The sequence below is a fragment of the Psychrobacter sp. CX21 genome, assembly GCF_057396255.1.
This window is the reverse complement of the sequence record NZ_JBXYJG010000018.1, coordinates 1-55,071: the sequence shown is the minus strand read 5'-3', so window position 1 is coordinate 55,071 and position 55,071 is coordinate 1. Positions and strand designations below refer to the sequence as shown.

Here is a 55,071-nt window from a genome sequence, read left to right as displayed (position 1 = left end):
GAGCCCATCCTGAATTCTGTGTAACTGCAATTTAGATTAAATGCTTACTAACACGCTCATCGAACATAATCATAAATCGATTAAGAGCAGACGTCCAGTTACGGATGGGCATCGACCACTTTTTAGACGCCTGCTGAGTCGCTAGATAAACAACCTTTAACGCCGCTTGATCAGATGGGAATATCTTACGCTTATTCACAGCGGTACGAATCACGCTATTTAATGACTCGATAGCATTGGTCGTATAAATGGCTTTTCTAATGTCTTTCGGGTAATCAAAGAACACGGTTAAGCCCTCCCAATTATTGCGCCAAGAGGTAACCACATGCGGGTATTTATCGCCCCAGATCTCATTAAACTGCTCAAGGCTAGCCTCTGCCAGCTCAAGCGTATCAGCACCATAAACCGCCTTTAAACCAGCCGCTACTTTTTTTCTATCTTTCCATGGTACAAACTTCATAGAGTAACGTACCATATGCACAATACATAGCTGAACCTGTGTGTTTGGATATACCGTATTAATTGCCTCGCTAAAGCCTTTTAAACCATCCACACAGGCAATAAGAATATCTTGAACCCCACGGTTTTGTAGTTCAGTGAGAATACCTAGCCAGAACTTAGCGCCTTCATTCTCCGATAGCCACATACCCAGTAGCTCCTTTTTGCCCTCAAGATTGACGCCTAAGGCCAGATAGATGGCTTTATTAATGATTTGCTTGTCTTGACGTACTTTAACGACAATGCAGTCTAAATATACGATAGGATATAAGCTACTTAGTGGACGATTCTGCCATGCTGTGATGTCATCTATGATGTTGTCAGTAACCCTTGATACGAGACTGGTTGAGATATCAACGTCATAGATATCTTTGATACTCTCAACAATCTCAGTGGTTGTCTGGCCTTTGGCGTAAAACATGATGATTTTATCATCGAGCCCAGTGATACGAGTTTGATGCTTTGCAACCAATACAGGATCAAAGCTTCCTTCACGGTCTCTGGGTGTAGATACTTCAATCTCACCTGTGTCACTGCGCACTGTCTTTTTGGTGTGACCGTTGCGCTTGTTTGGGGTATCCGCCTTTTCATGCTTAGGATAGCCTAGATGCTCTTCCATCTCGGCTTCTAATGCAGTGTCAATAAATGACTGCATGAGCTCTTTTTGAAATGCTTTGATGTCTTCAAAGCTGCCAACGTGTTTGGCCATTTGTTCGGCTAGTTTTTTTAGTTCTGTTTGTTTTGTCATTGCTTATTCTCCTTTACTATGGATTATAAGCAGTTACACAAAGTTTGGGAAAGTCTCGATATCATAATGGAAATAGAAAGTTTATAGTCGGCGAACTTATAAAGAGTCACGGTGTTAACCTCGTTAAGCCTACCCTAGTAGTACTTGCACTCGGTTGCCTTGTGACTACTTTAAAGTTCTTTGACTATAGAGCGGTAGCGCCTATAAATCCAATCTTCTAAGTATCTTCTATCTTTAAGCGTCTCTGATTTTAAACAAGAATCATAACTAAGCTTGAAACATTAAAATAGGATACGGCATATCAAAGCCTATTCATGTAAGACTTTGTATATCGTATTGGCCATGACCTTACCGATACCATTAACCCCTTCAAGCTCTTGTTGCGATGCGCCTAGCAGCTGCTGTAGCCCTCCGAAGTGGTTTAATAAATCACGTCTACGCTTCTCTCCCAATCCTGGTATGGCTTCGAGTACCGACGAAGAACGGCGTTTATCACGCTTTTTGCGATGGGCCGTAATGGCAAACCTATGTGCTTCATCACGTATATTCATAATAAGATGCAGCGCTTTAGAATCCATCGGCAAATCTAGTGGCTCATGATCCACAAAATGTAGTACTTCTAATCCCGCCTTACGCCCCTCGCCTTTTGCGACACCTATGAGCAGCGTGTCATCAATAATACCAAGCTCAGTCAAAACCCCAATCGCCATATTAAGCTGCCCCTTACCCCCATCAACAATCAATATGTCGGGCAAAGGATGTTTTTTATAGCGCCTAGTCAACGCTTGAGCCATAGCCGCGTAATCATCGCCATCTGTTACGCCATGAATAGCGTATTGCCGATAGTCACGCTTACGAGCCCCGCCTTGATCGAACACCACGCAGCTGGCAATAGTGGCCTCTCCCATCGTATGAGAGATATCAAAACACTCTATGCGATCAATATTCTTATCAGTGACAGGTTTTAACGTGTCACGTAGGGCATTAAATCTTGCATGTAGCTCAAGATAATCACCAAGCTTGGTTTTTAATGCATTGTTCGCGTTGAGTTTAGCAAGATCTAACCATTCAGCTCGATGCTCACGCACATTGGTCTTTATTGTGGTTTTAATATTAAAATGCATTGTTAGTGCTTCTTGCACGGCAGCTTGGTCAGGTAGTTTATGACTAACAATAATTTCAGCAGGCAAATCGTCCGTCACCTGAAAGTAAAACGAGGTAATAAAAGCAGATAGATTCTCATCAATGGGAGAAGAGCTATCCACATCAGGAAAGTAGTTTTTACCCCCCAATACACGTCCGCCTCTTACAGTTAATACATTGACGCACGTCATCCCAGCTTGGCTTGCTACAGAAATTACATCCGCTTCGCCCTGTACAGTATAGACAGCTTGACGTGATTGCACTTCACGAAGCATGGACAACTGATCTCTATAAAATGCTGCTTTTTCAAAATTAAGAGACTCTGCAGCGTTTTCCATCTTATCGATTAGGGCATCATGAATGTCACCAGATTCACCCTTCAAGAAGCGAATGGTATTTTGTACATCAATGGCATAATCTTCAGGTGAGACCAGCCCTACACAAGGCGCTCGGCAGCGCTTAATCTGATATTCAAGACAAGGGCGCTTGCGTTGACGAAAAAATGTATTGGTACACTGGCGCATTTGAAACATTTTTTGCATAAGCACCAAGGTTTCCTTGGCAGCATGAGCTGATGGGAAAGGACCAAAAAACTTCCCTTTTTGATGCTTCGCTTTTCCGCGTCCATACGCCAACCTCGGGTAAGGCTTATCCGCTGATATAAACACATACAAGTACGACTTATCATCACGTAATAATACGTTATAAGGTGGTCGATGCTCTTTAATTAGGTTTTGTTCAAGCAGCAGTGCTTCGGTTTCACTGCGGGTAATAATAGTTTCTATATTATGAATACGTGATACTAAAGCACGGGTCTTGGGATGATCGATTGTTTTTGCAAAATAGCTATTCACACGGCTTTTCAAAGACTTTGCTTTGCCGACATATAAAATATCTCCATTTTTACCCAGCATTTTATAAACGCCTGGCAAATTTGGCATACGCTTAATTAGATGCTTGAGACGGACTTTTTTGTCCACATCTGATGTAGGCGTAGAGGTTACTGCGATTGATGAAGCTGCTGAAGCTATTGTCGTCGAATCATTATCCATAGATTACCGTTTATTTGAAAAATTACTATAGTTCTATTAATGGGGTAATTTTGCTCGTATTGCAAGTTGCCGTGATAAGTTGTTGATATAAGTTGCTGGCATATAGAAGCGTTATAATATTATTTCTCACTTAATTTATTAAAAGTATAATTATAGACTACTAAGTACAGAGATGTTTTATAGCTTGTTATTAAGACTAAGACTCTAAAATTAAACACTAAAAAAGCCCTTAACTCAGTGAGCTAAGGGCCTTTTGATATCTATCTAACTTTAAGACATATATAATCGATATAGACTATTAAATATCAAAAAGCTGATTAGCGTCTGCTATTTAGATACCTGGAGCAGTTTCTACTGCATCTGGAACGCCAGCATCCGTTTTGCTCTGAACACCTTCACGGCGCACAGATAATTTTTCACGGATACGAGCTGATTTACCAGAGCGCTCACGTAAGTAGTACAATTTAGCACGGCGAACAGCACCACGACGCTTCACTTCAATACTATCAATGATAGGAGAATGAAGCTGGAAAGCACGCTCAACACCGATACCACTTGAAATTTTACGAACGGTAAACGCTGAGTTTAAACCACGGTTACGTTTTGCGATTACCACACCTTCAAATGCCTGTAGACGCTCACGCTCACCTTCACGTACTTTTACTTGTACCACAACTGTATCACCAGCAGCGAAGTCAGGACGCTCAATATATTGCGAATTTTCAACTGCTTGTACTAATGGATGTGCATTACTCATGAGATTGCTCCTCACATGGGATGGCATAGGCTAAATCGCTTACCACCCGTTTATAATAATTACCCCATCATCTTCAATAAGATTAGATGGAGAAACAGAATTAGATTAAAATAACTGGTATGACGTATTACTGACAAGGTATCAATAATCACTTTATCTATATAAATAAAAAGTATTTAAAAAAATTACTGTTTAATCCAAATACGCTTTGTTGCTATTATTAGGATTAAGTTTTTTTAACACTTTTGCTTGTTCCTTAGTCGGCTCAAATTTTTGCCATAAGTCAGGACGCCGAGCTTTAGTACGTTCTACCTGCTGTAAAAAGCGCCACTTCGCTATATTAGCGTGATGCCCAGAAAGTAAAACATCAGGTACACGTGCTCCCTCAAATTCATGAGGTTTAGTATAATGTGGGCAATCAAGCAACCCTTCGACAAAAGAATCTTGTTCAGCTGATTGAGAATCACCCATCACATCGGGTGACCGTCGTATTACGCTGTCCATAAGTACCATCGCTGGTAACTCACCGCCAGTCAATACAAAATCGCCTATAGAAACTTCATAATCAACATACTGCTGTATTAATCGCTCATCAATGCCTTCGTAACGACCACATAACAATATCATGCCGTCATACTTACGCAGTGACACTACCATCGATTCATCTAAGGTTTCGCCCTGAGGCGATAGGTAGACAACGGGGCAATGTTGAGCATCAACCAGACAACCATGCTGACTTGCATTACTCTTAGCAAATTCAATAGCTTTTGCTAAAGGCTCAGCTTTCATCACCATACCTGGACCACCCCCAAAAGGACGCTCATCAATACGGCGATAATTATCCAGTGTAAAATCCCTAGGATTAATACAATCGATAACTGCTTGCTTGTTTTGAACCGCTCTACCTGTAATGCCATACTCAGTAATTGCAGCAAACATCTCAGGCATAATGGTGATGACTGCAAAATACATAACGTCACCCTCATTTGTTAATTGAGCATTTAAACTTATTTCAGTCGCTATATATATAACTGAGTCGTTAAACTGCCTAATTATATAGCTGAATTATTATCGGTTAAAAGATTAAATCAAATTAAAAATCTTTTTCCCAATCAACAACCATATATCCAGACGTTAAATCAACCTCGTCAACCGTTTGCTTATGCCAAGGTATCATACGCGGTTCATCATCGATACTATCAGGACTAGGTGTCACCTTTAGAATAGGATGCGCACCCGTTTCAAACAGCTCTCTAACAATACCAAGACACTCTTCTTGCATATTTATAACACGCAAACCGACTAAATCAGACCAATAGTACTCGTCTTCATCAGTATCGGGCAGACTGTCTTTATCAATCCAAATGCTAACCCCATTCATGGTTTCTGCAATATTACGATCAGGGACTTGCTCAAATTGAGCCACAATACCTGAACCTTGTTTGCGCCACTGGGAAACAGTCAAAGGTTTGAAACCTAAGGCTGTTTTCATCCACCATGGTGAGTATTCAAAAATCTCCTCACGCTTCTCGGTGTCACTAAAAACCCATAACCAGCCTTTTATGCCGTATGGTTTTTTAAGCTGTCCTACTTTAATAAGACTATCAGCATTGGGGGTTGTCATAAAGCATACTCACAGACAGCAATCTATCATAGCTAGCTATTTAACAGCCTAACTAATAAAGATTTACTTAAAATTTTGCGTTGATAAGATATACTCTCATATCAGTAACGCAGTAAATTAAGCAGTTTCATCAACAACAGCTGGCTTATAACCTTTTGCTAATGATTTTACACGATCAGAAGGCTGTGCGCCTTTTTCGATCCAAGCATTGTATGCTTCCATATCTAAACGAAGCTCAACTTCTTGACCTTTAGCTAAAGGGTTGTAAAAACCAATGTTTTCGATGTAACGGCCATCGCGTGAACGACGTTGATCTGCTACAACAACTTGATAGAATGGGCGTTTTTTGGCACCGCCCCGTGCTAAACGAATTACAACCATAATGTCTCTCTCTTACGTAGGTATACCAAAAAGGGCATAATTATATCAGAATACTCTTTATTTGAAAACCTTTTAACGGGTTTAATTGTAAACACTTTAAATATGATAAGCGATTAAATAATGAACTCCCCTTTTAAACACTCTTTTTTCTCGAAGCTACGTTTAAAACCCTACTCTAATACGTGGCAAACCACCCTAGCTGTTATGTTCATGGTGACCCTGAGTGTGGTGGTCTCCATTTGGTTTTTTTGGCGTAGTTTATATCTTCCAGAGCTTAAGAACCATGCGCGCTATCTATCAACAGAAATTAAGCTCATTAGTGCTACCCGTGAACGTTGGGCTGACAACCAAGAGGTTACGAATTGGATTTTAGCCAATAACCATATCACAGTGGTAGAAGATTCTAGCCAGTTTCCAGATGTGTCTAATAAAGCGGTGGCCGGATTTTTTACAGATATTATTCAACAAGAAATAAGTGAGCAGATTGGCAATGAGAGTGTGGTTTATTTCAAATTCAAACCCACGCCGCAGCTTTGGGTAAAAGATACTGAGCATCCAGAATTTTGGATAAGAGAACCTGTCATTTTTTATGCACAATATAGCCCAAGCTCCCTAATATTTTTTATCTTAGGTATCCCCTTATTTACCTTACTCACTATCTTATTATTAGTAAGACAACTAAATCGCCCCCTACGAAAACTCCAACAGGCAGCCACTAATTACATCCGTTTAGGTAGCGCCACAACGTTACCAACAAATACAGGAACGACTGAAATACGCCGAGTAAATATGGCTTTTAATCGATTATTTAGTACCCTTAATCAGGCTCAAAAGGAGCGTACGATTATGTTGGCAGGTATCTCTCATGATTTGAGAACCCCCCTGACGCGTATGCGCTTAACCGCAGAAATGTTGCCTGATGAATTTTTACGTGAAGGGTTGATTTATGATATTGAAGATATGGATGCGATATTGGAGCAATTTATCTCTTTTATGAAAGATGGGTCTGATGAGCCCGTCCGCGTCACTGATCTAGATGCTATTTTTAAAGAAGTTATGGTTCAGTTTTCCCCCATGGAATTTATCTATCAAACTGATGGTTTGCGCAAGGTCGCTATAAGACCTTTATCAATCAAACGTCTCATTATCAATCTAGTGGTTAACGCGCAGCGGTATGGCAAACCGCCTATCTACATGACAGCAACCGTAACGCCCACCTTTAACTCATCAGAGATTGATTATGATGATGAAGAATCTATAGCAACCCCGGGTATGGTGCGAAAAGCAACAGAGCAATTAATAATTTGTGTACGCGATTGTGGTTCTGGCGTGGCGCATGAACACTTAGAGCGTATTATGCAGCCTTTTGAGCGCGGTGAAACAGCACGTACAACTCAGGGTAGTGGACTGGGATTAGCGATAGTGAAGCGAATCACAGCGCTTCATCATGGCACGGTAGAAGCGATTAACCACCCCGAAGGAGGGTTACAAGTTTGTGTTCGATTACCCCTTGTTTCAAAGGCCCTTTCGTCAGACAAAACAGCTGACACATAGTACGTTTTCCATATCACTTTGAACACAGCCTACTTTGAACATAGCCTTCTTTTTTGACATAGCTTTGTTTTGAAATAGCTTAGCTGTATTGCGGCATCAACAACACTTTAATTAAAATTAGCTAGCTGATTAGAATGTAAGCATTAAAGATTGCAATAAAGATATAACTAGAATAAGTTAAGTAATTAATCTTCATCTTCAATTAGTTTCTTCTCGCCTTTTTCTTGAGTAAGCAGGTCAGCTGAAATGGTCTGAGTCAATGGACGTACCGGCCACCGCATGGTAAATCTCGCTCCGCCTAGTTTCGGACTTTCATCGACTGACATTGTGCCGTTAAACCAGAACGCAATACGCGATACAATAGATAGTCCTAAGCCATAACCCCCTGACGCTCTGGTACGGCTGTCGTCCAAACGTGCAAAGGGGACAAATACCTTATCTCGATCTTCTTCAGGAATGCCCTGCCCATCATCTTCCACTCTGACATACGCTTCACCCTTACGAACACCACAACTGATAATAATCTTAGAATCAGCATATCTTAAAGCATTACCGGCAAGGTTTTGGACTACGCGGTGTAAGTAACGGCGGTCTGCTACGGCAGTAAATTTTGAGGTCGATGATAGGCCTACTACTTCTATAGGTTTGCCTAAAGCGTTGGTTTCCCGAACGATCTGATCCACTAATTCTTTTAGATCAATAGATTCAAGGTCAAGTTTAGGGGAGCCTTCCTCAAGCTTGGCATAGGTTAGAATTTCATCAATTAAGCCATTTAGCGACTCTATATCCTCATCAATATAATCGCGCTGCATATGACGAGACTCTTCATCTTCGGTATCTGCTAGCATATCAACAGCGAAGCGAATACGAGCAACTGGGGTTCTTAATTCATGTGATACCGCACGGGTTAACTCACGTTGCGATTCAATAAGCCGCTTTATGTGCTCAGTCATCGTATTAAAAGTTGCCGCAAGCTTAGCTATTTCATCCTGTCCAACTACTTGAACGCGCGTATCAAGGTTACCATCACCCACTTCATTCACCCCTGACTGTATCAGCTGTAATTTACGCTCAAGGGGGAAAATAAGCGCATAAACACCCAAACTAATCAGAAACATGCTGATCAGTACCACACTAATAATTAAATTAAAAGGAAACCATTTGAAAAGACCAACTGGGCCGATGACAACGACCATATCTTTAATTTCTGAGGGGGATATTATCTTAATCGAAGAGTCATCTGAAAGCGTACTGTCCTTGAATAAGATGATAACTTCATCACTGTGCAAACGGCGCAGTTGATCCTCATCTAGGTCCATATTATTAACGTGCTTTATACTTAACGGAAAAGCAAAGCGTTCTGACATTTCACGTAAGCGTTGGCGTTTGCCATCTATACTTTCAAAGTAAGACAGATCATTTAATAACAAAACCGCCATGGCTCGTACTTGCTGCTGAGTGACCTTGGTAACACGGACCGTGATAACATTATCTTCACCTTCAATAGGGTGAAAAACATCGGCATACGCTGGCTGCATATTATATCGTAGTACAGTTTTTTCATCTTCCAAGCGTTTTAATTCACTGGCTTTAAAGTCAATACTTGTTTCAGACTGGATATTGAAATCGTCTCCGAAAAGTTGGCTAATGTCTTTTAACCATACCTCACGTTGATCATCGTTAGGTTGCTGTTTGAGGCCTGAGCTTACCAAATACATAGCACCAGTGGCCATGTTCTCTCGGTAAGCTTGGATGCGTTCTTTATTAATGGTGTCTACTAAAAGCTGAGCAAATAAAGCAACAAAAAGACAAACCAGTAATAACCCAGCATATATACGTAGAAAAATACTGTGTTTTAATGACGAGAATATTGGCATAGATGGTCTAATGGAACGTCATGGTCTAATGGATCGTGATGGTCTAATGGATCTTAAGATTGTTCAGTTTATACCAAATTGCAAGTTAAGCCGTATAAACTATTGTAGATTGTTATTGAGTTTATGTAGCAAATTAACTAATTTATTGATTGAACTTTAGATTATTCCCCAAGTGAATCATCTGAAATTCTAGATAGTCTTTACATTGAACACTATTATATACTGCTACCGAGACTTCAAAGACAGTTGAAATGATAAAACCAGCCTAAGGCTGGTTTTACAGTAATATATATTGAAAGTAACTTAATTAAAAGCCTTTATATTAACTTTTAATTCGCATCCTTAAGTTATTAGATAAGGTAGGCGTCTAGTTACCTTCTTTGACAAATAAATAGCCTTTACTACGTACCGTTTTGATGCGTTTTGGATTTTCAGGATCATCACCAATTTTTGGACGAATACGAGAAATACGAACATCGATTGAACGATCTTGTCCGTCATATTCAATACCGCGTAAACGCTCAAAAATATCTTCACGTGATAAGATACGTCCCGCATTAGAAGCTAATAACCAAAGCAGATCATATTCCGCACTAGTGAAGTCGACCAATTCTTCATTAAGGGTTACGGAGCGTCCACCATTATCAATGACCAACTCACCAAACTCTAATCGCTGAGGAACTTCTTCAGAAGGGGCATTGTCCGAACGTCTTAATAGTGCACGTATACGAGCAAGTAGGACACGTGGCTGAGCAGGTTTTGCGACATAATCATCGGCTCCCATCTCTAATCCTAATACCTGATCCATATCTTCAGTACGTGCAGTAAGCATCAAAATAGGACTATGATAGTGTGGACGGACTTCACGGCAAACTGTCAAACCGTCACTACCTGGTAGCATCACATCTAAAACAACTAAATCAGGTTGCTCATTAATGATTCGTCGAATAGCACGATTACCATCGGTTTCAATAGCGACATCCATACCATTTTTTACTAAATAGTCCTGCGTTAGCATTGCTAAACGCTCATCATCTTCTACAATTAAAATTCTTGGGGTTTGTTCTTCATCAATATTAGACATTATTATTCCTCAAAACATATTTTAGTAGGTACTTTGATTGCCTCTATCACAACAATACTGTTTATTATCAACTACACTATTTAATAATTATTATATAGATTATATGACAGTATAACCAATAAATATCCTTAAGCTCTATAATAATCATGCTTGAAACAAAAGTATATAACTAAATAGCATGGATATAAGTCTGATATAACTAAAACAAAATTAAACTGCTTTAAATGGATGTTGTTTTTGAATCTAGCCGTCTTTAAAACTTCGTATAGTAATATTAAAGCTACGACGTTATCTGATATTCTATAATGTATATTTAAATTGCAGTGAAATACGCAAATTAAAGAAGGAATATGCAAATTAAAGAAATCATGAACAGATTGCAGTACATTTAAAATTAGCTCATAAAAAAAGCAACCTTTAAAGGCTGCTTTTATATTTATATAAATAAACTCTCATAGATATTAGCTACAATTCTAGACGACTAGCAAAATCGTTAAGCACGGTTGCGATATTTTCTAATAGTTTGTAACTGAGCAACCGATTCCGCAAGTGAAGCCATTGCAGCATTAGTCTGTAGCGTTTCAGATTGATTCTCAAGCATTTGTTCTGCTTTCTTACGCGCCTCAATAATTTTAGCTTCATCTAAATCATGCGCTCGTAATGCCGTATCGGCCAAAACAGTGACTAATTTAGGCTGTGCTTCAAGAACACCACCAGAAACGTAAATTACTTCTTCTGTACCATCTGCTAATTGCACTCTTAATGAGCCTGGCTTAAGTAGCGTTATAAGCGGCGTATGACCTGCTAAGATACCAACTTCACCCTCACTACCTGTCGCAATCAACATATTGATTTCACCAGCAAATATCTCTTCGCGAGCACTTACTACTCGGCATTGTAAAGTTGCCATGCGACTCTCCGTCATTAACTCGTTAACTTGCAAATTCAGTATAGTTTTGAGAATTGTATAGTTTTAAAGTAAATAAAACCAGTCATTCTTATCTATTTAAAAAAAATTATTGGAAGGTATGACGCAATAAATTTATTGTGTCATACCTTATTAAATTTATAAATGAGCTATAGGTATAGGATATTAAGCAGCAGATTTAGCTTTCATCTCTTCAGCTTTGGCAACCACTTCATCAATTCCACCAGCCATATAGAACGCTTGCTCTGGTAAGTCGTCGTACTTACCATCTAAGATATCACGGAAGCTTGCGATGGTATCACGTAATGATACGTATTTGCCTGGCGCTCCAGTGAATACTTCTGCAACATGGAACGGCTGAGACAAGAAGCGCTGAATCTTACGTGCACGATAAACGACCAGCTTATCTTCTTCTGATAACTCATCCATACCTAGAATAGCGATAATATCTTTAAGCTCTTTATAGCGCTGTAGTACTTCTTGAACACCACGAGCAACATTATAATGCTCTTCACCGATCACTTGCGGATCAAGCTGACGAGAAGTTGAATCAAGAGGATCAATCGCTGGATAAATACCTTGTGAGGCAATATCACGGCTTAGTACAACAGTTGCATCCAAGTGAGCGAAGGTAGTCGCTGGTGATGGATCAGTTAAGTCATCGGCTGGTACATATACGGCTTGGATAGAAGTAATAGAACCCGTTTGAGTTGATGTAATACGTTCTTGTAGAACACCCATCTCTTCTGCTAGTGTTGGCTGATAACCAACAGCAGATGGCATACGACCTAAAAGTGCAGATACTTCTGTACCAGCTAGCGTATAACGATAGATGTTATCAACAAATAATAATACATCTTTACCTTTGCCGGTCTCATCAGTCTGATCACGGAAATACTCAGCCATTGTCAAACCCGTTAGAGCAACGCGTAAACGGTTACCTGGTGGCTCATTCATCTGACCATAAACCATCGCAACTTTTGAATTAGTAAAATTCTCTACATCAACAACGCCTGCTTCTTGCATCTCATGATAGAAGTCGTTACCTTCACGAGTACGCTCACCGACACCAGCAAATACTGATAAACCAGAATGCTTAAGTGCGATGTTGTTAATCAATTCCATCATGTTAACGGTTTTACCAACACCGGCACCACCGAATAAACCAACTTTACCACCTTTAGCAAACGGACAAAGTAAGTCAATTACTTTGATACCTGTTTCTAGAAGATCGGTGCTATTTGCTTGCGCATCGTACGATGGCGCTTGACGGTGAATTGACCAATGGTCTTCAGCATTAACTGGACCTTGTTCATCAATCGGACGACCTAATACGTCCATAATACGACCTAGTGTTGCATCACCAACAGGAACCGTAATAGGTGCGCCGGTATTGGTTACGGGGAGGCCTCTTTTAAGACCTTCAGTAGAACCCATTGCAATAGTACGAACAACACCATCACCCAACTGCTGCTGAACTTCTAACGTAGTTTCGGTACCATCTACAACTAACGCATCATATACCTGAGGTACATCAGTGCGGTTAAATTCGACGTCAATTACTGCGCCAATAATCTGTACTATATGACCGCTACTCATAGCGTTCTCCTTGAACTTCTAAAATATGGGCTTTATAAAATATGCTTTATAAAAAAAGTTAACTAATTACGAAACAGCAGCAGCTCCGCCGACAATCTCCGAAATCTCTCGGGTAATCGCTGCTTGACGCAGCTTGTTATATACTAACTGTAAATCATTAATAAGATCGCCAGCGTTATCTGTAGCTGCTTTCATGGCAACCATACGTGCAGATTGCTCTGATGCTATATTTTCCATAACCGCCTGATAGACAATAGATTCAATATAACGGTCAAGTAAACCATCAATCAACGATTTAGCATCTGGCTCGTAAATATAATCCCAATTGGTCTCAGCACGAATACCTGAATCTTTATCAATTGCATCATCAGGTAATGGAACGAGCTGATTTACAATAGGCTGCTGCGTCATGGCATTAATAAATTTATTATAGACCACAAAAATACGATCTAAGCGACCTTGGCTGTAATCCTCAAGCATCGCTTGCACAGGAGCGTTTAATTGCTCAAATGTGGGATTATCACCATAATCTGTGACAGCGGACGTTACATTGCCACCAAAGCTCTTAAAGAAACTTACACCCTTAGAGCCTATGACTGCAAATTCTGACTCGACAGACTGATCTTGGTACTCTTTTACATGTGTCGTCAATTGTTTAAACAAGTTGATGTTTAAACCTCCTGCGAGGCCGCGATCAGAGGTTACTACAATATAACCGATACGACTAACCTGTCGATTCGTCATGTAAGAATGTTTATAGTCTGATGAGGCATTCACTAAATGTGAGATTACACGGCGCATATTATCCGCATAAGGACGACCGACTTCCATACGCTCTTGCGCACGGCGCATCTTACTAGCTGCAACCATTTGCATCGCACGCGTAATCTTCTGCGTACTTTTGATACTCGTCACTTTAGCACGAATTTCTTTTAAACTTGCCATAGCATTTCCAAATCGGCGGGGTTTAAATGAGAGTTACACTTACATTCTAAAAGTTGCGATAAGCCATCTTATCGCAACCAAACCTAATTAATAAGTATGATCTTTTAAGAAGGTTTCAACTGAAGCTTTCAAACGGCCAGCGATATCATCGTTGTAGTTTGCCGTTTCATTGATCTCTTTCATAAGATCAGCATGTTCGTCATGCATATAGCGAAGATAAGCTTCTTCCCAATCCCCAATTTTTTCAACAGGAATGTCTGATAAGTAGCCTTCGTTAGACGCATAAATTACAGCGGCTTGTTCAGCAATAGACATAGGCGAATACTGTTTTTGCTTCATTAATTCAGTAACACGTTCACCATGATCTAACTGCTGCTTAGTCGCATCATCAAGATCAGAGGCAAACTGAGCAAATGCCGCAAGTTCACGATATTGAGCCAGCGCAGTACGAATACCGCCTGACAGCTTCTTGATAATCTTGGTCTGAGCAGAACCACCAACACGAGAAACTGATATACCAGCGTTAACCGCAGGACGGATACCTGAGTTAAATAAGCTAGATTCTAAGAATATCTGACCATCAGTAATAGAAATGACGTTAGTAGGTACGAAGGCAGATACGTCACCTGCTTGTGTTTCAATAATCGGTAGTGCAGTTAAAGAACCTGTTTGACCTTTTACTTCACCATTGGTGAACTCTTCAACATAATCAGCGTTTACACGTGATGCACGTTCTAGTAGACGTGAATGAAGATAGAATACATCACCAGGATAAGCTTCACGTCCTGGTGGACGACGTAGTAGTAGTGAAATCTGACGATAAGCTACTGCTTGTTTTGATAAGTCATCATATACAATTAGTGCATCTTCACCGCGATCACGGAAGTATTCACCCATCGTACAACCAGAATATGGTGCGATATATTGTAACGCAGCAGGTTCAGAAGCTGATGCCACAACAACTGTGGTGTATTCTAAGGCGCCAGTTTCTTCAAGTTTACGTACCACATTGGCAATGGTAGAACGTTTCTGACCGATAGCGACGTATACACACTTAATGCCTGAGGTTTTTTGAGCGATGATCGCGTCAATAGCTAAAGCAGTTTTACCAGTTTGACGGTCACCAATAATGAGCTCACGTTGACCACGTCCAATAGGAATCATGGTATCAACAGCTTTATAACCTGTCATAACTGGCTCATCAACAGATTGACGAGCGATAACGCCTGGTGCAATCTTTTCAACTTTATCTGTTAGCTGAGCGTTGATAGGACCTTTACCATCGATTGGGTTGCCTAGTGCATCAACAACACGTCCTAATAGCTCTGGGCCTACTGGCACTTCTAAAATACGACCTGTACAGTAAGCTTTTTGGCCTTCTTGTAGACCTAAGAAATCACCTAATACAACTGCGCCTACGGAGTCTTGTTCAAGGTTTAATGCCATACCATAGACATCACCCTCAAACTCAATCATCTCACCGTACATTGCATCTTCAAGACCATGAATCTGTACAATACCATCAGATACTTTGACAATAGTGCCTTCATTCTTAGCGGTTGCGCTTGTATCAAGGTCTTGAATTCGCTGCTTAATCAGTTGACTGATTTCTGCTGGATTCAATTGTTGCATTGCCTTGTTCCTTTAATTTGTGATTGCCTGCTTACTCGCCGAATTTTTTAGCTTAACAACTTTTTATAAAAATATAAGAAATGTATGTAAGCTTTAATTGAGAATTCACTTATTCGTACTAAATGAGAATTGAAATAAATTCATCTTGTATTACTAAGTTTACGTTAAGCAGTTAACTGTGTTTTTAGCTGTTTTAATTTTCCACGCACCGAATCATCAACAAGCTTATCGCCGATTTTAATGGTAGCTCCCGCTAACAATCTGGGATCTACATCTTCATGGAGATTAATAGAGGCAAAAAGAGATTGTTCTAATTGGCGCTGAATCATAGTGCGCTGAGCATCCTCTAAAGGATAGGCAGATGTAATGTGTACATCGACTTGTTTAAGCTCCTTGGCACGATACAAACGAAATTGCTGTAATACCTGAGGTAATAAGCGCAAACGCTCTTGATCCGCAAGCTGACGCACAAAGTTTTTAATTTCTGCTGTGGCTGTAGTCAACTTATTAGCCGATTGATCTAAATTTGATGAAACATGATCATCATAGATGCCTACTAATGCATCTGCTTTTTGATCAGAAGAAATGGCAGGATTATCAAGCATTTTTACAAAAGTAGAATCACCAACCACGCTACTTGCGAACTGAAGGAAATCTTCCCATTCACCAATGACAGTATTGTCACGTGCATAATCAAATGCAGCTTTGGCGTAGGGTCGCGCTAGTGTAGATAATTCAGCCATTATGTCCTCTTAGCCATATAGTTTATAAAAACTGTATTAAAACGAACTTGTATAAAGTCAGTAGTAGACAAAGTTATAACCTAATTCCCAATCAATTAATTTAGCTGTTAATCTGTTTTAGACAGTTTATAGAACTTATCTATTCATTAATCCCTTTAGCATACAACTTAAGGAATCGTTTGAACTAATAAACAGATAGTTATTAATTGATACCATTTAACTTCAATTAATACGTCTAACTTTAATTAATACGTCTAAAAAATTATAACGCTTCAATGTCTAAATTGATGAAATGCTATAGCTTAGCTGCTAAATCTTCTAGCATTCTAGCGTGCTGCTGTGCATCAACTTTTTCTTTTAGAATCTGTTCAGCGCCCAGTACTGCAAGCTCTGAAACTTGACTGCGTAAACCTTCACGAGCTTGATTAATTTCAAGATCGATAGATTCACGAGCCTGTTGACGGATACGTTCACCTTCAACTTCTGCTTGTGCTTTTGCTTCTTCGATAAGCTGGTTAGCGCTTTTATTTGCTTGCTCGATTAATGCAGCTGCTTTAACTTTAGCAGTAGCTAGCTCTTGCTCAACTGATTGCTCAGCATTCGCTAAATCAGCTTTTGCTTTTTCAGCTGCATTAAGACCTTCAGAAATCTTCTGTTGGCGTTCTTCGATTGCACCCATAAGTGCAGGCCAAATGAACTTCATGCAAAATAATACAAATATTGCAAACGCTATAGACTGACCGATAAGGGTAAGATTAATATTCACACGATCACCTCTTTATTAATAAAAATCAGTATTATTGACCATTCGCTATCTGATAAATCATCCCAAATACTTGCGAATGATCAACAGGGGCCACTGATGTTTAAATTAAGCTAGAGGGTTAGCGAATAATAGTAACATCGCAATACCAACACCGATCATTGGTACCGCATCTAGTAGGCCAGCGACAATGAACATACGAGTTTGTAACTGTGAGCCAAGCTCAGGCTGACGTGCTACGCCTTCTAAAAACTTACCACCTAAGATAGCAAAACCAATACCAGTGCCTAAAGCACCAAAACCGATTAGTAATGCAACTGCGATAACTGTGTAACCACCTAATACTGGATCCATTGATGTATCCTCATTTACTTTAGAAAAAAAACTTTAATTAATGTTCGGTTTGTGAAGCAAGTGATAGGTAAACTATCGTTAGCATCATAAATACGAACGCCTGAAGAGTAATAATTAATATGTGGAAAATAGCCCAAGGTACTGATAATGCCCATTGAATCCAGAATGGCATTAAGGCAATCAATACAAAAATCAACTCACCTGCATACATGTTACCGAATAAACGTAGGCCAAGTGAAATTGGTTTAGCAATTAAGGTTACAAATTCTAAGATGAAGTTGATTGGGATTAAAATAATTTTTGCAATTGGGTTCTTAGCACTGAAGGGATGAAGCGTTAGCTCCCCTACAAAGCCGCCAATGCCTTTTTCTTTAATGCTGTAATATATAATTAACGCAAATACTGAAAATGACATACCTAATGTAATGTTAGGATCAGTAGTTGGCACAATCTTAAAGTATACATGATGTGGATCATATCCCATAGCAGCGCCAATTTTTTGCGCCAATACTGGTATATAATCGATGGGTATTAAATCCATCAGGTTCATCAAGAAAATCCATACAAATATAGTTAGCGCTAATGGTGCGATTAATTTTGATGTGCCACTGTAAGAATCACGAACATTTGTATCTACAAATTCAACAATCATTTCAATCGATGATTGTAATTTACCTGGTACGCCTGAGGTTGCTTTTTTTGCAACAAACCAAAATAGCGCACAGAACAGAATACCCAAACCGATTGACCAAAGCATTGAGTCTAGATGGATGGCCATAAAGCCCATCTCACCAGCTTCTTGAGCGGTATGAGCAACTTTCCAACCTTCGCCAGGTAAATAGCCAAATGTCCAATTGGTCAAATGGTGAGCGATATAATCAGTCGAGGTTATTTCAGATGCCATAATCTTAGCTTCTTATCAGAGTGTGTTAACCAATAATTTAATTAGCAAAAAATATTTATAAAAACTTTTGGCTAATTAAATTTTATATTTAAATGAACATTTATTTGTTTAGATATTAAGTGCTTTGTACAATAATCTAATAGTATATATATAGATTTAAGATGTGAACTGTCTTAATTAACGCTTGTTTTAAAAATGCTGAATAGCTTTAAAAGCGCTTATAAAATATGTTCTCATCATACACTAATTCTGCACCAAATTAACAACTATTATAGTGTTCATTACTGTGAAATTTGATATAAGCAAAACGTATAAACTACTAAAAACTATAATTATTATAATATAAAGCGGTTACTATAAACCTTATCAGGCGTTCGTTAAGCAAATTTCCATAAGGCTACAAAGTGTGCAAACTGCATTACTAGGAAACCAGCTATTACCATCGCAGGCATTAACGACTTAACAGTCATAAATACCACACCAAATCCTATCAGTATTATGACCCACTTTATGATCTGCCCAAGGTATAACTGCCCGACTATATTGTGTTTTGATTTAGCACCCGTGTATCTGAATACAAACCAAATAAACACGGTTAGGGCTACCCAATTAATTAATGCGCCTAAAGCAACACTTTTGGTAACTATAAACCCAGTATTTATAGTGTTTGCCGCGTCACTCCGATAGAATAAGATATCGATTAAACTGGCTACTATTATAATTAAGATAAGAACACTGGTTCTTATCTTAGATTGTCGTCGTAACTTAAGTCGTTGTTGTTGTATTCTTTCAGACGCACGTAATGGCGTTTTTGAATGAGATGGCATGGCATTTCTACAATATAAATCGCCGACTATTATAGTGATGGCTTTATAGTAAAGCAAGAAAAAAAACAACCTTTACTGAATAATTTTTATGAGTATCTATGTAAATGATAGAAAATGAGACAGTATTTTATCCGGCACTACTTCTAGGGCTGCTTTGAAGGCCTGTCAAAGACTTATTTAAGGTTTGTTCTAAGGCTCGACTGCAACTCAATTGCAGCATAGCCACTTTGAATTAGCCACTTTGAATTAGCCACTTTGATTTATACACGCATTGATATCTTTACCTAAGTTAAGCCAACCTGATACAAAATCAGTGGCGTCGCTCATATCTTCTTGCTGTACGGTACTTACCACAGGTCCTAGTTTTGCGAGCGCGCCATCATTATTAGAAGACTGTAAAATCATGCACATTTTCTCATGAGGTTTATTTTGCTTGAGCCAATGGTATTGTCCTGCTTTGGGCGACAAATGATGGTCAGCTGTTAAAGCGCCTATCATCTTGAGGTTCAAAGTGGGCTCTATGTAGCCATAGGCATCGTGATAAGCCCAGTAAGGCTTTTGCTTTATGCCATTGGATTTTACTTTAGCCACTGCGGCATTCATATCACTTGAAAACTTTTGTACATTTTGTAAATAGGTTTCTTTATATTGCGGATTAGCGCGACTATAGATAGCCCCTAATGCGCGTGCAATCGCTTTTGCATTCTCAGGATCTAACCAGATATGGGGATCCATCGTGCCCTCTATTTTTTGACCTTGTACATCACGCAGTGGCAACCGATTAAAAGCGTTTAGCTTAAATAAACTGATGGTATTATTGCTTTTGGACAGTGGTTTAACTAAATTTGATTCAAGCGCTTCACCGAACCACACTACATAGCGACTGTCTTTTACCGTTTTAAATCCAGTAGGACTTAAGCTGCCATGATGCCCTACACTTCCAGCGTTTAACAACAGTTTACCTGAGGGTGCGCCTTGAGTCACCGCTTCACTAATTAGAAATAACGGGTAGTTACTTATCGCAATTTGGGTTTTATTACGTATGTGCTCAGGTACGTCAGCTACTTTGCTAAGGTCCAGTTTTGAGACATGACCATACCCTTTGACCTTTTGACTGTTAAGTTTACTTTGCCCATGATGCTGTTCATATAGATGGTCTGTATGATTATGCTCTTCTGTATGCTCATGGTTTTCTGTATGCTCATGATGAAGCGAGTGTTCATGATGATCTGAGTCTTCAGCTGACTGCGTTGCCGCAATTGCTGGAGCAGTTAGAACGAGCGATAGGCATGACACAGCTAAAGTCGTCCAGAGTATAGATATTTTGTGCGTAATACGTGGCGGATAGGGTGTGTGTTGAGTCGTCGGTATAGTCGTCGATATAGTAATCTGCATAAGGTACTCTACTTTGTTTAAATTAATAATTCAGCGATTTAATTTTCTACCACTTTATAAATGATTTCTAATAACTGGTTTCGCATACTCTGATGATAAACTTGAATTTGATATGTTATACTATAACATTAAAACAGTTAAGTAGTTTTTTCAGAATGTTGTATCTTTAAAAACCAACATCATTCAAATACCGGATTTTCAAAATCCAAATATTTAAACCCTATATTAAGGCCCGTAATGTCTATATTAGATAACCATACTGATGATTGTCACTCAGCTTTACACGGCAAGAGCACTCCGCATGCCCATGATGTTCATGCATTAACCTCCGATGATATTGCACGTCGTATTCAAACCGCAGAACAATTATGTGCTGATGAAGGTGCCAGGTTTACCCCTTTAAGACGTGCTGTGTATCAGTTAATATTAAAATCAGACAAACCTCTGGGCGCCTATGATTTGATCCAAAGTTTGCAAGATAGTAGAGCACAACAAGCCGGCGAAAAAGCGAAGCTGGTCGCACCCCCTACCATCTACCGAACGTTAGAATTTCTATTAGAAATCGGTTTTATTCATCAATTAACCTCAATTAATGCGTATGTACCCTGTTGTCATCCCCGTAATGAACACAATGCGGTGTTTTTAATGTGTAAAGACTGCAAACGCGTTCAAGAGTTCAGTGGTATGCCGGTTCAAAACATAGTAAGTTATGTCAAAGAAGAAGTGGGGTTTAGCGTAGAGCAAAGTATTATGGAACTAAAAGGACTGTGTCAAACCTGCGCAAATGCTGTGTCTGCAACAGAGCTTACTGATCAGCTTGGTGTTGAGAATGTTGATCAGATTGATGGTCATTTTGCTGATCAGAAGGGGACTTAACTGATGTCAACTGCTTCTAAGCCCACCTCCTCAACTTCAGTTGTGTCTAACGCTGCGTCTGACCATCAAGCGTCTATTCACAATCTTGACCCCTTATTAACCCTGTGTGACATAGGATTTGAAGTTGATAGGCAGGGGTCAAAACCATTTAAACCCTCTTCTGCTAATCTTGCCTCTCCAGCATCTGATGGCTCTCAAGCGACTAACGCCTCAGGGGCAAAGAAACTTAGCGGTTGGTTAAAAGGCGCACGCTCGGCTAAATCAGTATCAAAGCCGTTAGCATTAACCCCGCCCACGGTCTTATTAAATAATATTAATCTAGAAATTATTCCACATGAAAAAATAAGCGTCATTGGGCCAAATGGTGCAGGTAAATCGACACTGATGAAGCTAATTTTGGGCCTAATTAAACCAACTTCGGGCCAGCTTAAACGTCATCCTAATCTTAACCTTGGTTATGTACCTCAGAAATTTAACGTGCCCGCTATTTTGCCACTTCGTGTACAAGATCTTTTGCATCAAACAAGCAAAAGACTAAGCACACATGAGCAAAATTTCTTGTATGATCGTTTGTCAATTGAGCCTTTATTAAAAAAACAGGTTATCCATTTGTCAGGGGGAGAGACTCAGCGGGTATTGTTGGCGCGTTCGTTAATGACCAAACCCAATTTATTAATTTTAGATGAACCCATGCAGGGCCTAGATCCTGAAAGTGAGCGATGGTTGTATGAATTTATCGATGATCTGCCACCTTTTTTACATTGTGCCATGGTTGTGGTGTCGCACGATTTACATTGGGTCATGCGAGGCAGTAGACGGGTGATTTGTTTGAACAAGCATATTTGTTGTGAAGGTCAACCCAGCGACTTAGGGGTATCAAATGAGTTCAAAAAGCTGTTTGGTCATCAATACGAACAGCCTTATATTCATAAACCTCATGAATGCCATCATTTAGAGCCCAGTGAGTCTACACATACCTCTTAACTTAGATTCTTAATACAGTTTTTTAGCACAGTTTCTTCATAGTTTATAAACAGAGCTCTTTAACATAGCTTCTTAGGATCAATTGATCATTCATCGTTGCCGGAATTGACCCATTATGCCAACTTTCTTTATACAATGGCTAGAAATCATTGCTCCTGCTTGGATAGCTGGTAGTGTATTGGCACTTTTATCCGCACCGCTTGGGTGTTTGGTACTATGGCGCCGTATGGCATTCTTTGCAGATGCCTTGGCACATGGCACATTATTTGGCGTGGCGCTGGCAGCATTGTTTCAAATGCCCTTCGCTATTGGTATCACCCTTGTGAGTGTATTAGTGGTGATGGGGCTTATTTGGCTTGATGACGAACGTTTGCCAAATGATGCGGTTTTAGCCGTGGTATCAGTTACCATGCTCTGTTTTGGGCTGTTAACCTTGACGCATCTTACCCAAATGCAATCAAATGTTTTGGGTTATTTGTTCGGCAATTTATTAGAAGTGAGCTGGGGCGATTTGCCAGTATTAACGGTTTGTGTCGCTATTGGTCTCGCTTTTTTAATCTATATCTGGCGTGCTCAAGTTCTGTTAGCAACACATCGCGAATTGGCACAAGTTGCTGGAATAAACGCAGCATATCAACGCATATTTTTTATGGGTATATTAGCAGGCTTTTGTGCCTTGGCGCTGCAAGCTGTGGGTAGCTTGCTGATAAGTGGCTTATTAATACTTCCTGCCTTGACCGCTCGCCTATTCGCCCATTCTCCCAAGCAAATGGTCATCATATCGGTTATTTTGGCACAAGTAGCGGTTACTGCTGGTGTATGGGGCAGTGTTCTATTGGACATTCAAACAGGTTTGGCCATTGTTCTAGGACTTGCATTGACTTTTATAACTGCATTTAGCTTGACACGTCTCTCTTAACTCTTTCACCTCTTTTTAGTAACCTATATGACAGCCATTTAGACACCCATTTTGATACCCATAAGGCCATCTTATGAATTCTATCGAGTATCCGCCCACGCAGATAATTACTGACGATGGTATCGTTAATATCTTGCAGCTGACAGATCTTCATCTTTATCTGGACCCTAATACTGAAACATCTGGTATCAATAATCAGCTAAGTTTCGAGGCCTGTTTGACCCAAGCACTGAGTGAGAATAAACGGTGTGACCTTATTCTGCTCACAGGGGATTTGGTAAATGAAGTCCATTTAGAAATATATGACCGCATCTATCACCTATTACATCAAACTGGCATCCCCTTTGCATGGATAGCAGGGAATCATGATGTCACGGACGAAATTGGTTCTAAAGCATCTTTTGATCAGCGCCAATTTATCGCACGTAAGCCTGATGAGCGATTGCTTTCGCAGCACGTAATCATGGCAAATAACTGGAAAATATTATTGATTGATTCAAGCGTGCCCGGACAGGTGTATGGCAATATCGGTACTGACAATATTAAGTGGCTGCACCATAATATTCAAAGCAGTCATCATCCTGTCATAATTGCAATGCATCATCACGTGCTATCAATGAATTCTGCATGGATAGATAATCATATTGCAAAAGATGCAGACGCCTTATGGCGTATGGCAGAAAAGCATTCTAATCTTAAGGCGATTGTGTGCGGGCATGTGCATCAACACCAAGATTATGAACACTTAGGAATAAAGATGTACACCACGCCATCCACATGTTATCAATTCAAACCTAAGGAAGATAAGTTTGCTATTGATGAACAGGCAAAACCCGGTTATCGCTGGATAACATTATGCCGTGAGGGATTGCATGACAGCCATATTCAACGCATCAATCGATAATATAAACGCCATAACATAAATGCTATGCAATTTAATGGTTAGGGGGTGTCCGTATTTGGTTGGTGAGGCTAAAAATGAGATAGACTTTTGCCAATCAAAGTAAATTTTGCAGAGAATATAGATATATTATCTAAAAATAAGCAAAGATTAGCGAGAATATAGCCATTTTGTGGCCATCTATATTAGGAGTACCAATTAGGAACTTGCCCTAATAGTCAAAAAATTAGTTCTGATGGCTAAAGCTGCGGTGTGATACAGGTTATATATAATAATAACCTATAGTCAGTGAATTACTAAACGGTTATGCGTTAACCTCACTAAGTCTACGCGAATAGTAATTGTACTTGGTAACTTTGTAATCATTTCAGGGTTCTTTGACTATAATGAAAATAAATACCGAAGGTTTGCGAGACCCTAGTATTACGATACAGTCAATATATAATTCTCGCATATGTTATAAAACTATGATATAAGGTTCAATGATTTTCAGCACCCTAAAATGAAATGGATAGGATATAGGAAACTGTGATGAGTCAAACTACTACTGACGACCTGCTTTTTAAGCCTTATGAAGCAAAAGCTGATGAAGAATATATGTCAGATGAGCAGCTAGCACACTTTGAATCAATGCTTAAAGCATGGAAGCAACAACTTGTAGGTGATGCTGACCGAACGAAAAGTTACATTCAAGATGAATCTGCCTCTTTATCAGATACGAATGATCGTGCAACTCAAGAAGAAGAGTTTGCCTTAGAGCTGCGTACTCGTGATCGTGAACGCAAGCTTATTCGCAAAATTGATAAGTCGCTGGGAGAGATCAGCAGCGGTGATTATGGGTTTTGTGAAACCTGTGGTGTTGAAATTGGACTTCGCCGCTTAGAAGCACGACCTACAGCTACTCAGTGCATTGATTGTAAAACGTTGTCTGAAATTAAAGAACGTCAAAACTGGGGTCATTCTTAAGATCTACAGCAGTATTTAAATGTTCGTTTTCTTACCTGCTAGTGACGCCCTTTGTTTATGATCATACCTACTTCTGAACGGCCCACATCTTGCCCTATTTATCGGCCAGTTGTGGGCCGTTTCGCCCCCTCCCCTACAGGTGAGCTGCATCTAGGTTCGCTAACCACAGCTATTGCAAGCTATTGTCATATCAAGTCTTTGAATGGTCTATGGTTGTTGCGGATTGAAGATACGGATCATCAGCGCTGCGATCCTAGCTTTAGCCAACAGATATTAATAGATTTGGAGAATTTAGGACTGCACTGGGATGGGGAGATATGGTATCAATCCGAGCGTGAAGATATCTATAATGATATGTTGTTTAATGTCTTAAACAGACGGGTGTATGGCTGTAGCTGTTCTCGTAAACAATTAAGTGGCCATGAGATATATCCTAGATATTGTTTGCCTTTGCGTAATTCACGCACCCCTTTTAATTTATCCACTCCTTCTACAAGCACCTCGTTTTCTAAAAACGCATTATTGCAAAATTCTTCATTGCAAGATTCGTCTTTTCATGACTCTGAAATGGGGCCTGAATTGTCAATAGAGGGGTTGAAAGCGCGTATTCAATTGCCCAATTATATCATTGGGTTTATGGACCATCTTCAAGGCATGCAGTGGTCTAACCCTCAACAGACGTTGGGCGATGTGGTACTGCGCCGAGCAGATAATATTTTCAACTACTTCTTAGCAGCCAGTGTGGACGATGGCATGCAGGGCGTCTCTCATGTGATGCGGGGGCTTGATATCTTACCGCTGACCACAGCTCAAATAAGCATTATGCAGTATTTAGAGTTACCCGCCGTCGAACACTGGTATCACTTGCCGTTAGTAGAAAACGCGCAAGGTCAGAAACTATCTAAACAAAACTTAGCCACACCTATTGATACCTCAAGTACAAAAAAGTGTCAGGCACTTATTCAGCTGTCTCTTCAGTTATTGAAGCAGCCCCCAGTTGAGGTTGATGCGCCAGAGATTATGTTAAGTCAAGCTGTAAAACAGTGGACTAACTCGCCGCTACGCAATGAGCAGTGCTTGGGTCAAATTTAGTTTGATGTTGCACGGGTTTACAGCCAGTTGTTAGCTATCTGTTCTACAGCTACCCTCTATATTCTTGATTGCTCTGTTCTTGATAACCTTATACTCAACTGTTCTACTCTTAATTACTATATTGTAAAGGCCTCTATATTTAATTGACATATAGCTATCAGACCTTAATAGTTTCGGCAGTACTTGCCTGGTATCTGTGGACTCTTCTTATGAATCTTGAGCAATATACCCACCATAACCAAACTGATTACGATAGACGAGCCGCCATAACTAAAAAATGGCATGGTCAACCCTTTGGTCGGCATAATGCCCATATTCATACCCCCATTAATCATGACCTGACCAATAAAGATAACAGCAAACCCATAAGCGGTATAGCTCAGTCGCATTTGTCTATTTTTTAGAGCAATGTAGCTGATGCGCATGGCGCTAATAATAATAAGCGCTTCCAAAACCAATACGGTAAGTACGCCAATCAAACCCAGCTCCTCACCTGTGATTGCCAGTAAGAAGTCCGTATGCGCTTCTGGTAAATGCGCAAGCTTCTGCACACTTTCGCCATACCCTACCCCGGTTACCTCACCGCGACCAAATGCGATCAAACTCCGCGCAAGCTGATAGTCAGAGCCTTGAATGTCATCAAAGGGATCTAAAAAGGAGGTCACTCGGCTCATACGATATTCTTGAAAGATAACCGCAAATGCGCCAGCTACGAGCCCCATAAATAGCAGAAATAAAGACTGACTCCACGGCGCGCCAGCGACAAAAAATATGGCTAAAATCACACCTACAACCATCACTAGTGACCCAAAGTCCGGTTGTTTTAAAAATAAGATAACCAATAAGAATATGAGCGCACCCATACGCAGGATGCCACCAATGCCTCGTCTAACCTCATTACCACGGCGTACCACAAAGTCTGCAGTGAAAATGACCATCACTAATTTAACTAATTCGGCAACCTGAAAGTTAAAAGGCCCAAACTCAAGCCAACGTTTAGAACCATTAATCTCGTCACCGAATATAAGGGTAGCTACCAGTAGCAGTAACATGGTTAGTAGGCCCATACCCAGCCATGTCATATCATAAAACATGCGTAGTGGGATGACTTTATAGGTAAACCACCCAGCGATAATTCCGACCGTAATATAGGTTAATTGCCTATCAAAAAAATGAAGCTGCTTCATGTCGTGCATGTTAGCAAACGGTATAGAGGCAGACGCCACCATGACTAGACTTAATACCAGTAAGCAGCACACACTAGTTAGTAGCACGCTACCTGCTGATGGCAAAGAGAATAGACTGGTGTTAGAAGGGGATTGTTTTAATAGAGCATTTGGAGAATATCTAGTTGCTGAGGTATCTTTAGCCATAGGGTGTCAACTGTACTTAAACTATTATAAATTTACTGATATACGATAAACATATTATTTATAGTGCCAATCTCATTTATACCACTAATCATAACGATTCATACGTTATTATTAGTTCGTATTAACTGGTACGTTTTAATTGATAAGATATATAAACCTCATTCTCAACACATTGCATAGGCTAGCATGGGGTGTATATAAGTTATCTATTATCTTACAAGACATATTAAGCCTTGAGCTGATTAACAAGCTCACAAAAATGCTCACCACGTTTGGTATAGCTTGGATATTGATCAAAACTAGCACAAGCTGGTGATAATACCACGGCAGTAATTTGTGACATACTGCTTTGTATTAAAGCTTGAGCTTTTGTCATCGCTTTATCTAAATTATCACAAAAATGGATATCCACACTATCTAATAGCTTCGCTTCATTCAAATGCGATTCGATAATTTGGGCATCTTCACCGATTAAGACCACTTGGCTCACATATTTATTAATCAGTGGTGAAAGCTCACCAAAGTTTTGGTTTTTGCCTTGTCCGCCTAATATTAACAATAACTTCGTTTTACCTTCATTTTTTGTCGCATAAACCGACCCTAAACCTGATATGGCAGCCATTGTAGAGCCGACATTGGTACCTTTAGAATCATTGTAATAATCTACACCATCAATATTCGCCACAAACTGACAACGATGCGCTAACCCATTAAATGCTTTAAGCGTCTCTAGCATACTGTCCATAGGAAAATTAGCAAGCTCACCAAGTGCTAGAGCAGCTAGAGCATTAACTAAATTATGCTTACCTTTGATGCTAAGCTCATTTGCATTAATTAGCTTGGTTGTGCCCTTCGCCAAATAAAGAGAGCCCTCGCCTTCGGTAATGATGCCATACTTTCCCAAATCTGGCGAATTAGAGCCAACACTTAGGCGCGGTATATTATCTGCAATTAATGGGCGAGACAGGGGGTCATCACGATTCACCACGATCGACTTAGCGCCTTGAAATATACGATGCTTGGCTTGATGGTAACCTAGCATATCGCCATGACGATCTAAATGATCAGGAGACATATTAAGCACAGTGGCTACTTTTGCACCTAAATTAGTGACGGTCTCTAATTGAAAGCTAGATAGCTCTAATACTACCAGCTCCATGTCGTCACCCAGACTATCATCATCCAACATGCTTAAGACTGGCACACCAATATTGCCACCCACGCCCACTTTAATGCCTGCATCTTTAGCCATTTCACCCACTAAAGTCGTCACGGTGCTTTTAGCATTTGATCCCGTAATAGCAATAATAGGTGCATGGCAGGCATCTTTGAACACCTGTATATCACTTACAATAGGAACGCCTGCTTTAAGGGCTTGAGCGACCTCAGGAGTACTAAGCGCTACGCCTGGACTGATAATAATACGTGCAGCCCTATTGAGTAAATCACCATCAATAGCGCCAAATTCACGAATAGTAATGTCTGATTCTAATTGATCAGCGAGCGCCGGTGTCTTATTGCCATCTGTTACCGCTACCGTATAACCACGGCGTGACAAATAATTTGCCGTCGCTAATCCAGACTGCCCAAGCCCAATAACGACTTGTAGACCACTGCCTTTTTGTATAAGTGAATCAGATGCTGACTTCTTTATAGTATTAGCATCAGTTGGTTCATTATCTATCGATGTGTTTGTTGCTCTTATTTTTGATTGAGTCATACTCTGGTCGGTACTCATAGTCTGTCCTTATCTCTGTATTGTGATATGATGCACCCATTTTTGACGCAATAGTTAACATACCTTGCGATATTACGGTAATTCATATTTATTGACATCGTTATATAATGTTAAAATAGCCGATTAGTGGTCGCAGGTTAGCAGCTATATAGAATAGAAATATAAACTTAAAATCTAACTTTATTCTACCATGACCCAGCTACAATGAGCTTAATTTACAAGATCATTCGCGTTAAATACTTTATTAATTTAGATTTATTTAGCCAGTCAAGGACAAAATGTTATATGCATTTTGGGTAATGGACTGGCATTTATTATTAAATCACACTCTATATTGAGCACTTTAATACAGATATGCACATGGCTTAAGTTGCTCTTTATAAGATGATATTTGTAGTACGTTTATACGTTATAAGCATATTTTTTATTAAATCAGCATTTAAACCTAGGGGCTGTATAGAATTGATTCATGGAACTGGCAGAGCAATGCTTTGCTCGAGAACCGTTCTCAAGGATAATGCTAAAATTGCCCCAAACGTTGTTGTAAACCTAGTTAAATTCCAATACGCTTCGGGCATTATCAGCGGTTTACGCCTAGTTTGGAACACAGCTTGGATTAATTTTAGCTATCAGCAGTCCTAATTAATCAATTCTATACAGCCCCTAGTATGTTCAGCACCCTATTTTATAACCTGACCTAAAAGCAGTCGACTCAAATACTATGATAGTACCTTCTTTAAATACGATTCAAGACGAATGGTTTTCTAATATACGCGGTGATGTATTATCTGGCCTAGTGGTAGCACTTGCTCTCATTCCAGAAGCCATCGCGTTTTCAATTATAGCTGGTGTTGATCCAAAGGTGGGGCTATATGCCTCTTTTTGTATCGCTGTGGTGATTAGCTTTGTCGGCGGTCGTCCTGGTATGATTTCTGCAGCCACCGGCGCTATGGCACTGGTTATGGTAACTTTGGTGGCAGAACATGGATTACAATATCTATTAGCAGCTACCTTATTGTGCGGGGTCATCCAGTTCATTATGGGGGTGTTTAAGCTTGGCAATCTGATGCGGTTTGTATCGCGTTCAGTAGTCATAGGCTTCGTCAATGCATTGGCTATTCTAATTTTTGCAGCTCAGCTCCCTGAATTAAACCCAGCGGTTGATCGTGTGGGATTGCCTGTCTATATTATGACTGCGGCAGGTCTGGCAATTATCTATGGTTTTCCGCTTATTCCTAAGATTGGTAAAATCATTCCCTCACCTCTAATCTGTATTGTAGGCTTGACGGCAGTTGCGCTGTATACGGGCCTAGATATCCGTAATGTGGGCGATATGGGTGAGCTACCTGACACGCTGCCGATGTTCTTATTACCAGATATTCCCCTGACATTAGAGACGTTACTCATTATCGCACCCTACTCAATTGCGCTTGCCGTGGTTGGTCTACTTGAGTCGATGATGACAGCCACTATTGTGGATGATTTGACGGACACGCCCAGTGATAAAAACCGCGAGTGCCGTGGTCAAGGTATCGCTAACGTAGTATCAGGATTCTTTGGCGGAATGGCCGGCTGTGCCATGATTGGCCAGTCTGTTATTAATGTTAAGTCTGGTGGACGTACCCGTCTTTCTACCTTTATTGCAGGTGTGGTGTTATTAATTATGGTGGTATTCTTGAGTGACTGGGTGAGCCAAATTCCAATGGCGGCTCTGGTTGCAGTCATGATCATGGTATCAATTGGTACGTTCAATTGGGAATCCCTGCGCGAATTTAAGACGCATCCCATGTCATTTAACGTCGTCATGCTTGCCACAGTACTTACTACAGTGTTTACACATAACTTAGCTTATGGTGTATTGGTGGGTGTGTTACTTTCTGCGTTATTCTTTGCCAATAAGATTGGTCAATTCTTAAGTATCGTTAGCGAATATGATGAAAGTACGCATACCCGTTATTACTATGTACATGGTCAAGTTTTCTTTAGCTCGACCACGCAGTTCTTAGATAGCTTTGATACTAAAGAAGCCTTAGATAAAGTCGTTATTGACGTCAGTCATGCCCATTTTTGGGATGTTACGGCTGTCGATACTTTAGATAAACTGGTGATACGCTTCCAGCGCGAAGGTATCGATGTTAAAGTTGTGGGATTGAATAATGCTAGTCGCACGATTATCGATAAATTCTCAGTACATGACCGCCGTGACATTGGTTTACTTGACTAGTTTCATATATCAACTAGCATATAACTACTTTTGAACAACAGTATTTACATAACAACAGTACGTCTGCATAGAGGCGATGAGTAGCATTGTTACAAATTTATTTAATATCCTATTCAGGTATTGCCTGAGTGGGATTTTTAGTTTACGTTAAACATAATTATACCGATATGAGTATGTCATATGAGTAATTTAAAACCCAATAGTGTTATTGCCTGTCTTGATTGTCCAGATCATGTGCAAGCGGTATTAAACGCCAGTATGTGGGCAGCTAGAATATTACAACAGCCTATTGGGCTACTACATGCGGCGCCTAGTGTGCACCATAAGTCAGCTATAGACTACTCTGGTTGCCTGATGGCTGATAATGGTCAACAGTTACTAAATAAAATTACGATAGAAGAACGTGATGCTAATGGTAAATTGCGCGATCAAGGCCGTTTGCTACTCGAACAAGCCACCGCTTACTGCCAGCAGCATCAAGGCCGCTATGAGCATATAATATATACACTACATCGTCATGCCTCAATTGCACAAAGCCTTGACTATGTTGACGAATCGGCGCAACTAGTTGTTATCGGTCATCATGTTACTTGCAAAGATACCTTATCACAATTAATTCGAGCCAGTCGTTGCCCTGCCCTAGTCACCCACGAGACTTTTACCTCGCCAAAATCAGCATTATTCGCCTTTGATAACAGCCCTACCTGTCTTGCTTTACTAAAATGGCTGTCTGATAGCGCGCTTGTACGCAATCTTTTCATACATGTGGTGATGGTAGCAAACGATAACGAACGAAATAAAGATGCCATACGTGAAGCTTATGCGCGTTTAAAGCAGGCAGGAATTAAATGTAAAAAAGACCTAATCCAAGGTCATGACATTACCGCTACTTTACTTCATTATCAGCAGCAGCATGAACTAGATATGCTAATAACGGGCGCATTTGGTGAATCAAGATTACATGAGTTTTTACATGGTAGTGAAACTAGAAAGCTATTAAAAGCCAGTCAAACCCCTTATTTACTGTATCCGAAGATGTAGTCAACATGAGTAAGATAGATTGATAAAGTGTCGTTATCAATTAAACAAGATTGTAGTCATATTGGTGAGCTTATTATTAAACTCACCTTTTTTTATAACTTTTATCTTAGTGTTCACAAATTGCTAACTAACCGCTAACTCTACAAGCGTAAACTTGTTTATAATAATTTGGTTATTGTTTAATATGGTGCACGCTATTTTGGTGCACTATTATTTAATACGCACTGTCTTGATGCATTTTTTAGCCCTAAAAGTGTCCTCCCCCTTCATTTTTGGTTGGCATAATTCTTGAATCAATGACATCAAAGCAGATAATTCAATTATTGTATTAACAAGCAGTTTGTTATAACAAATCAAACTCAAACAATATCAAAATCATTTACGAGGAATACCTATGAAATTGATTACAGCTGTACTAAAGCCATTTAAATTAGATGATGTGCGTGAAGCCTTATCTGAAATTGGCGTAAAAGGCGTTACTGTCACAGAAGTTAAGGGTTTTGGACGTCAAAAAGGCCATACCGAATTGTACCGCGGCGCAGAATACGTTGTGGACTTTTTACCAAAGGTAAAAGTAGAAGTTGCGTTAACCGATGAGATGGTTGAGCCTGCTATCGAAGCCATTACTCGCATCGCAAGCACGGGCAAAATTGGTGATGGTAAAATCTTTATCTCCCCACTCGAGCAAGTCATTCGCATCCGTACCGGTGAAACAGGTCCTGACGCTATTTAAGCTAAAACTAATTAGCGTCACTATCTAAGCCTTAAATCTAAAGTATTTGGTACACACTAAATAAAAGATGTCTAGGTATAAAGATAAAATGCGCTATTTTGAATGTATTCCAAGGGGGAATTAACGTGGAAGAGAATTTAAACTATATTTTTCAATTGCAGTATGCTTTAGACACTTTTTATTTTTTAATATGTGGTGCATTGGTCATGTGGATGGCAGCGGGTTTTGCCATGTTAGAAGCGGGTTTAGTCCGTTCTAAAAACACCACAGAAATTCTAACTAAAAACGTTGGCTTATTTGCCATTGCTTGTACCATGTATATGGTATGTGGCTACCAGTTTATGTATGGCGGTGGTTATTTCTTAGACGGTATAATGGGTGGTGAAAGCGTTGTAGCTGATGCTTTAGCTTCTTCAGCAGAGGAAGGCTTTGACGGCGGCTCAGTTTATTCTGCTGCTTCGGACTTCTTCTTCCAAGTGGTCTTCGTAGCGACCTGTATGTCTATCGTTTCTGGTGCAGTTGCAGAACGTATGAAGCTTTGGGTATTCTTTGCATTTGCAGTCGTCATGACTGGTTTCATATATCCTATGGAAGGTGCATGGACATGGGGTAGTAAACCTGTATTTGGGCTTTTCTCATTAGCTGACTATAATTTCAAAGACTTTGCTGGTTCAGGCATTGTACATTTAGCCGGTGCAGCAGCAGCTTTAGCAGGTGTTATACTATTAGGTGCTCGTAAAGGTAAGTATGGCAAAAATGGAGAGGTTCGCGCTATTCCTGGCGCTAACTTACCCTTAGCAGCCTTAGGTACCTTTATCCTTTGGTTAGGTTGGTTTGGCTTTAACGGTGGTTCAGTACTAAAGTTAAGCGATATTGCAAACTCTAACTTAGTAGCGATTGTATTCATGAATACCAATGCCGCTGCCGCTGGTGGTGCTATTGGTGCCTTAATCATTGCTCGCATCATCTTCGGAAAAGCTGATTTAACCATGCTACTTAACGGTGCATTAGCAGGTTTGGTTGCAATCACTGCGAGTCCTGATACGCCAACACCGCTATTAGCAACTGTGTTTGGTATGGTTGCTGGTGTAATCGTTGTTCTATCTATCCTAGCGTTAGATAAGATGAAAATTGATGATCCCGTTGGTGCTATTTCAGTACATGGTGTGGTTGGCTTCTTTGGATTGATGATTGTTCCAATTACAGCAACTGGTGACAATAGCCCTTCTTTTCTTGGACAGTTTTTTGGAGCAGCGACAATCTTTATCTGGGTATTTGTAGCAAGCTTAGTAGTATGGGGCATTCTAAAAGCTGTGATTGGTTTACGTATTACTGAAGAAGAAGAGTACGAAGGTGCTGATCTTTCAGAGTGTGGTCAAGAAGCTTATCCTGAGTTTGTTAACTAAGCTAAGTTTATTAACTAAGCCTAAGTTTGTTAACTAAGTCTGACATAATTAACAGACCAATCTAACAAATAAAAGGAGCCAATATGGGCTCCTTTTTTTATCGTTATTTCTTTGTAAATATTTTAAGTCTTATGCATTAACCCACTGCACGATACGCCCTTCTAATTCATCTTCACTAACTGACAGCTCACTCACACAGCGCCCTGCTACCCCTACTCCTGCTTCACGCATACCTTGCTGCGTAACTACCGCATTTTTGGTCAATAAAAGATGCCACTTCGGTAAATCAAGTCCCAAATATAAGCGTTTGTAAGCGCAATTTTCAGGAAGCCACATCATATCTTTGAGTTTGTCATAGGTTAATGACACACATTCAGGAACATAATGATGCCGTTTAAGGTAGTTAGAACAATAGCCTGTGTCGCAGTCTAGAAGTTTACAGGCGACGTCGGTATACTCTACCAAATAGGGGGCATTGGGATCATCCAAAAATTTCTCTAAACAACAGCCGCCACAACCATCACATAAGGCCTCCCACTCCGCTAAACTCAGTTCATTAAGTGGGTGTTTTTCCCAAAAATTTTCTCTTAACACCGATTTGGATTCTTGTGGCGGGTTAGATTCATCGCTATTGCTCAATCTATCTCCTTTTTAATTTTTTAATATATGAAATCGCTATCATTGTATTGCTTAATGGGGGACAGACCAATTGATTCAACACCAACTATAAATCTTTTTATGATGACATAGCGTAAAACTTGTTCACATTTCTTCAATCGAATCTATAAATAGTCTTTGTTATGTTAAGAGGTGAAATAAATAATAAAGCTAATAATAATATTAACTCTAAACTATCGATAGTTCTCATATAATTGGGATTAAAACAAAGATATTCAATAATTCAAACCCTAACTATTTACTAAAAACACCTAATAATAAAGGATACGATTATGGACATTAAGACTTATGAATTAAAAACCACTGCAGACTATGGTATGGAACTGATTAGCTATGTGGCACTTCCTGAAGGGGCTACGGATGACAGCTCAATTCCAGGTATCTTAGTCGCACCGGAATGGTGGGGCGTGGTTGAACATCCGCGTGAAACCACTGAGCGTTTTGCAAAAGCCGGTTTCGCTGCAGTTGCGATGGATGTATATGGCGAAGGCAAGTTAACCACAGATGCAGCACAAGCTAATGAGTGGATGACGCAGATGTTAAATGACCAAGACAAATTAATGGGTCGTTGCCGTGCTATTTTAGATGATTTTGCTGATCAACTTCCAGTTGATAGAAACCGTCTAGGTGTGGTGGGCTTTTGCTTTGGCGGTAAAATCGCTTTAGATATGGCGCGTGAAGGTATGCCAGTTAAAGCTGTGGCGACTTTCCACGGTAACTTATCTCCTAAGCAGCCGGCTGAAAAAGGTAAGTTTAATGCCGAAGTGCTGGTAGCGCATGGCCGCGACGACAGCATGGTATCAATGGATGATGTGGAAAACTTAAAACAAGAGTTAGACAATGCGGACGTGACTTACACTATTGACGTGTATGACAATGCCAAACATGGCTTTACCAACCCAAATGCTGACAAACGTGCTGCAGAAAACGATGTTGATTTAGGCTACAACGAAACAGCTGCTAATGAAAGCTGGATTAAGATGATTGAATTTATGCGTAACCAATTAGACAATCGTTTTGATGCTTAATGGATTGGTTTTATCCTTAAAATAATCTACAAAATATGATAAAAGGCTGATACACGTTTTAAGTGTGTCAGCCTTTTTTTATATTACCTCAACCTGAGCTTATTAGTGCAACAATCAACAGCCGTCATTACCAGTAGAATGGTGTAGAATTAGGGTTAATCGAATTCCGTTAAATTTAAGTGAAATATCCATGAGCCAATACAACATTCAAAAGCCCAACAGTATCCAATGGTTTCCGGGTCACATGAACAAAGCCCGCAACGAGATCAAAGAAATCATGCCCGATATGGACGTGGTGATTGAAGTCATCGACGCGCGTATTCCTTACAGTAGCGAAAACCCGATGGTTGCCGCCCTTCGTAGTAATGAGCAAGGCAGTCAAAAACCGGTTATCAAGATTTTGAACAAGGCTGACCTTGCAGACCCGATACAAACCCAAGCATGGATTAACTATCTAGAACAACAAGACAAAGTTAAAGCTGTGGCGTTTGACGACAACAAAGCCACGCAGGTAAAACAACTGATTAGTATGATAAAAAAGATGATGCCTAACAAGGTTGGTACAGGGCGTCAAATTAAAGTGCTGATTATGGGGATTCCTAATGTGGGTAAATCGACATTAATCAATGCCTTAGCAGGGCGCAGTATTGCCAAAACTGGTGACGAGCCAGCCGTCACTAAATCGCAGCAGTTGATTAAAATTGATGACGACATAATGCTCTACGATACCCCTGGCATGCTATGGCCAAAAATCGAAAACCCCAACTCAGGCTTTCGCCTTGCTGCTACAGGCGGCATTAAAGACACCGCTTTCGATTTCGATGATGTTGCCAGTTATACCGCCGAATATCTGCTTAAAGCCTATCCAAAGCTGCTTAAAGAACGCTATAAACTAGACAGCTTACCCGATACCGATTGGGAGTTTTTTGAAGCAGCGGGACGTAGTCGTGGTTTACTTAAAAAAGGTGGCGTGGTCGATATCTACCGTATGGCAGAGATTCTGATTAACGAGTTGCGCAGCGGTACTTTAGGACGCATCACTCTTGAGACGCCCGACATGCGCGTGGAAGAAGAAAAGTTTGTTGAAGAACTGCGTGCCAAAGCTGAGGAAAAACGATTGGCTAAAATTGAAGAGAAAAAGCTGCGTAAGAGACGGGCGAGAAAGAACCGTAAGTAACGAATCGAGCTTGATTAATTTACATTGTAGGCTGTTGCTTTAGTAGAGCGGTTTTGAATTGAGATTTAGTAGCTTTTCCTGCTTTTCGCTACTATCTTAGCGTGCACTGAGGCGTGCGCTATTGGCAACTGCCGTTCCTGCGCCACGATACCGCCATTTGCCAAGCGCACGCATCTCAGTGCTTTACCAAGTATATTCGCTACAATCAGGGCTAGCGGTCACATCGTGTTCTTGCTAGTCTTTATCGTTATTCAATTCAATACATCTTCATGAGCCTTCTATGTTACCTCAAGCTAAAACCATACAAATCTATCTACCCCAAGGTAACCCACGCGGTATTCGCAGTGCTGAAATGACCACGCGTACCGTTCAAGTTATCGAAGTTCCTAGAGTTCATATCAAGGAATTTTTAGCAATGCCTGAGGCAACTCAAGTAGGTTTGTATTTTTTGGTCGGTAGTGACGATAATATGGCACTGCCCCAGTTGTATATTGGGCAAACTGGTGAGCTGCGTAGCCGTATCCAACAACATAATATGCAAAAGGACTTTTGGGAACGGGCATTTGTGATGTTATCCACCAATAATACTATTACCCAAACACATGCGCTCTACTTAGAATACAAAGCCATTGAAACTGCTAAACAAGCCAATCGTTATGAACTATTAAATGGTAATAACGGTATGCTTCCACATACCCCGCCACCGCTTAGAGCAGACTGCGAAGAGTTATTTCATACTTTGAGTATCTTATTATCAACGATGGGGCAGCCTGTTTTTGAAAGCCTACAAGTCATCGAATCGGCAAGATCTGTTATTGATACTACTGACATTCCAGATGTAACTTTATCTCAATCTGAGAAGCCCATCTTCTACTGTAAGGCTTCTTTTGCAGATGCAAAAGGCTACTACAGTGATGATGGCTTTGTGATTATGAAAGACTCTCTGATTCGTAAAGGTGAGACGCCAAGTGCTCCTGATTATGTTCGAGAACTAAAAGAAGAGTTATTAAGTCAGAGTAAAATAGTTTTGGAAGGTGACGCCTATTATCGACTCTATGAAAACTACTTATGTAAATCACCTAGTATGGCAGCTTGTCTTGTACTAGGTAGACCTTCAAATGGTTGGGTATGGTGGATTAACAAGGAAGGCAAAACGCTAGACGCTATTTATCGAAAAGACTCTGAAACTTAATCTCAATGTATATAAACCTTTCAACTTTATCATTTAGGAATTTATTTCTTGTCAAAACTGTTCAACCACACGCCCACCGAACTCGATACCTTCGCACCCCGCATCCTAAACTGGTTCGATACAAACGGACGTCATGACTTACCTTGGCAACAGCACCAAACCGACACGCCAAACCCTTATATAGTTTGGCTGTCTGAAGTCATGCTCCAGCAAACCCAAGTCACCACTGTTATCCCTTATTTCAAACGCTTTATGACCTCGTTTCCAACGGTGCAGGACTTAGCCAATGCCGACTGGGATATGGTTGCCGAACACTGGGCAGGGCTTGGTTACTATGCGCGTGCCCGCAACTTGCACAAAGGCGCCAAACAACTGGTCGAAATTATTGCAGAGACAGGCGACTTCCCACAAACCGTGGCAGGTTGGGAAGCCATCTCAGGCGTGGGTCAATCCACCGCTGGCGCTATCGTAGCAATGGGCTTACATGGCTATGGGGTTATATGCGATGGCAATGTCAAACGTGTGATTACCCGATGGGCAGGCATCGATGGCGACATCACAAAATCTGCCACTAATAAAGAGTTATGGGCATTGGCAGAACGATTAACGCCAATATCCGATAGCGGACACTTTGCCCAAGCCATGATGGATATGGGCGCAACCTTATGTACTCGGCGCAATCCAAGCTGTGAGGTTTGTCCTATTCATACTGACTGTACTGCTTATGCCGAGGGTAGACCAGAGTTTTATCCAGTGAAAGCCAAAAAGAAACCCAAACCTAGCAAGTTTAGCAATGCCCTACTCCTGCGCAATCAATCAGACCAGTTATTATGGTTACAACGTCCAGACAGTGGCATCTGGGGTGGGCTCTGGGTATTGCCGTTACAGTTTGAGAAAAAGACGCTGGGCAAAAAAGTAGTTGCCACCTCCGCAGAAGATTCGATTTATGAGAGTGAAAACTCGGTTGCCGAGCAAATTATCGATAAATGGTTAGCTGATCATAGCTTGCGTGCCGACTCTATTACCGATGGCTTATTCGCAGCCGCTCCGATTAAGCATACCTTGACCCATTTCCATTGGTATCTTCAACCGCAAACGCTTGCTTTAAGCGCTAAGCAAACCAAGCAATTAACTCAATTGCTTCAAGACGCTAATATTAACTTGAAGTGGTTATCTGCTACTAAAGCACAAGAAACGCTTGGTCTACCCAAAGCTATGGTTAAGGTGTTGGATACGCTTAACGCCCAAAATTAAGGGCTGAGAGCTGAGGTTAAGGCGTCTCCATTTAAAACTATTTAGAGGTCGTTAGCTTAGCTAAGTTATCCAATATGTTATCGAAGTAAGCATTGTTGGTATCGGCATAATGCGGTTCATTTGCAAATATAACTTCAACAGGCTGAATGCTATTGGGGTGGGCGTCTAAATCTTGTTGTGAGATACCTTTACCTTTGTAAATATAATTACTAATCGTATTCATATTAACCTCAAAATGAGACTGGCACGCTAAAATCCAAGTGTTTCGTTGTTTGTGTTTTTGTGTTTGGTAGATAAAACCTTGGTTTGGCCAATGCTCTGAAGTAGCTAAGGGTATCGCACCTTTTGGGCATTCAAACCCATCTCCATGCCACTCAAAAGTTGTAAACTCAGTTGGCAGTCCTGCTACTATTGGGTGATTTTTTGCCTGCCCGGTGAGTGTAAGCTTGGTCCAGCCAATCTCTTTGACCGCTATAGGCCCAACCTTTGCGCCCAACACTTCAGCAATTAGCTGTGAGCCAAGGCACATGCCAATGATGGTTTTACCAGCATCGCACGCTCGTTTAATAAATGATTTTTCAGCAGTTAACCAAGGGAATTTATCAGTATCATAAACGCCCATGGGTCCACCCATAATAATTAACCAATCAAAGTCATCGATATTGGGAAATTCATCGTCTTTATACAGTCGCGTTTGGGTTAAAGTATGATTATTGCGCTCTATCCAATGATGGATTGAACCCAAATGATTCATATCATTGTGAAACAAGGCGTGAATACGTAAAGACATGATAATCCTTAGGTGATAAATTAGTGATACTGTTTTTATTAAATTCTAAACTCAAACAGGAGTTTTGCATAATTACTTTGCAAGAACAGGAGATCACCATGCACATTGCAATTTTAACCGTAACCTTTTCCCTACCCGGCTGTGCCTCGTTAAAAGAGAAACGCTCTCGTGTTGGCGGTCTACATCAACGTTTTGGCAAAAATCCAGCGGTTGCGGTTTGTGAAAGTGGCGAGCGAGATCGGCATGATGCTAGTGAGTGGTCGTTTGTCATCGCCCAAGTCTCCAAACGTGAGGTTGAATCTACGTGTGCTCAAATTGAAGACAAGCTACAAGGTATAGTCGACGGGCGGATTATGAATATTGAGAAGGAATTTATCTAAGGACTTTAACTAAGCCTTATAGCTATTATGCAAGTAGTAATATTTAACTCATAACTTTTAAATGACCACGGTATGAGCCTTGCTGCTTTTCGCCGAGGGACGAGGCACGGCCATAGTGGCTTAAAATAGACTCAGCTTGTACCGCATATTTCTCCCTTATTAAAGAACCCCGATGTTAAGGCTAACCTTGTCAGTTTAAGCCCCACACAGAGTTTAAAAGAGTGTCAACAGTGTGTATCTATACGCTCACGTTATAGTTGTGTTATTAAACCCATAATTTTGAGGTCAGGACTGGGCTTGATTATCGACTTTGACACAATTTGTTGATAGAGTAATTTAATACGGATTAGCACTGTTTTGAACTGCCACTCTTGATTATTGATATTTTTGATTACCATTTTTTATCGAAAGCTTTGTATGAGACCTAAATCATGATGAAAGTCACTCAACCTATTATAGATAATAAAAACACTTCTACTTTACTAAAAGGCGTTGCGGTTCTAGGCCCAGCTATCCTTCTTGCAAGCTGTGTTAGTAAAGCGCCTGTGCAAAATATTCCTGTCACAACCCCAATGACAAAACCTGCACCTGTGGTTATTGTGCAACCGCAGCAGTCCTCGCCGCAGCCGCCACCTAAACCACAGCCGCCCACATCCTATAACAGCTTTGCTAATTGGAAATCTGACTTTACCATACGCGCCATTAGTGAAGGCTACAACGCGAATGATGTGCGCCGTTTGCTAGATACTGCACAATTAAACTATCAGGTTATCTCTCTTGACTCCAGCCAACCTGAGTTTTCCAAGATGCCTTGGGAGTATGCAGATTCAGCGGTTTCAAGTGGCCGTGTGAGCCGTGGTATTAGTAAGTTTAATCAAGAGCGCTCACTGCTTAATCGTCTTGAAGCTCAGTATGGTGTCGATGCAGATATCATTGCTGCTATTTGGGGTATGGAATCATCATTTGGTGCGGTAACGGGTAATAGCTATATCCCAAGCTCGCTTGCCAGCTTGGCATACGATGGACGCCGCCGCAACTTTGCAGAAGAACAATTGATGGCACTTATGACGCTGCTCCAGCGCGGAGATGTCTATCAGTCTCAGCTAAATGGATCTTGGGCGGGCGGCATGGGTCAGACTCAGTTTATCCCTGCCACTTGGCTTGCACATGGCGTTGATGGTAATGGCGATGGGCAGCGTAAACCTTGGACCACTGCCGATGCTCTAGCCTCTACTGCAAATTATCTTAAAAATTCTGGATGGGTTCGAGGGTTAGCACCTTTTTATGAGGTGACCCTGCCGACGTCATTTGATTATGGCATTATTGGTCAGAAGCTGCCTGCGTCTACTTGGCAAGCAATGGGCATTACCGCGCTCAGCAATATGTATGTCGAGCCAACAACGCCTATGGAGCTTTGGTTACCTGCGGGTAAAGAGGGCCCTGCACTGCTATTAAGCCCTAATTTTGATGTGATTAAAGTGTATAACAATTCATCTAACTATGCGCTAGGGGTGAGCCTACTCGGACGGGCTATCTCCAATCAAGGCGGTCTGCGTACCCCGTGGCCTAGACATGAGCAGCCTCTATCCACGTATCAGGTTCGTCAGTTACAACAGCGTTTAACAAATTCAGGATACGATACTAAAGGTATTGACGGTATTATGGGTTCAAATACGCGATCTGCTTTTGCGCGCTGGCAGGCGGCGAATGGTCAAACTCCTGATGGCTTTGTGAGCCAGCGCAGTGCTGCTTCTTTAATATGGTAAGCACTGGCGCTTTATAGTAGACGCTTACAGGTTTATGAGCATTTATTATTTATTATTGATCTTATTCAGCTTATTCAGTTAGGCGCTGAACTCTTATATTCAGCGCAAGCGTGATATTTTATAAATAGCTAACTGTTTATCAAGCTAACTGTTTATCTAGCTAACTGTTTATCAAGCTAACTGCAAAGTGAGCAAGCTGTATTGCAGATTGTATTAATGATAGCATTGATGGCCGTATAAATAGTTATGAACCACGTAAGCGCATCAAGCCTTCTTGTTGCACAGTAGCGACAAGCTTACCGTCTTGCCAGAATTGTCCATGATTTAAGCCTTTTGAGTGTGAGGTCGTATCACTCCACATGTCATAAAGCAGCCACTCATTGATATCAAAAGGACGGTGAAAATGCATAGAGTGATCAATACTAGCCGCCTGTAGACCCTTAGTCATAAAGCTAATGCCATGCGACATCAATCCTGTCCCTACCAAATAATAATCAGACGCAAATGCCAATAAAGCTTGATGAATGGCTAGCGGCTGCTCGCCCAATTCACAGATACGTAACCAATTGGCCTGTTTAGGTTCCATCGGTTCAGGATGGATGGGGTCACGCGGTTTAACAGGTTTAATCTCAACATGTCGTGGACGCATAAAGCGCTCACGTAGTGCAGAGGGCACACTACCGACAAAATGCTCTTTTAGCGACTGCTCTGATTCCAAATCTTCTGGAGGCGGGTAAGCGGGCATGGCCTCTTGATAATCCAGACCGCCTTCCATGGGTGAAAAAGAAGCAATCATAGTAAACACCACTTGTTCGACGCAATTACCCTCTTGATCTTCTTTGATTTGCACAGCATTTACCTCACGAGCAGATAAGCTGCGACCATCTCGCAGTCGTCTCACTTTATAAACAACAGTCTGGTTAATGCTGCCACCACGCAAAAAATACCCGTGCAACGAATGGCAAGGCTTGTCTTCATCGAGTGTATGCGCCGCTGCCATAATTGCCTGACCAAGTACCTGTCCACCAAATATCCGCTTACCCACATAGTCAAAGCTACGTCCTTCATATACATCAGGCTCGATCTCTTTTAACTCCAAAGTATCTAGCAATTGTTCAACAAGCATTCTATTATCAGGCACTCAGTTCTCCAGCAGATATATGCATCATTTTTTTAACATCATAGAGTTTACTATGTTGCCGTATTATACATACGCACAAATATTTATATAAACTGTGCCATTATACTATCGATACACCAAACCATCAATTGTCGTCCTACAATCGCTTATTTTTAAGGCTTAGGTTACTTTATTGTTCAGACAATAGAGCGAAATAATTGGTCTATTATATGTTTATAGATACTTGTAAGTGGCTATAAATGCTTACAAATGGTTATAAATGTATAGTGGTTTGACTTGTCCTGCCTCAGCGGCTATATCAGCATTTAATTTTATTAAGAAGTTTACTTAGACTTTCTCACTGCACACTATGCTATGATAAAACGATTTCAAATAAATTTAGTAACATGATTGTTAAGTTATTAACCGCTTAATCCTTTACACTCATAGTGAATAAAAATTTCAGAGAACAAGTGTTTTATTTTTACACAATATATGGCACCATATCCACTTTCAATTATTAGGTTTGACGACAACTTATGCGACCAAATCGTTTGTTACATTCTATTAAAAAGCGTTTAAAAAAACAGCGTCAGTCAGAAGAGAGACGTCGTGACAAAAAGTCTCAGTCTTCTCGCTCGGTAAGCTTCCAAGAGCAAGCGGCACAAGCGACTGCGGCAATCTCACGTTCTGGACGCTCAGTCAATCAGTTTTATCGTATGCTCTCAGGCAAGACACTCGATATAGCCGTCAAGCCAAAAGTTATTGGCGAGCTTCCTGAGGTTATGCCATCCGATGACACCCTAACCTTTTATGTATTACGAGAATACTCGCGCTCCAATAGTATCTTGGTAGATTTACAGACCAAAGAGCATGGGTTTCCGCCGGCACTGGTCGGGGTGGAAGATGAGACGCATCAGATTGATGAGAATGCGGCAGTTATCTTTTTAAGACATCCCAATGCCGATGAGCGTAAGGTATCTCCTCGGTTAGCCAGATTGGTCACTGCGTGTCGTCGGAATCCTGCACCAAAAATTAATCTGGTGCCTGTTTCAATCTTATGGGGCCGTGCTCCAGATAATGAAGACTCTTTATTTAAGTTATTAATGGCCAATAACTGGGAAGATCCATCGGTTATTAAACAGCTGTTTAACATTGGTGTTATGGGCCGTGATACTTTCGTACAGTTTCATTCTCCTATTTGCTTACATAAGATGATTGAGTCTATCTCTGATTCATCATCAACTCTTAATAGTGTTGATGACAACGATCTGTCTGCGGCACTCGCTTCAGCGCTTTCACCCGAAAACTTAGACCTCCAAGACTCTGATCTTGAGAGTGATGAAGAAGCGCTATTAACTCAAGCCAAAAAGAACATCGAAACCAAAACATCCAGCTCAACGGCTTTATTAACGGCAGAAGAAGCTAATTTTAGTCTTACCTTATTGGTTCAACATAGTCTTAGTGCGTTTTTGGACAGTCAACGCCAAAGTATGATAGGTCCCGATTTGTCGGACAAGCGCAATATTGTTGAAAAGTTAATTTACTCGCCTGCCATCGAGCATGCTTGTAAGGAAGAAGCCGCACATTCTGATATAAGCATGACAGAAGCTAGAAAATTGGCACGTAACTATGCCAATGAGATTGCAAATGACTATAACTACTCGATCATTCGGTTCTTTTATATATTCTTAAATTGGTTATGGACTCAGCTATACGACGGGGTCGAAGTTCATCATTTTGAAGAAGTCCGAGAGCTTGCCACCACACACGAGATCATTTACGTACCCTGTCATCGAAGCCATGTAGACTATCTACTCCTCGGTTACGTTATCTTTAAAAAAGGCTTAAGCCTGCCTTATGTTGCTGCAGGCGACAATCTTGATGTACCTGTATTAGGCCCATTACTGCGCGGAGCTATTGCCTTTTATATTCGTCGTAGCTTTAAGGAAAACGAGCTTTATAAGGCAGTACTGCGAGAATATATGCATACGCTTATCCAGCGTAACACGCCTATTGAATATTTTATTGAAGGCGGACGCTCGCGTTCAGGTCGCCTTTTACCCCCTAAGCTTGGTATGCTTGCCATGACTGTACATAGTCATTTGCGTAGCTCCAATAGACCTATGGCCTTTATACCGACTTATATTGGTTATGAGCGTCTCATGGAAGGCGGTACATACATTGGCGAGCTTAAGGGCAATCCAAAAGAGTCTGAGTCTTTGCTCGCATTATTAAAGGTAAGTCGTAAAATTGAACGTATCTTTGGTCATGTTCAGTTAAGCTTTGGAACGCCGCTACTTATGGATGACTTCATGCAGAAGTTTGACGTCGCACCCAATAGCCTACCCGCTGACCGCACTGACACACCCCTTGATGAAAAAACCTCAGCCATGGTGGATAATCTGGGTGTAAAAATCATGCAGAACATTAATAAAGCGGCTGTGGTCAACCCGATTTCACTATTATCGCTGGTACTACTCTCTACACCCAAAGCTGCCCTAGATGAAGAGATATGCCGTGATCAAATAGCCCTGTGTCAACGCATCGCCATGCAAGTACCTTACGCTGACAAAACCATCATCACTGATATGGACCCGCATTCAATTATTGATTATGGTATCAAGCTTAAATTGATTGAGCGTACACCGCATATCTTAGGCGATATCATTAAAGTTATGCCTAGACACAATGCGATATTGAGTTATTTCCGTAATAATATTTTGCATGTCTTTATCATGCCCTCTTTTTTAGCTGCGCTGGTATATCGTAACGGTCATATTGAGCGTCAACATCTAGAAGATATTGTTAGTGAACTGTATCCCTTCTTACAAAGTGAGCTTTTTTTATATTGCTCCGCACGTAACTTGCCGCAATTGATTGATAAATCGTTAAAGAGCTTGATTGATCAAGGTGTCATCATTGATATCGGTGATGACATGTTAATCGCACCTGAAAAAAATAGCGAACAATATCAGCAGTTAGATATGCTGGCATCTTCGGTGTCTCAGAGCCTTGAACGTTATTTCATGACGCTAGCATTACTGGCTCAACAAGGCTCAGGAGATTTAACAGCCGAGCAAGTGGTTGATCTATGTCATCTATTAGGTCAACGCTTGTCAGTACTGTACGCAGATGACATTCCAGACTTCTTTGATCGCGCCCTATTTACCAGTTTTTTAAATGCATTAATTCGATTAGATTATGTGAATAAAGACAAAACTACGGGGCTGTTAACATTCGACGAACGTATTGATAATATCGCGGTACACGCTAACTATATATTGAACCCTGAAATGATGCTGATTGTAGAGCATGTCGCAAGTTTAAACGATGCCGAAATCGAGCATGCTATTAGCGAGATTAATAATAAGCGCTTAAGCAAATTTAACCGTAAGCGTTAATATTATATGCTCTGTTATTGTTAGATATCAAGCTGACAATTTACTAATCATAGTAAATTTTCTGTGTTAAAAAGAATAGTCAAAGAAGTCTAAAATGGACACAAGGCAACCAAGTGCTAATATAACTCATGTAGGCTTAGTCAGGTTAACACCGTAACTGTTTAGTAGTCCGCTGACTATATAAGTAGCACCTAAGAAGGACAGCATAGGCTGTCCTTTTTGTGTCCAGGATTGCTAACTATGTTGATAGCTAAAAAGCAATATCTTTATGAAGTCTCTTAATTGAAAAATTTTGAACCATAGACTTACTAAACCATAGACTCTTTATTTAAAGATACCATTTCCAAGCGGCTGATATTTCTGCATCTTGTGACCCATCAAAACGATCATCTGCATAGTCTACGTGAGCACGGCTGACACTAACATCCAATAACCAACGTTTATCTAGTGCATTATTTTTTGAATCATATCCGGTCAGTTTAAGCCCAATAGTTCCACTATAAGCATCGCTTTTATCATCGTTTAATAGCGTTTTTGTGTCTTTGACTAACCCGTAGTCAGCGCCAAGATATGGCGACCAGCGTATTTTATGATTATTAAGCGACCACCAATCCGATGGCGTTGGCTCATAGCTTACAGTATTACGAAGCGTAATCCCCGTTTCAGCTGCATAATAGGTGTTTTTTATACCACGTACACCAACATAAGTTGAACCCAAAGATTGCTGATTAATACCAAATAGCTGATCATCGCTATATTGAGCTTCTAGCTGATGCGTCATTTGCCAATAGCCTTGCGGTTTAGTCGCCGATCCTAACGAATGCTGATGCGTCAAATATCCAGACAACAACCAGCGCAAATATTCATCGCTTAGCCCTTGGTTAGTAGCAGGATTATCATGATTACCAATGCCTTGTTCTGCACTTAAATCAACGACCCACGCACCTGATACTACTTTATGAGCGTCATTATTATTGCTGGACACATTTTTGGAGGAGGATTTATGGCTACTGTTAGTTTTTTTATTATTAAATAGCGTTGTCCGGCTAGCACCAATACGAGCGCTGCTAATGGTTGGACTTTGGATATCTATTTTACTACCCAGTACCTCACTATTTACATCATTATGAGCAAGCTGCCCATACACTGTAGAAATACTGTCTTGGTCACGATCAAAGGTATAATCCAATCGCAGGTTGGCTTGCCAGCTATCGCCTGTCTGCTCTAAAGTGGCATTTTCTAAAGGCGTGGTTCGTGTGTACTCATCAGCGGCTAATAAACCTGACCATTGCCACTTACCATTAGGAACGATGCTATAGATACTGGCACTACGGCGCTGATTGTCTTCATCGTAGCCATATTTATTGGTTAAGCTTTGCTGTACAGACACCGATGTAAGATCTGCTTGACCCAGAACGTTACTAATCTTGCCTCCAAGCTTTAGTTCATTATGCCCGTAGCTATCATTAGGGTCATAACGCCACTCTAAATCCGTAGTGACGGTATCTATATCACCTTGCTGAGTAACTTTAAGACGTACATCCTGATTGTCTTGTCCTACTGGATAAACATCTAATAATAATTTGCCATCTATCACTCTTTCGGCATTGCTAACAGCTTGATCGAGCGATGACATATTGGCAGGATCACCTATGATACTCCCGAACAATCGATTGGTCGGTAGCGTCGTTTGGTTATCTATGTCTGTAATTTTTCCTACATATACGCGCCAGATAACGGTTGATGGACTAACCGTTTCAGGTTGAATCGATGTTTTGAAATATCCTGCTTCCAGATAAGCTTGTGTAATATCGCGAATCAGCTTGTTAGCATCTGAGACAGTGACACAGCGTTTCGTATCAGACGCAGGTAAGATCATGTCAGTTGAGATTTGCTCAGCTTGTTGACGTAATTTTGCTTGAGTGGAGCGGCTGAGCTCAGGTAATGAATCTAACTTTATACGTTGCACAGACAGACATTTAAGTCGCGCAGGCATGTTTTCTTGTGGCGACGTGACATCATCGTCAGTAAGGCTTGGATCGGTAGGGTCGCCTGGTTCTGAAAATTCAGTAATTTGGGTATCTACCGGGTCTTCAACCTGTGTATTTTGCAAAGACTCGATACGTTGCTGATGTAGCGCCTCCTGCCAGATCTGTTGTTGCTCAATGGGCTGACGTAACGCCTCATTGACATCGACAGGCTGCATAGAAGACTCAGCTATTGGCTCTATCTGTGCCGCAGTATGACCCATTGATGGCAGGATAATTCCTAAAGCGCCAAGACCCATGATATAAGCTAAATGCGGTGATAGATTTTTAGTCACTGCTGGATGAAATGCACATTGTTGAGAAGATTGCTGTTTAAATGACTGATGTTTAAATAAATGAGGCTTAAAGGCAGCACAAATTGCGTAATTTATATATTTTTTACTGTGATTATTAGTGTGACGTTTAGGATGCATAATGGCCTACTGGTTTAAAATTATAAAAAAACCCATAACTGTCATAATTACGGGCTACATATAGGATTGTAAGTATCCCCTAAAATAACACAGCTCAAACGTAGAATTTCTTATAAAATACCTATAAGGTGTTTTGATATGAGCAAACGAATGACTGAGACCCAAATCGTATCGATATTAAAAGAAGCAGAAGCTGGGATACCTGCTAAAGATCTGTGCCGTAAATATGGTATTGCTAGCTCGACCTTCCATAAATGGCGATCCAAGTATGTAGGCATGGAAGCGTCTGACGTCAAACGCTTAAAAGAGCTTAAAAAAGCCGTAGGCTTAAATTGATGTATGCAGATTTAAGCTTTAAAGCGCAGATGCAGGAAGATATTATAAGAAAGCTATAGCGCCTGTACCCGAACGCAAATCCCGGGTGCTAGAGTTACAGACGCAATATGGTGTTAGTAATAATTTAAGCTGTCAGGTGGTCTTAATGAGTCGAACTGCTTACTACTATAAGCCTAAGCTATCTGGTGGTGTTTTAAAAAGTATGCTGACATTAGACATACCCATAATTGATGTAAAAGAACAGCAAATCAAAGGTCTTTAGATGGTTATCGAGCTTTTTAGAAAAACCACAAGTTTTTCTAAAAGCTCGTCTTAATCGTTGTCTTATCCGGCGGTTATTGCCTTCAATACCGACAGTATGTTTTTTACTAATTCGTTTATTGTCAGCTTTGAAAACCGTGATAAAGCTGTCCCAGTTGTCCATAGCTATATACCCATAGTCAACTTTAAGCTGCTTGAGACGGGCTCTAAGCTTTTTAGCTGTCTTTAATTTACGTTTACCCCATACATAAGCTACTATCTCACCTGTGCTACGGTCATATACATAAATGAGTCAAACTTTACGCTTCTTCTTGCCTACATACGTCCAAAACTCATCGACTTCAAGTCTTTGGTAGTACTGTCGCCTCGGGGTAAATTGGTATGTCCAGCCTTGAATCGTATTTAGTATTTTACCTATGCTCACAGTGGCTATTTCATCAATATCTCGAATGCCACAGCCTCTGACTAACATTAACTGAATTCTGCTCTCTACGGCTGAATGACAGCCTTGATAGGTAAAAGCATGGTCGCCAATAACTTGGAGTTTACATCTCTTAAATTGGTAGTTTTGGTTACCATAGCTTTTTTTACCGTTTTTCTTTACACTTGTACTGTAACATTCGGAGCAGTTAAGTTCTATTTGTGTCTTCATAACCTCAAATATAAAATCTGCTCTGGCTGTCACAACTTCTTTTATACTTTAAGCATACTTTTTGAAACACCACCAACTATCTGATGATAGTGAGATTATTGAGGTTTTAAATAAACTTACTGACAAGCACAATCGTTGGGGTTTCCCAAAGTGTTTTAAACGCATACGTAAGCTTGGCTATTCATGGAATCATAAGCGCGTACACCGTATTTATACCGCGTTAAACTTAAACCTACGTCGTAAATCTAAAAGACGTCTACCAACACGCAATCCTCAGCCGTTAAGTGTACCAAATACATTAGGACATACTTGGTCAATGGATTTCATGAGCGACAGCCTATACAACAATATTCGCTTTCGAACCTTTAATGTGATCGATGATTACAACCGTGAAGTATTAGGCATTGATATTGACACCAGTATTTCCTCGCTTCGAGTGATTCGCTACCTTGATCAGTTAGCCGAGTGGCATGGTTATCCTAAGCAGATTCGTGTGGATAACGGCAGTGAGTTTACCTCTAAAGTGTTTACTGACTGGGCACCAGCTCATGATATCTTTATTGATTATATTGAGCCTGGTTGTCCTTATCAGAATGCTTATATTGAACGGTTTAATCGCAGTTACCGCAATGAGGTTTTAGATTGCTATTTATTTAATAATTTAAAGGAAATCAATAAGCTGACTGAAGACTGGATCAAGGTTTATAACACCCAAAGACCCCATGATTCACTTAATGATATGACACCTGCTTAGTACAGGCAGGTGGCTTAATTATTCTACGATGATGTTGTGTTAAGTATGGGGGTATTTCCTTAAGTTATGTTTATCGTTGGGGTCTTTATACGCATATCCTGTACGCACACCGGTAGGACTGACGACCTGAGTAAGATTACCTTTTTTATCTAGGTAGTATTGCCATACTTGAGAGCTGCTGCTGTTACTATTGCTTTTACTAAGGGTGATCTTGGGTAGGTCGTATTGAGTAGTTTGGTAGCTAAACTTTAGGGTGTCGCCTAGCTGATTTGTTACTTGGGCAAGATTGCCTTTGACATCATAGGTAAGTGACCAGTAACCGCTATCTGCGTTGTTTTTGTCTTCAGCGATGCGGCTCAGCTGTCCAAACCGATACCGACCTTCACTATTAGTGATGCCCGCTTGTTTGTGTGCAACAAATTCAAACGCTTTACCATTAGGTAGGTGCCATATCCAAGCAGGTTTGCTGATGTCTGTGTTTTGGGTGCGCTCAAGGTGGCCAAGCTCTGCTTTGTCTGCTTTGTAACGCGTGATAAGTAGGCTTGTGTTATCTATAGGGTGTCTGCTGTCTTGGTGAAGCTGATCTTTCTACCGTCTGCTTGGAGTACGTCAATCTTGTCGCCGGTGTCTTGTAGCTGCATTTCATAGTCGCTACGCCAGCCTTTGCCCAATATCCCTCGCTGCGTGCATTTGGAGTTGTAGTAGCGATTCAGCCTTAGGGCATATTCTCCGCCAACTGCGTCTATGTCTGTTGCTGATTCAAATTTGTTGCCGGTAAGTAGGTTAATAGGGTTGCCGCCAGCTCTGTTGTTTTGAACTCCATCAACGTTGGTTGGTGTATTCGTGGATGTACATTAAGGCTGACCATTTGTACCTATAACGTTACAGGTAGTCATTGTGCTTGTGGCAGGACTAAAGATACTGTTTGCGAAACTTATGTTTGTGATGATTAGAGATAAGAGGAGAACAGCTTGCTAAAATAGACGCATTGTTAGAGACTAGTAAAATAAATTATTAATATTTCTCTATAATATTTTATTGACTGATAGTTGTCACGGGTTTTTTTAGTTAATGTCGACGTGTTCGGAAAAGGCTCTGAACTATAGTACTTATTATTATGGGTTTTAGCTACAATACCAAGACGAACCTTTGCATGTTGTCACAATGACAATTTTCTGAATGAGAACAATAATAAAAACACGAAACTACACTAAAGAACAATACAATACTGAAAATATCCATACGCCTATCATTAGAATAAGAAGCAAAGACAATGTTTTAACATGGAAATGGCATAGTTAATGCGAGTAAGATAAAGATCATCAAAACAAGGATATAATAAAATTGACGCTTAATTCTCATTGAGATAATCAAAAGACCAGTATTTATAACAAAAGTCTTAAAAAATATGTATAAGAATGCGACACCATAACCCATATTGAATTGTCCATAGTTGCTGCATTTTACTGGTACCATATCCACAAAAAAAACAATATAGTTATAGAATAGCACTACGCTAAGTAAAAACTCGAGAATTAGTAAGGTTTTTATTTTAATACTGGACTTCATCGGCTATCGTAATCCTTTTTTGTATAACTCTAGAGCCAATTTTGATCTACGTTTTTTACCTTCTTTATCATCAACTGAATAATAGAAATGACCTTCACCCTCTTTAGTTATGTCTCCGACGAGATTGAGAACAGCTTTTATAAGTTCAGTTTGTACATTCATGCATATATAAACTCCCCAACACTCCCTAAATTTTTAGGGCTTGTGGAACATTCATAATTTCAGCCAAATATAAGCACAAGCTAAAGCGACATTATTTTCATAACTTTGCTTTAGTTTATCGAATCTAGTCGCTATAGCACGGAACCTTTTTAAGTTAGCAAAGGCATTTTCAACTAAATGTCTGATCTTATACAAGTCCCAGTCCATATGGCTATTCCCTGTTTTAGAATTAATTTTTTTAGGAATATTGCTACCTGTACCGGCTTGTTCAATATGCTCTCTTAAATCATCTGAGTCATAGCCTTTATCAGCACAGACAACTGCCGTATTACTCAAATCCACTTGGTCAACTAAGTCTGTCGCAACTTTAACATCATGAGTGGTACCATCAGTGATAATAAAGGTGATAGGGTTACCATGAGCATCTACTGCTAGATGGATTTTAGAGGCACGCCCGGCGACACTTTTACTAATGGCCTGCTCCTTATCATAAGCTACGTTGCTATGTTGATGAGCTTTTATATGGGTACCATCTATAAACACCCACTCAAGGTCTGAGTCTTTAATCATAAGCTTAAAAAGTTTAACTAGCTTATCACTCTTAAACCAACGGTGGTAAGCCCTGTAGATAGTATTAGGCTTGCCAAAATCTTCAGGTACGTCACGCCAAGGACACCCTGTTCGCATACGATAAAGTACACCTTCTACAGTACGTCTAAGATTTCCTTTGTCATACATCTTAAGTTCTAGTAGTATAGGTCTTAGTCTTGTCCAGTGTTCATCTTTGAGCATGGTTCGAGGCATAGCAAACGATTTCTTTTTTGTGTGAGAACTTAAAGGGTAGTCGTTTGCTATTTTTTTGTCACCTCCTTTTTACACCAATGTTCCACACGCCCTAGTCAATTTTTGTTAATTTACATAAATACACTTCTTGGTAATCCTCCCAAAAAATAATAACACCTAAAAGTAGAAACTAACTGCTAAAATACTAGCAGGAGATTTCGACATGAAAAAATCAAGATTTAC

General features: G+C 40.4%; 47 protein-coding genes and 1 pseudogene. 20 read left to right on the top strand and 28 right to left on the bottom strand.

Annotated elements, in window-relative coordinates:
- Positions 1 to 31 precede the first annotated feature (31 nt).
- The 6 genes from AC2SLP_RS10290 to rpsP form a co-directional block, all read right to left on the bottom strand.
- On the bottom strand, positions 32 to 1,246 hold the full coding sequence (locus tag AC2SLP_RS10290; protein ID WP_486535535.1) for an IS256 family transposase: 1,215 nt from the start codon (positions 1,244 to 1,246) through the stop codon (positions 32 to 34).
- A 308-nt stretch (positions 1,247 to 1,554) separates the two neighbouring features.
- Complete coding sequence (gene uvrC, locus AC2SLP_RS10285) at positions 1,555 to 3,441, bottom strand: excinuclease ABC subunit UvrC (protein ID WP_486536579.1); 1,887 nt, start codon at positions 3,439 to 3,441, stop codon at positions 1,555 to 1,557.
- A gap of 331 nt (positions 3,442 to 3,772) precedes the next feature.
- On the bottom strand, positions 3,773 to 4,198 hold the full coding sequence (gene rplS / locus AC2SLP_RS10280) for a 50S ribosomal protein L19 (RefSeq protein WP_486536578.1): 426 nt from the start codon (positions 4,196 to 4,198) through the stop codon (positions 3,773 to 3,775).
- Positions 4,199 to 4,390: 192 nt separating this feature from the next.
- The gene (gene trmD, locus AC2SLP_RS10275) at positions 4,391 to 5,170 is read right to left on the bottom strand and encodes a tRNA (guanosine(37)-N1)-methyltransferase TrmD (RefSeq protein WP_486536577.1); all 780 of its coding nucleotides are present in this window, start codon (positions 5,168 to 5,170) and stop codon (positions 4,391 to 4,393) included.
- 121 nt (positions 5,171 to 5,291) lie between these two features.
- Entirely contained in the window at positions 5,292 to 5,822 is a 531-nt protein-coding gene (gene rimM / locus AC2SLP_RS10270; protein ID WP_486536576.1) for a ribosome maturation factor RimM, read from the bottom strand.
- A gap of 117 nt (positions 5,823 to 5,939) precedes the next feature.
- Positions 5,940 to 6,203, bottom strand: coding sequence for a 30S ribosomal protein S16 (gene rpsP, locus AC2SLP_RS10265; RefSeq protein ID WP_486536575.1), 264 nt, complete (start codon positions 6,201 to 6,203; stop codon positions 5,940 to 5,942).
- A 120-nt stretch (positions 6,204 to 6,323) separates the two neighbouring features.
- Between rpsP and AC2SLP_RS10260 the strand changes: the two genes are divergently transcribed.
- A complete protein-coding gene (locus AC2SLP_RS10260) occupies positions 6,324 to 7,757 on the top strand; it encodes an ATP-binding protein (RefSeq protein WP_486536574.1) in 1,434 nt (477 codons plus the stop codon).
- 185 nt (positions 7,758 to 7,942) lie between these two features.
- Here the strand turns inward: AC2SLP_RS10260 and AC2SLP_RS10255 are convergent, their stop codons facing one another.
- The 12 genes from AC2SLP_RS10255 to AC2SLP_RS10200 form a co-directional block, all read right to left on the bottom strand.
- Positions 7,943 to 9,634 (bottom strand): ATP-binding protein, encoded by a 1,692-nt coding sequence (locus tag AC2SLP_RS10255; protein WP_486536573.1) that lies wholly within the window; start codon positions 9,632 to 9,634, stop codon positions 7,943 to 7,945.
- 367 nt (positions 9,635 to 10,001) lie between these two features.
- Positions 10,002 to 10,718, bottom strand: coding sequence for a response regulator (locus AC2SLP_RS10250; protein WP_486536572.1), 717 nt, complete (start codon positions 10,716 to 10,718; stop codon positions 10,002 to 10,004).
- A 493-nt stretch (positions 10,719 to 11,211) separates the two neighbouring features.
- Entirely contained in the window at positions 11,212 to 11,628 is a 417-nt protein-coding gene (locus AC2SLP_RS10245) for a F0F1 ATP synthase subunit epsilon (RefSeq protein ID WP_486536571.1), read from the bottom strand.
- A 183-nt stretch (positions 11,629 to 11,811) separates the two neighbouring features.
- Positions 11,812 to 13,245, bottom strand: coding sequence for a F0F1 ATP synthase subunit beta (gene atpD, locus AC2SLP_RS10240; RefSeq protein WP_486536570.1), 1,434 nt, complete (start codon positions 13,243 to 13,245; stop codon positions 11,812 to 11,814).
- A gap of 66 nt (positions 13,246 to 13,311) precedes the next feature.
- Positions 13,312 to 14,190 carry a F0F1 ATP synthase subunit gamma gene (gene atpG, locus AC2SLP_RS10235; RefSeq protein WP_486536569.1) on the bottom strand — a complete coding sequence of 293 codons (879 nt, stop codon included), beginning with the start codon at positions 14,188 to 14,190 and terminating at the stop codon, positions 13,312 to 13,314.
- Positions 14,191 to 14,277: 87 nt separating this feature from the next.
- On the bottom strand, positions 14,278 to 15,822 hold the full coding sequence (gene atpA / locus AC2SLP_RS10230) for a F0F1 ATP synthase subunit alpha (protein ID WP_486536568.1): 1,545 nt from the start codon (positions 15,820 to 15,822) through the stop codon (positions 14,278 to 14,280).
- Positions 15,823 to 15,986: 164 nt separating this feature from the next.
- Complete coding sequence (locus AC2SLP_RS10225; RefSeq protein WP_486536567.1) at positions 15,987 to 16,565, bottom strand: F0F1 ATP synthase subunit delta; 579 nt, start codon at positions 16,563 to 16,565, stop codon at positions 15,987 to 15,989.
- A gap of 295 nt (positions 16,566 to 16,860) precedes the next feature.
- Positions 16,861 to 17,331 carry a F0F1 ATP synthase subunit B gene (locus AC2SLP_RS10220; protein ID WP_486536566.1) on the bottom strand — a complete coding sequence of 157 codons (471 nt, stop codon included), beginning with the start codon at positions 17,329 to 17,331 and terminating at the stop codon, positions 16,861 to 16,863.
- Positions 17,332 to 17,436: 105 nt separating this feature from the next.
- Entirely contained in the window at positions 17,437 to 17,682 is a 246-nt protein-coding gene (gene atpE, locus AC2SLP_RS10215; protein ID WP_007394515.1) for a F0F1 ATP synthase subunit C, read from the bottom strand.
- Positions 17,683 to 17,719: 37 nt separating this feature from the next.
- Positions 17,720 to 18,586: a F0F1 ATP synthase subunit A gene (atpB, locus tag AC2SLP_RS10210; RefSeq protein ID WP_486536565.1), complete on the bottom strand. Its 867-nt coding sequence runs from the start codon at positions 18,584 to 18,586 to the stop codon at positions 17,720 to 17,722.
- 377 nt (positions 18,587 to 18,963) lie between these two features.
- The gene (locus AC2SLP_RS10205; protein WP_486536564.1) at positions 18,964 to 19,413 is read right to left on the bottom strand and encodes an ATP synthase subunit I; all 450 of its coding nucleotides are present in this window, start codon (positions 19,411 to 19,413) and stop codon (positions 18,964 to 18,966) included.
- A 246-nt stretch (positions 19,414 to 19,659) separates the two neighbouring features.
- Positions 19,660 to 20,808, bottom strand: coding sequence for a metal ABC transporter solute-binding protein, Zn/Mn family (locus AC2SLP_RS10200; protein WP_486536563.1), 1,149 nt, complete (start codon positions 20,806 to 20,808; stop codon positions 19,660 to 19,662).
- Positions 20,809 to 21,045: 237 nt separating this feature from the next.
- On the opposite strand from AC2SLP_RS10200, the gene AC2SLP_RS10195 reads away from it, so the two are divergent.
- From AC2SLP_RS10195 to gluQRS, 6 genes are all read left to right on the top strand, one after another.
- On the top strand, positions 21,046 to 21,684 hold the full coding sequence (locus tag AC2SLP_RS10195) for a Fur family transcriptional regulator (RefSeq protein ID WP_486536562.1): 639 nt from the start codon (positions 21,046 to 21,048) through the stop codon (positions 21,682 to 21,684).
- Between the two features lie 3 nt (positions 21,685 to 21,687).
- The gene (locus tag AC2SLP_RS10190) at positions 21,688 to 22,668 is read left to right on the top strand and encodes a metal ABC transporter ATP-binding protein (RefSeq protein WP_486536561.1); all 981 of its coding nucleotides are present in this window, start codon (positions 21,688 to 21,690) and stop codon (positions 22,666 to 22,668) included.
- A gap of 115 nt (positions 22,669 to 22,783) precedes the next feature.
- Positions 22,784 to 23,587 (top strand): metal ABC transporter permease, encoded by an 804-nt coding sequence (locus tag AC2SLP_RS10185; protein WP_486536560.1) that lies wholly within the window; start codon positions 22,784 to 22,786, stop codon positions 23,585 to 23,587.
- Positions 23,588 to 23,660: 73 nt separating this feature from the next.
- Positions 23,661 to 24,491: a metallophosphoesterase gene (locus tag AC2SLP_RS10180; RefSeq protein ID WP_486536559.1), complete on the top strand. Its 831-nt coding sequence runs from the start codon at positions 23,661 to 23,663 to the stop codon at positions 24,489 to 24,491.
- A gap of 528 nt (positions 24,492 to 25,019) precedes the next feature.
- Complete coding sequence (gene dksA, locus AC2SLP_RS10175; protein ID WP_486536558.1) at positions 25,020 to 25,454, top strand: RNA polymerase-binding protein DksA; 435 nt, start codon at positions 25,020 to 25,022, stop codon at positions 25,452 to 25,454.
- Positions 25,455 to 25,511: 57 nt separating this feature from the next.
- Positions 25,512 to 26,546 (top strand): tRNA glutamyl-Q(34) synthetase GluQRS, encoded by a 1,035-nt coding sequence (gluQRS, locus tag AC2SLP_RS10170; protein WP_486536557.1) that lies wholly within the window; start codon positions 25,512 to 25,514, stop codon positions 26,544 to 26,546.
- 164 nt (positions 26,547 to 26,710) lie between these two features.
- Here the strand turns inward: gluQRS and ftsW are convergent, their stop codons facing one another.
- Together ftsW and murD are read right to left on the bottom strand one after the other, a co-directional pair.
- Positions 26,711 to 27,919 carry a putative lipid II flippase FtsW gene (ftsW, locus tag AC2SLP_RS10165; RefSeq protein ID WP_486536556.1) on the bottom strand — a complete coding sequence of 403 codons (1,209 nt, stop codon included), beginning with the start codon at positions 27,917 to 27,919 and terminating at the stop codon, positions 26,711 to 26,713.
- Positions 27,920 to 28,145: 226 nt separating this feature from the next.
- Complete coding sequence (murD, locus tag AC2SLP_RS10160; RefSeq protein ID WP_486536555.1) at positions 28,146 to 29,657, bottom strand: UDP-N-acetylmuramoyl-L-alanine--D-glutamate ligase; 1,512 nt, start codon at positions 29,655 to 29,657, stop codon at positions 28,146 to 28,148.
- Positions 29,658 to 30,378: 721 nt separating this feature from the next.
- On the opposite strand from murD, the gene AC2SLP_RS10155 reads away from it, so the two are divergent.
- The 4 genes from AC2SLP_RS10155 to AC2SLP_RS10140 all read left to right on the top strand — a co-directional run bounded on the left by AC2SLP_RS10155 (position 30,379) and on the right by AC2SLP_RS10140 (position 35,061).
- Positions 30,379 to 31,881, top strand: a complete 1,503-nt coding sequence (locus tag AC2SLP_RS10155; protein WP_486536554.1) for a SulP family inorganic anion transporter — start codon at positions 30,379 to 30,381, stop codon at positions 31,879 to 31,881.
- Between the two features lie 180 nt (positions 31,882 to 32,061).
- Positions 32,062 to 32,922, top strand: a complete 861-nt coding sequence (locus AC2SLP_RS10150; RefSeq protein ID WP_486536553.1) for a universal stress protein — start codon at positions 32,062 to 32,064, stop codon at positions 32,920 to 32,922.
- 394 nt (positions 32,923 to 33,316) lie between these two features.
- The gene (locus tag AC2SLP_RS10145) at positions 33,317 to 33,655 is read left to right on the top strand and encodes a P-II family nitrogen regulator (RefSeq protein ID WP_486536552.1); all 339 of its coding nucleotides are present in this window, start codon (positions 33,317 to 33,319) and stop codon (positions 33,653 to 33,655) included.
- Positions 33,656 to 33,780: 125 nt separating this feature from the next.
- Positions 33,781 to 35,061 carry an ammonium transporter gene (locus AC2SLP_RS10140; RefSeq protein WP_486536551.1) on the top strand — a complete coding sequence of 427 codons (1,281 nt, stop codon included), beginning with the start codon at positions 33,781 to 33,783 and terminating at the stop codon, positions 35,059 to 35,061.
- 129 nt (positions 35,062 to 35,190) lie between these two features.
- Here the strand turns inward: AC2SLP_RS10140 and AC2SLP_RS10135 are convergent, their stop codons facing one another.
- Entirely contained in the window at positions 35,191 to 35,700 is a 510-nt protein-coding gene (locus tag AC2SLP_RS10135; RefSeq protein WP_486536550.1) for a YcgN family cysteine cluster protein, read from the bottom strand.
- Between the two features lie 311 nt (positions 35,701 to 36,011).
- On the opposite strand from AC2SLP_RS10135, the gene AC2SLP_RS10130 reads away from it, so the two are divergent.
- From AC2SLP_RS10130 to mutY, 4 genes are all read left to right on the top strand, one after another.
- Positions 36,012 to 36,767 (top strand): dienelactone hydrolase family protein, encoded by a 756-nt coding sequence (locus tag AC2SLP_RS10130; protein ID WP_486536549.1) that lies wholly within the window; start codon positions 36,012 to 36,014, stop codon positions 36,765 to 36,767.
- A gap of 190 nt (positions 36,768 to 36,957) precedes the next feature.
- Positions 36,958 to 37,944, top strand: coding sequence for a ribosome biogenesis GTPase YlqF (gene ylqF, locus AC2SLP_RS10125; RefSeq protein WP_486536548.1), 987 nt, complete (start codon positions 36,958 to 36,960; stop codon positions 37,942 to 37,944).
- A gap of 280 nt (positions 37,945 to 38,224) precedes the next feature.
- Positions 38,225 to 39,136: a GIY-YIG nuclease family protein gene (locus AC2SLP_RS10120; protein ID WP_486536547.1), complete on the top strand. Its 912-nt coding sequence runs from the start codon at positions 38,225 to 38,227 to the stop codon at positions 39,134 to 39,136.
- 48 nt (positions 39,137 to 39,184) lie between these two features.
- Positions 39,185 to 40,390 (top strand): A/G-specific adenine glycosylase, encoded by a 1,206-nt coding sequence (gene mutY / locus AC2SLP_RS10115; RefSeq protein ID WP_486536546.1) that lies wholly within the window; start codon positions 39,185 to 39,187, stop codon positions 40,388 to 40,390.
- Positions 40,391 to 40,427: 37 nt separating this feature from the next.
- Here the strand turns inward: mutY and AC2SLP_RS10110 are convergent, their stop codons facing one another.
- Complete coding sequence (locus AC2SLP_RS10110) at positions 40,428 to 41,180, bottom strand: type 1 glutamine amidotransferase (protein WP_486536545.1); 753 nt, start codon at positions 41,178 to 41,180, stop codon at positions 40,428 to 40,430.
- A 98-nt stretch (positions 41,181 to 41,278) separates the two neighbouring features.
- On the opposite strand from AC2SLP_RS10110, the gene AC2SLP_RS10105 reads away from it, so the two are divergent.
- Entirely contained in the window at positions 41,279 to 41,560 is a 282-nt protein-coding gene (locus tag AC2SLP_RS10105; RefSeq protein ID WP_486536544.1) for a DUF503 domain-containing protein, read from the top strand.
- A gap of 431 nt (positions 41,561 to 41,991) precedes the next feature.
- Positions 41,992 to 43,326 (top strand): lytic murein transglycosylase, encoded by a 1,335-nt coding sequence (locus tag AC2SLP_RS10100; RefSeq protein ID WP_486536543.1) that lies wholly within the window; start codon positions 41,992 to 41,994, stop codon positions 43,324 to 43,326.
- 244 nt (positions 43,327 to 43,570) lie between these two features.
- Here AC2SLP_RS10100 and AC2SLP_RS10095 read toward each other — a convergent pair whose 3' ends face one another.
- Positions 43,571 to 44,452, bottom strand: coding sequence for an acyl-CoA thioesterase (locus AC2SLP_RS10095; protein ID WP_486536581.1), 882 nt, complete (start codon positions 44,450 to 44,452; stop codon positions 43,571 to 43,573).
- 533 nt (positions 44,453 to 44,985) lie between these two features.
- Between AC2SLP_RS10095 and plsB the strand changes: the two genes are divergently transcribed.
- Positions 44,986 to 47,850 (top strand): glycerol-3-phosphate 1-O-acyltransferase PlsB, encoded by a 2,865-nt coding sequence (gene plsB, locus AC2SLP_RS10090; protein WP_486536542.1) that lies wholly within the window; start codon positions 44,986 to 44,988, stop codon positions 47,848 to 47,850.
- A gap of 328 nt (positions 47,851 to 48,178) precedes the next feature.
- Here the strand turns inward: plsB and AC2SLP_RS10085 are convergent, their stop codons facing one another.
- Positions 48,179 to 50,311, bottom strand: coding sequence for a ShlB/FhaC/HecB family hemolysin secretion/activation protein (locus AC2SLP_RS10085; protein WP_486536541.1), 2,133 nt, complete (start codon positions 50,309 to 50,311; stop codon positions 48,179 to 48,181).
- Between the two features lie 138 nt (positions 50,312 to 50,449).
- Between AC2SLP_RS10085 and AC2SLP_RS10080 the strand changes: the two genes are divergently transcribed.
- Positions 50,450 to 50,647, top strand: a complete 198-nt coding sequence (locus tag AC2SLP_RS10080; RefSeq protein ID WP_486536540.1) for a transposase — start codon at positions 50,450 to 50,452, stop codon at positions 50,645 to 50,647.
- A gap of 211 nt (positions 50,648 to 50,858) precedes the next feature.
- Here the strand turns inward: AC2SLP_RS10080 and AC2SLP_RS10075 are convergent.
- A pseudogene (locus AC2SLP_RS10075) lies at positions 50,859 to 51,560 on the bottom strand (IS1 family transposase).
- Between the two features lie 61 nt (positions 51,561 to 51,621).
- Between AC2SLP_RS10075 and AC2SLP_RS10070 the strand changes: the two are divergent.
- The gene (locus AC2SLP_RS10070) at positions 51,622 to 52,314 is read left to right on the top strand and encodes an IS3 family transposase (RefSeq protein WP_486536539.1); all 693 of its coding nucleotides are present in this window, start codon (positions 51,622 to 51,624) and stop codon (positions 52,312 to 52,314) included.
- A gap of 551 nt (positions 52,315 to 52,865) precedes the next feature.
- Here the strand turns inward: AC2SLP_RS10070 and AC2SLP_RS10065 are convergent.
- From AC2SLP_RS10065 to AC2SLP_RS10055, 3 genes are all read right to left on the bottom strand, one after another.
- Positions 52,866 to 53,102, bottom strand: coding sequence for a DUF6531 domain-containing protein (locus AC2SLP_RS10065; protein WP_486536580.1), 237 nt, complete (start codon positions 53,100 to 53,102; stop codon positions 52,866 to 52,868).
- Between the two features lie 784 nt (positions 53,103 to 53,886).
- On the bottom strand, positions 53,887 to 54,045 hold the full coding sequence (locus AC2SLP_RS10060) for a hypothetical protein (RefSeq protein ID WP_486536538.1): 159 nt from the start codon (positions 54,043 to 54,045) through the stop codon (positions 53,887 to 53,889).
- Positions 54,046 to 54,096: 51 nt separating this feature from the next.
- Positions 54,097 to 54,849 (bottom strand): IS5 family transposase, encoded by a 753-nt coding sequence (locus tag AC2SLP_RS10055; protein WP_486534912.1) that lies wholly within the window; start codon positions 54,847 to 54,849, stop codon positions 54,097 to 54,099.
- Positions 54,850 to 55,071: the final 222 nt, after the last annotated feature.

Excerpts from the sequence above, each read along its gene's own strand:
- AC2SLP_RS10105 (WP_486536544.1), top strand. The coding sequence starts at position 41,279 with ATGCACATTGCAATTTTAACCGTAACCTTTTCCCTACCCGGCTGTGCC.
- AC2SLP_RS10250 (WP_486536572.1), bottom strand. The coding sequence starts at position 10,718 with ATGTCTAATATTGATGAAGAACAAACCCCAAGAATTTTAATTGTAGAA.
- AC2SLP_RS10060 (WP_486536538.1), bottom strand. The coding sequence starts at position 54,045 with ATGAATGTACAAACTGAACTTATAAAAGCTGTTCTCAATCTCGTCGGA.
- AC2SLP_RS10225 (WP_486536567.1), bottom strand. The coding sequence starts at position 16,565 with ATGGCTGAATTATCTACACTAGCGCGACCCTACGCCAAAGCTGCATTT.
- AC2SLP_RS10155 (WP_486536554.1), top strand. The coding sequence starts at position 30,379 with ATGATAGTACCTTCTTTAAATACGATTCAAGACGAATGGTTTTCTAAT.
- uvrC (WP_486536579.1), bottom strand. The coding sequence starts at position 3,441 with ATGGATAATGATTCGACGACAATAGCTTCAGCAGCTTCATCAATCGCA.
- dksA (WP_486536558.1), top strand. The coding sequence starts at position 25,020 with ATGAGTCAAACTACTACTGACGACCTGCTTTTTAAGCCTTATGAAGCA.
- trmD (WP_486536577.1), bottom strand. The coding sequence starts at position 5,170 with ATGTATTTTGCAGTCATCACCATTATGCCTGAGATGTTTGCTGCAATT.
- AC2SLP_RS10085 (WP_486536541.1), bottom strand. The coding sequence starts at position 50,311 with ATGCATCCTAAACGTCACACTAATAATCACAGTAAAAAATATATAAAT.
- AC2SLP_RS10080 (WP_486536540.1), top strand. The coding sequence starts at position 50,450 with ATGAGCAAACGAATGACTGAGACCCAAATCGTATCGATATTAAAAGAA.
- atpD (WP_486536570.1), bottom strand. The coding sequence starts at position 13,245 with ATGAGTAGCGGTCATATAGTACAGATTATTGGCGCAGTAATTGACGTC.
- atpG (WP_486536569.1), bottom strand. The coding sequence starts at position 14,190 with ATGGCAAGTTTAAAAGAAATTCGTGCTAAAGTGACGAGTATCAAAAGT.
- AC2SLP_RS10150 (WP_486536553.1), top strand. The coding sequence starts at position 32,062 with ATGAGTAATTTAAAACCCAATAGTGTTATTGCCTGTCTTGATTGTCCA.
- rpsP (WP_486536575.1), bottom strand. The coding sequence starts at position 6,203 with ATGGTTGTAATTCGTTTAGCACGGGGCGGTGCCAAAAAACGCCCATTC.
- AC2SLP_RS10185 (WP_486536560.1), top strand. The coding sequence starts at position 22,784 with ATGCCAACTTTCTTTATACAATGGCTAGAAATCATTGCTCCTGCTTGG.
- AC2SLP_RS10245 (WP_486536571.1), bottom strand. The coding sequence starts at position 11,628 with ATGGCAACTTTACAATGCCGAGTAGTAAGTGCTCGCGAAGAGATATTT.
- AC2SLP_RS10180 (WP_486536559.1), top strand. The coding sequence starts at position 23,661 with ATGAATTCTATCGAGTATCCGCCCACGCAGATAATTACTGACGATGGT.
- AC2SLP_RS10195 (WP_486536562.1), top strand. The coding sequence starts at position 21,046 with ATGTCTATATTAGATAACCATACTGATGATTGTCACTCAGCTTTACAC.
- AC2SLP_RS10205 (WP_486536564.1), bottom strand. The coding sequence starts at position 19,413 with ATGCCATCTCATTCAAAAACGCCATTACGTGCGTCTGAAAGAATACAA.
- AC2SLP_RS10100 (WP_486536543.1), top strand. The coding sequence starts at position 41,992 with ATGATGAAAGTCACTCAACCTATTATAGATAATAAAAACACTTCTACT.
- atpE (WP_007394515.1), bottom strand. The coding sequence starts at position 17,682 with ATGGATCCAGTATTAGGTGGTTACACAGTTATCGCAGTTGCATTACTA.
- AC2SLP_RS10145 (WP_486536552.1), top strand. The coding sequence starts at position 33,317 with ATGAAATTGATTACAGCTGTACTAAAGCCATTTAAATTAGATGATGTG.
- rplS (WP_486536578.1), bottom strand. The coding sequence starts at position 4,198 with ATGAGTAATGCACATCCATTAGTACAAGCAGTTGAAAATTCGCAATAT.
- AC2SLP_RS10200 (WP_486536563.1), bottom strand. The coding sequence starts at position 20,808 with ATGCAGATTACTATATCGACGACTATACCGACGACTCAACACACACCC.
- ftsW (WP_486536556.1), bottom strand. The coding sequence starts at position 27,919 with ATGGCTAAAGATACCTCAGCAACTAGATATTCTCCAAATGCTCTATTA.
- murD (WP_486536555.1), bottom strand. The coding sequence starts at position 29,657 with ATGAGTACCGACCAGAGTATGACTCAATCAAAAATAAGAGCAACAAAC.
- AC2SLP_RS10290 (WP_486535535.1), bottom strand. The coding sequence starts at position 1,246 with ATGACAAAACAAACAGAACTAAAAAAACTAGCCGAACAAATGGCCAAA.
- AC2SLP_RS10095 (WP_486536581.1), bottom strand. The coding sequence starts at position 44,452 with ATGCTTGTTGAACAATTGCTAGATACTTTGGAGTTAAAAGAGATCGAG.
- atpA (WP_486536568.1), bottom strand. The coding sequence starts at position 15,822 with ATGCAACAATTGAATCCAGCAGAAATCAGTCAACTGATTAAGCAGCGA.
- AC2SLP_RS10055 (WP_486534912.1), bottom strand. The coding sequence starts at position 54,849 with ATGCCTCGAACCATGCTCAAAGATGAACACTGGACAAGACTAAGACCT.
- plsB (WP_486536542.1), top strand. The coding sequence starts at position 44,986 with ATGCGACCAAATCGTTTGTTACATTCTATTAAAAAGCGTTTAAAAAAA.
- rimM (WP_486536576.1), bottom strand. The coding sequence starts at position 5,822 with ATGACAACCCCCAATGCTGATAGTCTTATTAAAGTAGGACAGCTTAAA.
- atpB (WP_486536565.1), bottom strand. The coding sequence starts at position 18,586 with ATGGCATCTGAAATAACCTCGACTGATTATATCGCTCACCATTTGACC.
- AC2SLP_RS10120 (WP_486536547.1), top strand. The coding sequence starts at position 38,225 with ATGTTACCTCAAGCTAAAACCATACAAATCTATCTACCCCAAGGTAAC.
- AC2SLP_RS10130 (WP_486536549.1), top strand. The coding sequence starts at position 36,012 with ATGGACATTAAGACTTATGAATTAAAAACCACTGCAGACTATGGTATG.
- gluQRS (WP_486536557.1), top strand. The coding sequence starts at position 25,512 with ATGATCATACCTACTTCTGAACGGCCCACATCTTGCCCTATTTATCGG.
- AC2SLP_RS10260 (WP_486536574.1), top strand. The coding sequence starts at position 6,324 with ATGAACTCCCCTTTTAAACACTCTTTTTTCTCGAAGCTACGTTTAAAA.
- AC2SLP_RS10255 (WP_486536573.1), bottom strand. The coding sequence starts at position 9,634 with ATGCCAATATTCTCGTCATTAAAACACAGTATTTTTCTACGTATATAT.
- ylqF (WP_486536548.1), top strand. The coding sequence starts at position 36,958 with ATGAGCCAATACAACATTCAAAAGCCCAACAGTATCCAATGGTTTCCG.
- AC2SLP_RS10190 (WP_486536561.1), top strand. The coding sequence starts at position 21,688 with ATGTCAACTGCTTCTAAGCCCACCTCCTCAACTTCAGTTGTGTCTAAC.
- AC2SLP_RS10110 (WP_486536545.1), bottom strand. The coding sequence starts at position 41,180 with ATGTCTTTACGTATTCACGCCTTGTTTCACAATGATATGAATCATTTG.